This window comes from Kribbella sancticallisti, assembly GCF_039530625.1.
GTDB lineage: Bacteria > Actinomycetota > Actinomycetes > Propionibacteriales > Kribbellaceae > Kribbella > Kribbella sancticallisti.
Genome location: NZ_BAAAOS010000025.1, coordinates 55,786 through 104,271 on the forward strand (window position 1 = coordinate 55,786; position 48,486 = coordinate 104,271).

Consider the following 48,486-nt stretch of genomic DNA (forward strand, 5'->3'; position numbering starts at 1 on the left):
ACGGGGCGAAGCAGGCCGAGGCCGTCGCGGACCTCCTGAGTGGCATCGGTGCCACATACCTGGTCAGTTCCCCCTTCACCCGGGCCCTGCACAGTGCCGCGATCATCGGCCACCGCCTGGCCCTCGGAGTACGGGTTGACTACGACCTGCGCGACTGGCTGCCCGACCACACGGGGTCGTGGCGCGGGGTTGCCGACGTACGGGCGGCTCAGGCGGAGCTCGACGCGTACGGCGGTGAGTGGCCCGAGGGGATCGCCCGGCCGTGGGAGCCGCTGTCCGGCGTACGGGAGCGCGCCATGGCCGCCCTGGCTCGGCATACGGCGTCAACGGACGGGCCGGTGCTGGTGATCACTCACTCGATGGTGATCCGCGCGCTGACCGGTGAACGCGACACGGCGCACGGCGCCCACGAGTACTTCCGCTACGAGGGCTCGCTTACGGGACACTAGGGCCGGACTGCCGACTCCAGGGCGCTCACCGCATCGGCGAGGGAGGCCACCCAACCGTCAGGCTTGCCGAGCGCCCGCCACCCCGGTCCCCCGACCACCAGTGAGTACGCCGGCCTGGTGCGGGCGAGCGTGCGCAGCGCGTCCAGGTCGGCGGTCTCCGGAGCGCTCGACCAGATGAAGACGGCGGCCGGCCGGATTCGCCGTACGGCGGTCGAGAGCGAGCTCACCGGAGTCGCAGCGCCCAGCGTGCGGACCCGGATGGCGCGCTCGGCCATGGCCGCCGCCAACGCGAGCAATGGCAGCGCGTGGTCCTCCCGCTCGAGACAGGCCAGTACGACGGGACGCTCGGACTCGTTCGGCTTGAACCGCTCCACCGCGCGGCGGGTGTGATACCTCAACCCGCCGGCGACCGCGTCCGACGCGAGGTGCTCCACCTCGACACAGGCGCCGGTGCGCTCCCACTGGTCCCCGACCTCGACCAGCAGCGGCATCAGCCGGCTGGTCCAGGCCTCGACGGCCCCGGACCGGTCGAGGCTCCGGGCGACCTCGTGGGTGAGCCGATCGCTGTCCATCGAGTTCGCGATCGCGAACAGGTCGGTGAGCTTGCCCGGCTCCGGCTTCGACCGCGTCAGGGACCGGCCCGGGGGTGTTGCCGCCGGTACGGCGTGCTGCCGCCCGCGGGTGCCCTCGGCAACGGAAGTGGCGGATGTCACACTCGGTGATGAGGCGGGGTAGATCCGGTCACGGACCGATGCCGCCGCCTCGGCCGTCGGAACGCCCTGGTTGACCAGGCCGAGCATCGCCTTGAGCTTGGCCAGGTCCTCCAGGCTGTAGCGCCGGTGACCGCCGGTTGAGCGCGCGCTCGGGCTCAATCCGTACCTGCGCTCCCAACTCCGCAGGGTCGGCGCGGCGATTCCGAGCCGGCGCGCGGCAGCCCCGACCGTGAGGGTCTCGGCGGTGCTCTGCGACGAGGTGGGCACGGCGTTCATGATGCCCGTTGTGCCCGGTTGACGGGGGTCAAACGCCACGGGCCGATAACAACTCGACCGAAGTTCGAGACAACAAGGGTTGAACTGCGCATGAGTTGAGCATAGTTTTCACCGAGCGCCCGTCCGCGCTCACGGTGAGTCAAGGAGGTTGCCATGTCGAGAGGGATGCCTCGCCTACCCCGCCCGCTCATGGATCTGTGGGACTGGCAGTCGCAGGCCGCTTGCCGCGACGTCAACCCGGAGTTGTTCTTCTCCCCCGAATCGGAGCGTGGCGTCCGCAAACGCGCGCGCGAGATGGTGGCGAAGTCACTCTGCGGTACCTGCCCGGTCCAGCCCGAGTGCCGTCAGCACGCACTCTCCGTCGGAGAGCCGTACGGCGTCTGGGGCGGGACCACGGAATCCGAGCGGGACAACGTCGTACTCGCCGAACACAGGAAGTCCGCCTGACGGCCGCCGGGAGTTGAACCACCCCGACCCACCCGGGTCCGGCCCACGGCCGGCCCCGGCCCCAACCTCGATCCGGCCTCATCCGCGCCGAGGTTGATCCCAAATCCTCACCTTCGAGCCCCAGGCTCAGCCGCCGCACGCCACAAACCGCGGCGGTGAGTGAAGCGCTGCCGCACTCAGCTACACATCGAGTGCGGATGCCCAGCGGGGCTGAAGGACCAGCAGAACCGCAGCGGCGACCGTGCGGTCAGGCTTTGCCGTCTTCTGGTTCGGTGGGGGCTTCGGCTTCGTCTTCGGGCTTGGACGGCTTGTCGTCCTTGGCCGTCGGCTTGTCCTCGGGCTTGGTTTCCGGCTTGGTCTCGGGCGGCTTGGGGTCGTCCGGGGTGGGCGGGCGGACCGTCGTACGCGGGTCTCGGTAGCGGTCCAGCGACGCCAGGAAGTCCGGATCGTCGTCGGGGGCTACCGGGCGGCCGGTGGGTTTGGGGCGTGGGGCGGCGCTTTCGCTGCGGCGGCGGCCGTGGTTTCGGGACATCAGCAGCCAGGTGATCGGGCCGACGAACGGCACGAAGACGATCAGGACGATCCAGACCAGCTTGGGCAGGTACGGAACGTCCTCATCGCGTGTCTGGATGCAGGAGAAGAGCGCATACACGCTCAGCACCAGGCTGATCAGGAACGGCAGAAATCGGACCACGCTCCAACAGTACGGGCACCGGCGACAACGGTCCGCCGCGACCGTGCCATCACGGCGCCACCCGGGCGCGGATGTAAGCCAACCGTCATCAGATTCGGCCGGCCCTGATCAGATCCGCCCGGCCGTCTCGAGTTCCTTCTCGGCCTCGACCACCGGTCGCGGAGCCGCCCCGCGGAGGCCGAACGCGACCAGGCCGGCCCACAGCACCACCAGTACGCCGTACACGAGGTACCGCCAACCCCCGCCGAAGCCGATGCCGTTGAGCAGCGTGCGGGCGTTCGTCAAGATCAGCACCAGCCCGACCCCCACGCCCAGCCAGCGCGTAGGCAGCCGCGACACCAGCCACGCGGCGAGCGGTGCGACGAGCACGCCACCGATCAGCAGCGCGGCCACGAGACCCACCGGAATGTTCGACCGCCCGAGCCCGAAGAGGAACCCGATGCTCGCGGCGACCGAGACGATGAACTCGGCCGCGCTCACCGACCCGACCGTACGGCGTGGCGCCAGTTTGCCGCTGCTGAGCAGGCTCGACGTCGCGACCGGTCCCCAACCGCCACCACCGGTGGCGTCGATGAAGCCGGCCACCAGTCCGAGCGGGCCGAGGAACCGCCCACCGACCTTGCCCTCGACCACGGCCCGCACCTTGCCGAACGCGAACCGGGCGACGACGTACACACCGAGCATGAGCAGCAGCGCCGCGATCCACAGGGACGCCGACTCGGTGGTCAGGCTGGACAGGAAGGTCGCGCCGGCGAAGGCGCCGACGCCACCGGGAATGCCGATCAGCGCGACCACGCGCCAGTCGACGTTGCCGAACCGCCAGTGCGACAGTCCGGACGCGAGCGTGGTGCCCACCTCGGACAGGTGGACCGAGGCGGAGGCGACGGCCGGCGTGATGCCGGTCAGCAGCAGCGCGGTGGTCGCGGTGACCCCGTAGGCCATGCCGAGGGTGCCATCGACGAGTTGGGCGAGCGAACCGAGCAGGGCGACGAGGATGAGACGGCGCACGAGGATGTTCCTTCCGGCGGAACAGAAAGGTCGGACGGGACCGGGGTGGATCAGGCCGGAAGGCGACAGCCCGCGGAGTTCACGCGGAGCAGGTCAACGTGGCGGCGGCGCGTGAGCGTCTCGCCGGGCGCGTTCGGAGTGACCTGCATGCCTCCAAGGAAAGCAGACAAAGTCAGCCAAGATGCCTGGGTTTCGCGATCTGAGACGGCCAATCCCTCCCCGGGCCACAAGTCATCTCCCCTGGGTCAGCCCCGGGCCCCACCAATCGCCGTCCGAGCTGGCTCGATTGGCACCCATCGAGCGGCGGGCCGGCTCCGAAGAACCTTCCGAGAATGCTTGAAAGTTGTTCGAAACTTATGCGAGCGGAAGGCTCTCCCTATGACTCGTCACCGTCCGACCGCCGCCGTGCTGGGCTCCGGTGTGTCCGGGCTGACCGCGGCGCACGTACTGAACCGGACCCACGACGTCACCGTTTTCGAGGCGGACGACCGGCCCGGCGGCCATGCGCACACCCATGACGTGACCGACTCGGCCGGCCGGAGGCTTCGGGTCGACACCGGCTTCATCGTGCACAACGAGCGCACCTACCCGAACCTGCTCCGCCTGTTCGCCGAACTCCGGATCGCGACCCAGCCGACCGAGATGAGCATGAGCGTGCACTGCGACGGCTGCGGCCTCGAGTATGCCGGTGGCCGTGGCGCCGCGGCCGTGCTCAGCCAGCCTCGCCGCGCCGCCGATCCCCGCTTCCTGGTGATGCTGAAAGAGGTCCCCCGGTTTCACCGCGAGGCCCGCAAGGTGCTGGCGACCGGGGACGACCTCACCTGGTCCGACTTCCTTCGCACCCGCAAGTTCTCGCCGTACTTCGTCCGGCATTTCGCGCTGCCGCTGGTCGCGTGCGTCTGGTCGTCCGGCTCCGCCGACGCGGGTCTCTATCCGGCTCGCTACCTGTTCCAGTTCCTCGAGCACCACGGCATGCTCACCGTCACCGGCTCTCCCCAGTGGCGAACAGTCACCGGCGGATCCCGCACCTACGTCGACGCCCTGGTGGCCCGCCTCGGCGCAGTCCGTACGTCGACCCCGGTCCGCGCCGTACTGCGGCACGACGACGCCGTCGAGGTGATCACCGACCGGTCCGAGGAGTTCGACAAGGTCGTCGTGGCCACCCATGCCGACACCGCGCTCGACCTCCTCGCCGATGCCACACCGGACGAGAAGACCCTGCTCGGCACGTTCCGCTACTCGGCCAACCCGACCTGGCTCCACACCGACACCTCCGTGCTGCCGTCCGCCAAGCGTGCCCAGTCGTCCTGGAACTACCGGATGGGCAGCTGCGACAACGATCAGCCGCAGGTCCTGGTCAGCTACTGGATGAACCGGCTGCAGGATCTAACCAGCGCGGACGACTACCTGGTCACGCTCAACCCCGAGGGCTGGGTGGATTCCTCCAAGGCGATCCAGCAGATGACCTACGCGCACCCGGTCTTCACTCCGGAGTCAGTTGCCGCGGCTCCTGCGCTGAAGTCCGCAGGTGGCGCCCGACTGGCCTTCGCGGGGGCGCACCTCGGCTGGGGATTCCACGAGGACGGCTGCCGTTCCGGCGTCGAGGCGGCCGAGAGGCTGGGCGCTACGTGGTGACCCTCCCCCAGTTGCCGGCCGTGGTGGTCGGTCATGTCAGCCATAGCCGACGGATGCCAGTACGACACCGCTTCCGCTATCGCACGTACCAGTGGCTCGTCGACGTGGATGACCTTCCCCGCAGGCGTTTCAAGGCAGCCGACCACCTCGGCTCTGGTCCATCGATGCGGGAGAACATCGCGACCTTCACCGCCGCTCATGGCGTCCCCCTGCGACCGGACGACCGGGTGGTGATGCTGGCGAACGCGCGCAGCTTCGGGTACGTGTTCGACCCGCTCAGCGTCTTCTGGTGTCTCACCTCCGCCGGGGACGTGCGCTGCGTAGTACTGGAGATCCACAACACGTACGGCGAACGTCACGCGCAGCTGGCCAGGCCTGACGCGGCTGGGCGGTTCACCCTCGGCAAGGAGTTTTACGTCTCGCCGTTCTTCGCCGTGCAGGGCCGGTACGACGTGACGCTGCGGGTGGACGCCGACAGAGTCACTGTCGCCATCGAGCTGTCGCAGTACGACCACCGGGTGTTCACCGCGGCCTTCACCGGGCGGCCGCGGCCCGCCAGCAGGCTCGCGGTGTTTCGTGCGGCGTTACACACACCCTTCGTCACCTATCAGGTGTGGGCGCTGATCCGAATGCATGGTGTCTGGCTCTGGCTTCGCCGGTTGCCAGTGATCAAGCGCGAACACCATGCACCCCCGGAGGGAGTCCGATGAGCACCCTGCAACTCGTCGACGTCGAACGCTGGCCAGGAGTCGCCCGTACGCCGTACAGCCCGGTGCGGGCCGCCGCGGCCCGGCAGATCCTTCGGCGGGCAGTCCGGGACCTCCCGCTGCTCGCGCGCCTGCCGGACGGCACTCTGCTGGGTGCCGGTGGCGCCGGGGCGCCGGTGATGGAGATCAAGTCGGACAACTTCTTCCACCGGATCGGCACCGACCTCAAGATCGGCTTGGGCGAGTCGTACATGGTCGGCGACTGGCGTGCCGGGCAGGGCACGGATCTGGCCGACCTGCTGACCGTCTTCGCGACCCGGCTGGCCGATCTCGTACCGCCGACGCTGCAGCGGTTCCGCAAGCTGATCGAGCAGCGGATGCCGTCGTCGGAGGACAACAGCCGGCGCGGCGCGCGGGCCAACATCGCCCGCCACTACGACCTGTCGAACGATCTCTTCGCCACCTTTCTCGACGAGACTCTGACGTACTCGTCGGCCTGGTTCGAGTCGTCGGCCGATGGTTTCGACCAGCTCGCCGAGGCCCAGGTCCGCAAGATCGACGGCATCCTCGACTACGCCCAGGTCCGGGAGGGAAGCCGGGTGCTGGAGATCGGCACCGGCTGGGGACAACTCGCGATCCAGGCCGCGCAACGCGGTGCGACGGTGACGTCGGTGACGCTGTCGGCCGAGCAGCGCGACCTGGCCCGCAAGCGGATCGCCGAGGCCGGGGTCGACGTGACCGTCGAGCTGATGGACTACCGCGACGTGCGGGGCCAGTACGACGCCGTCGTCAGCGTGGAGATGATCGAGGCGGTCGGCGAGCGGTACTGGCCGGCGTACTTTGCGACGGTCGACCGCCTGCTCGCGCCCGGCGGCAGGTTCGGGCTGCAGTCGATCACCATGCCGCACGACCGCCTGCTCGCCACCCGCCACGCGCAGGGCTGGATCCACCAGTACATCTTCCCCGGCGGACTGATCCCCTCGCTGACCGCGATCGACGAGATCGCGGCGACGGCGGGTGGGCTCGAGGTCGTCCAACGCCGCGACCTCGGGCCCGACTACGCGCACACCCTGCGGTTGTGGCGGGACCGCTTCAGCGCGCAGGCCGGCGAGGTCGCGAACCTCGGCTTCGACGCCGTCTTCCGGCGGATGTGGGAGTTCTATCTCGCGTACTCCGAGGCCGGCTTCCGCGCCGGGTACCTGGGGGTCTCTCAACTGGCACTGACGCGATCGACAGCTTCAGGAAAGGACTGATCGTGGACCTCGCCGGTCGCAGGATCTGGGTCGTCGGCGCCTCGTCGGGCATCGGGGCCGCGCTCGCGCAGGAGTTGTGCCGGCGTGGTGCGCAGGTGGCGGTGTCCGCCCGGCGGGCCGACGCGTTGAAGGAGGTCGCGGGCGAGTGGATGACAGCTGTGCCCTGCGACATCACCGATCGGGACTCCGTCCGGCAGGCGGCTGTCGAGGTGGTGGCCGAGCTCGGCGGGATCGACATCGCCGTACTGAGTGCCGGCTACTGGAAGCAGATGGGCGAGTTCGACGTCGAGTCGTTCCACCGGCACACCGAGGTCAACCTCGGCGGGATGGCGAACTGCCTCGGCGAGCTGATTCCCCGGATGAAGGCGCAGCGGGCCGGCATGATCGTCGGGATCTCGTCGGTCGCCGGGTATCGCGGCCTGCCCGGCTCGGAGGCGTACGGCGCGACCAAGGCCGCGCAGATCAACCTGCTGGAGGCCTTGCGGGCTCGGCTGCGCCCGGACGGCATCGACGTACTGACGGTCTGCCCCGGCTTCGTCGAGACCGAGATGACCGAGGACAACACGTTCCCGATGCCGTTCATGGTGAAGGCGCCCGAGGCCGCGCGAGCCATCGCCGACGGGATGGCGAACCAGTCCGCCCGCATCGTGTTCCCCTGGCAGATGGCGCTGCTGATGAAATTCGCGAAGTTCGTCCCCGACCGGCTCTGGGCGATTGCTCTCACCCCTCGGTCCTGAAGTGTCCAGATCAGGACATAGCTGTTGATCTGACGACAGGAGGCTGCGTACGGTCCTCCGGGATCTGCCCACTGCGTTGAGGAGCTTGCCTGATGCCTGTCGGCCCGGACAGCTGGACCCCTGGTGGACCATTGACCGCGGACAAGCTCACCACGGAGTACGCCGACCGCCCGCTGGGCACCGACGTCACCCGGCCCCGGCTGGGGTGGATCGCCACTGCCCCGGGCTATGGAGCCACCCAGTCGGCGTACCAGGTGCTGGTCGCGTCTGACCCGGAGCTGCTCAGTCCAGAGAGTGCCGATGTGTGGGACTCGGGCAAGGTGGCCTCGGCGAAGACCTTCGGGGTCGTCTATGAAGGGCCGGCGCTGGCTCCGCGGACGCGGTACCACTGGGCCGTCCGGCTGTGGGACGGGCTGGAGCAGGTGGGTCGCTGGAGCGCGTCGACCTGGTTCGAGACCGGGCTGCTGGCCGAGGGGTTCGGCGGAGCGCAGTGGATCGGTGCTCGCGAAGAGGTGCGCGACGAGGACGTTCCCGCGCCGCTGCTGCGCCGCACCTTCGCGCTGGCCGCTCCTGTCGAGCGTGCTCGGCTCTATGCGAGCGGACTCGCCTACCAAGAACTGCGTGTGAACGGGCAGCGCGTAGGCGACTCCGTGCTAGATCCCGGCTTCACCGACTACGACGAGACCGTGCTCTACGTCTCCCACGACGTGACCGGGCTGCTGCAGGCCGGCGACAACGTCCTCGGCGCGGAGCTCGGCCGAGGCTTCTTCGGGCTGAGCACCCCCAACACCTGGCGCTGGCACCAGACGCCCTGGAACGCCGAGCCCCGGCTGATCGCCCGCCTCGTGATCGAGCACACCGATGGCACGGTCACGGAGATCATCTCGGACGACACGTGGCGCGTCACCGAGGGGCCGACGCGATCCGACTCGCTGTTCTGCGGTGAGACCTACGACGCGCGGCTCGATCCAGCCGGCTGGGACGCGGCCGGTTTCGACGACAGCTCGTGGCGGCCCGCGTTGGTGCTGCCCGCGCCGCGCGGTGCCGTACGCGCGCAGGAGCACGAACCCATCCGGGTGATCGAGGACGTCGCGCCGGTCGGGTTCACCCAGCCCAAGCCGGGAGTCTGGGTCGCCGACTTCGGCCGGACCACCGCGGGCTGGACCAAGCTCCGGGTGAGCGCCCCCGCCGGTACGACGATCAGCCTCACTCACGGCGAGTGGTTGCTGGCCGACGGCACGGTGTTCGCGCAGAACAAGCACGTGCACAAGGACCGCTTCCAGCGCGACGAATTCATTGCTGCTGGCAACGGCGTCGAGGAGTGGGAGCCGCGTTTCTCCTACAAGGGCTTCCGCTACGTGCAGCTCGAGGGATTTCCCGGTGAGCCGCTGCCCGGCGCGGTGACGATGCGGGTGGTGCACTCCGACGTCCGGGAGATCAGCCGGTTCACCGCGAGCGCGCCGCTGTACGAGCAGATCGACCACGCGATGCGGCGGACCGTGCTGAACAACCTGCACGGCATCCCGACCGACACCCCGAAGTTGGAGAAGAACGGCTGGACCGGCGATGCCCAGGTCGGTGCCCCGACGATGGCAGGCACGCTCGACATGGCCCGCTTCTTCACCAAGTGGCTCGGGGACCTGCGCGACAGCCAGGACGCCGAGGGCCGGCTGCCGGTGATCGTGCCGACCGGCGACTGGGGATACACCGAGCTCGCACCTGCCACCGAGTGGTCGACGGTCTACCCGTTCATCCTGCGCGAGATGCACCGCTGGTACGGCGACGAGCGGCTCCTCGCGGACCACTGGGACGCAGTACTGCGGTATGTCGACTACGAGCTCGCCCGAGTCGAGGACGGGTTGTCCCTCAGTGTGCTCGGCGACTGGATCCCCCCGGGCTACCCGGCCGGCCCACCGCCGGAAGACCGCCGCCTCACCGGTACTGCGTACCTGTACCGCGCCGTGCTCGCCGTCGCCGAGATCGGGGATCTCCTCGGGCGTGCGGCCGAGGCGGATCGCCTTCGGAAATCTGCCGCCGAGTTGGCCGACGGGCTCAACCGAGCGTTCCTCGATCGATCGGCCGGGGTTTATCGGTCGGCGTCGGATCCGGACTACCGGCAGACGTCGAACGCCGTACCGCTGGCTTTCGGTCTCGTTCCCGACGATCTCGTTCCTGCCGTCGTGGCGAACCTGGTCGCCGACCTCGAAGCGCGCGACTTCCACCTCAACACCGGCTGCCTGGGCGTCGGCGTACTGCTTCCGGTGCTGAGTGCCTTCGGCCATGCGGACGTGGCCGCGAAGGTGGCGTTGCAGCGGACGTATCCCAGCTGGGGCTACTGGTTCGACCAGGGCGCCGACACGATGTGGGAGATGTGGGAGACCGACACCCGATCTCGCAACCACTACTTCCAGGGCACGGTCGCGCAGTGGTTGCTGGAGAACGTGGCCGGGCTGCGTAATGTGGCGGCGGGCTGGGAGCGGATCCTGGTTCGGCCCGACGGCCGGGAACAGGTGAACTCGGCTTCGCTGCGGACCGACACCGTGCGCGGGCGGGTCGCGGTCTCGTGGCGCCGGATCGGGCGGGTGTTCCAGCTCGAAGTACAGGTGCCGGTGGGTGCGACAGCCGAAGTACACGTGCCTTCGGCGGCGGCCGGCGACGTCACAGCAGTGCCTGCGCCTTATGCCGGTGAGCCTGTGTATGCGGACGGCTACACCGTCTACACCGTGCCGTCAGGTCACTGGAACTTCACGTCGCGGACTTCGTGAACATCAGGTCGCGACAGATCCGGCCCTCGGCGTGAGCGCGTGACTCGAACTTGGTCACCGGCCGCCAGTCGGGCCGTGGCGCCCAGCCGTCGAACTCGTTGCTGAGCAGCGGCTCCGCGGTGCAGATCGCCAGCATCTGCTCCGCGTAGTCCTGCCAGTCCGTTGCCAGGTGCAACCGTCCCCCCGGCTGCAGCCGGGACGCGAGCAGACCGACGAATCTCGGCGTGATCAGCCGCCGCTTGTGGTGCCGCTTCTTCGGCCACGGATCGGGAAAGAACACCCGTACTCCGGCCAGCGAGTCCGGCCGCAGGTGGTCGCGCAGAAAGTCCAGCGCGTCACCGTGCAGCAGCCGAACGTTGTCGAGCCCATACTTCTCCACCCACAACATCAACTGCCCCAGCCCCGCCGGGTAGACCTCAGCCGCCAGGTGATTCACCTCAGGCGCCTGCGCCGCCAACTGAGCCGTCGCATCCCCCATCCCCGACCCGATCTCCAGCACAGTCGGCGCTTCCCGCCCGAACCAGTCGCCCAGGTCGAGGTCTCCGGCCGGCAACTCCTCCAGCTTCTTCCCCAACAACCCCCAGTTGGTCTCCCAAACCCGCTGCTGTCCAGCCGTCATCCGCACACTCCGCCGGACATGGCTGAACACCCCCGCCTGCCTGATCTGATCCACCGTCTCCACCCACCAATCGTAGGCGAGCCCGCTCGGCGAACAACCTTGGTCCGACCTTGGCAACTGAGCCACCTCGGCTCGGGGAGTCAGTCGCCCCAGAAGAGGCGGTCTACTACGTTGCGGGCCTGGCGGGTTCGGCGGAGGTAGTCGTCGGAGAAGCGGCTGGTCTCGCCGGTGGGATAGCCGCAGATCTGGGCTACGGCGGCGAGGTCGCGGGGGTCGCGTGGGAGGGAGTCGCCGGGGCGGGCGCGGACGAGCATGATGGCGTTGCGGATGCGGGTGGCCAGTTCCCAGGCGCGGCTGAGGATGTCGGCGTCGGGGGGCTCGACCAGGCCTACGTCGACCGCGGCCCGGAGTGCGCCGAGGGTCCGAGTCGTACGGAGGCCCTCGATGTGGTGGGCCTCGCGCATCTGGAGTAGCTGGACCGTCCACTCGATGTCGGCCAGTCCGCCGCGGCCGAGCTTGGTGTGCGTCGCCGGGTCGGCGCCACGCGGCAACCGCTCGGCGTCGACGCGCGCCTTGATCCGCCGGATCTCGACCACGTCGCGTTCCCTGATGCCGCCGGCCGGGTAGCGCAGCGGGTCGATCAACTCCCGGAACGCCTTGCACAGTTCGGGATCACCGCACAACGGATCGGCTCGCAGCAGGGCCTGCGCCTCCCACACGGCCGACCAGCGGGCGTAGTACGAGGCGTAGGAGGCGAGCGTGCGCACCAACGGACCCTGGCGACCCTCAGGACGCAGGTCGGCGTCGATCGCGACCGCCGGATCGGCGCCGGGGAGGGCGAGCAGGCGGCGCAGTTCGGTGGCGACCTGGGTCGCGAAGTCGGTCGCGGCCTTCTCCGAGAAGCCGGGCAGCGGGTCGTGCACGAACATGACGTCGGCATCGCTGCCGTAGCTGAGTTCGTGGCCGCCGAACCGGCCCATCGCGACGATCGAGATCCGGGTCGGTTCGGGTTCGCCCTTGGCGATGGTCCGCCGGGCCACCTCGAGCCCCGCGGTCAGCGTCGCGACCGAGATCGTGGTCAGCGCCTCGCCGACCGCCTCGACCTCGAGCAGCCCGGACAGATCCGCCGCCGCGACCCGGAACAGCTCGCGTCGCCGCGCACCGCGGATCGCCGCGACCGCCGCCTCGGGTTCGTCCTTGCGACGCCCCGCCGCGGACATCTCGGTCAGCAACGACTCCTGGGACCGCGCAGACAGTTCCCGTTCGTCGGCGAGCATCGCCGTCGCCTCGGGCGCACGCTGCAGCAGGTCGACGGCGTACCGGCCGCTGGCCAGAAGGTGCGCGAGCCGCTCGGCCGACGCGCCCTCGTCACGTAACTGACGCAGGTACCAAGGGGTCGAGCCGAGCGCGTCGGAGATGGTCCGGAACGCGAGCAGCCCGGCATCCGGATCCGGCGACTCGGCGAACCAGCCGAGCATGGCCGGCAGCAACGCCCGCTGGATCGACGAACGCCGCGACACCCCCTCGGACAACGCCTCGATGTGGCGCAGCGCCGACGCCGGATCGGCGTACCCGAGGGCGGTCAGCCGCTGCTTCGCCGCCTCGGGCGTCAGCCGTACTTCGCCGCCGGGGATCCGCGCGACCGCGGCCAGCAGCGGCCGGTAGAAGAGCTTCTCGTGCAGCCGCCGTACTTCGAGCCCGTGCTTCTTCCACGCCGCGGTCAGGTCGTCGATCGGGTTCTTGGTGAACCCCAGCGACCGCCCGAGCCGGCGCAGGTCATCGTCTTGGTCAGGCACCTGATGCGTACGCCGCAACCGGTACAACTGGATCCGGTGCTCCATCGACCGCAGGAACCGATAGGCGTCTGCCATCACCGCCCCATCGGTGCGACCCACATAGCCCGACGAGGTCAACTGCTCCAGCGCGACCAACGTGGTCCCGCTCCGCACCGACTCGTCACTGCGACCATGGACCAGCTGCAGCAGTTGTACTGCGAACTCCACGTCGCGCAGACCACCCGGCCCGAGCTTCAACTGGCGATCCGCGTCCGCGGCCGGGATGTGGTCGACCACGCGACGCCGCATCGCCTGCACGTCATCGACGAACCCGTCCCGGTCAGCCGCCGACCAGACCAGATCGCCGGACTTCTCGGCGTACGCCTGCCCGAGCTCGGCGTCACCGGCGACCGGCCGCGCCTTGAGCAGCGCCTGGAACTCCCAGGTCTTCGCCCAGCGCTGGTAGTACGCGAGGTGGCTGTCGAGCGTCCGCACCAGCGGGCCCGACTTCCCCTCCGGGCGCAGCGCGGCGTCGACCGGCCAGAGTGTGCCCTCGGCCGTGTGCGCCGAGCAGATCCGCATCGTCGCCGACGCGAGCTGGGTCGCCGTCTTCAGCGCGGGGGCCTCGGGCTCACCCGCCAGCGGTTCGGCGACGAACAGCACGTCCACGTCGCTCACGTAGTTGAGCTCCCGGCCGCCGCACTTGCCCATGGCAACAATCGCGAGCCGGCAGTCGGCTGCCTCGGGATGCGCCGTGAAGTAGTCGTCGCGCGCGATCCGCAGCGCGGTCTCCAGCGCACCCCCGGCCAGATCAGCCAGTACTGCGGCAGTCTCGTCGACGAGCAGTCCCTCGGCGAGATCCCGCGCCGCCAGCCTCAGCAGCAACCGCCGGTACTCCACCCGCAACGCGTCGACCGGGTTCTCCGCGTCCACCGCGGTGGCGAGGCGCGCCGCGACGTCGTCGGGGGTCGGCCGGGACGCCGCCAGCGCCGGATCCGCCAGGTCGTACCAGTGCCGCGGGTGCACGCTCAGATGCCGCCCGAGCGCCTCGCTCGCGCCGAGCACGAAGGTCAGCCGGCGGCGGAAGTCGGAGTCCATGTCGAGGGTGCGCGCGAAGGCCGCGAGGTCGTACCCGTTCTGGTGCAGCGACTCGGCCAGGCCGACAACGCCGGTCAGCGCCAGGTCGGGATCGGCCGACTCCGACAGCGCGGTGATCAGTTGCTCACTCGCCATCGGGCTGTGCGCGTCCAGCCCGTCGAGTTCGTTCAGCAGCCGCGCGGCCCGCTGCGAATCCGCGAACCCGGCCCGCGCCAGCCGGCCCTCACCCGAAATCCTCCGCACCTCAGCCACGCCCGCCAGCCTAGTGTCCTGAGTCGGAAGTTCGTGCTTCAGCTCCGGTGTCCAGGTGCGTGCATCGCAAGGCGGAGAAGCGGCCTCGATGCTTTTCCATCGTGGCCGTTTCTCCAACGCGGCGAGGTGCGTGCCTGGGCGCCGGAGATGTGCACGAACTTCCGACTCAGGACACTAGTGGCGAGCCGGAGATCTCGGGCAGCGCGCGAGGGGGTTGCGGGGAGATTGCGGTCAACACACGGAGTTGTCTGGCATATTCGGGCTGTAGTCGGCATGATGGCTGGTTATGGTCATGATGACGGGGTCGCTTGCTGTTCGGGGCACGGTGGTCTGGTTGACGCCCCAGCAGGGTGGGCGAGTGTCCGGGCCGCCTGAGCCGGACTACGATTACGACTACTCAGCAACTGCCTACCTTCCACCGAGAACGCCTGAAGACGGACAAACCGGACTGGCGTTGCGGCGGTTCGCGCCGGGTGCGTGGCGCTCCCCCGCCGAGGGCATTTTGGTGCCCTCTCCGGGCAACCGCGCCCAGCAGGTGGTGCCGGGTTGCATCGTGGTGATCACCGAAGGGGTCCGCCCGGTCGGGTTGCTCACGGTGGAAGAGGTGCACGCGCTCGCGCCCGACGGCACGCCGGTGGCCGAGAGAGTCGAGCCGCTCGACATCACCGGCCTCACCGCGCTCCGCCCGCCCACCGGAGACGCCGACGCGCCGTACCGCCACTCCACCGCCGCATCGCGGTGGAGCGCGCACGAACGCGCCGGCGCCAGTTGACCGTCCAGCCGACCGCTTGCAGCGGCCCGGCTGACGGTGACTACTGAGCGGCGATCTGGTTCAGTACCGCGAACTTGTCCGCGGCGCCTCCGTTGGAGGCGACCACGATCTTCCGGCTGATGGTGTGGCCACCACCGGCGGGAAGCTCGAGCTTGAACTTGCTCATCGTGAAGTTGCTCTGCGAGTAGCCGGTGAAGGCGCCGCTGTCGCCGCTGTAGATCAGGCCGTACGTCTGGTTGTCCGGCCCGGTGCCGGCCTGCCCGATCCACCGCTTCGCGTCCGGCACCTGGCTGAACGGTCCACCGCTGGTGATCACCGGGAAGCCGGACACCGCCGAGCGCGAACCGGGACCATCGTGGTCCATCGCGTCGCCGGCCCAGACCGACAGCGCCGCCGCAGAGTCGTTGCTGAAGGTCGTCGCCGCGGTGATGAACTGCTCGTCCGCCGTCGCCGTGTACGTCGTGACGATCTTCAGGCCCGGGTGCTCCGCAGACGTGCCGGTGACCCGGACGACGGCCTTGGTCCCGGTGTTCTCGACGACCTGGACATCGTTCGACCGGGTCTGCAACTGCTGCCACGAGTTGCCCCCGACCGGCTCGGCCGTGCTCACGTACGGCAGGTTGATCCAGTCGAGTTGGTCGGGCTGACCGGTGATCGCCAGGTCGAGCACCTTGCCGGTGGTCGACTGGGTCAACTGCGGGTCGTTGTAGACCTTGGCGATCGCCATCGCGAGGTGCTTGTTCTCGATCACGATGTCGCCCGGGCCGCCTTCGACCAGACCGCTCGGGAGGCGCTTGCCGATGCTCGCGTCGACGTTCACCGGCGAGATCTCCAGGTTCAGCTCGGCCGCTCCCCCGGCACCGACCTCGATCTCCTTCGCGGCAGTGCCGAAGCCCAACTGAGCCACCTGGACCGTGTACTTGCCCGGTCCCTGCTTGAGCCCCACCCGGAAGCTGCCCGCGGCGTCGGTGGAGGTGAAGCCGATCGCCGAACCACCCTGCACCACGCTGACGGTGGTGTTGGCCGCCGGTGCGCCCGTGGTCTTGTTGGTCACGTTGCCCGTCACGACCGGCCACGGCGCCGCCGTGGTACCGCCCGGGGTGAACGCGTAGAGGTTGCCGTCGAGCGCGCCGACGACCACCGTGTTGCCGCTGACCGCAGGTCCGGCCGACACCCAGGTGCCGATGTTCTGCTGCCACAGCGGCTGACCCGTACCGGCGTCGAGCGCGTAGAACCCCCCACTGTTGGCACCCACGAACAAGGTGTTCCCGGACAGCGCCGGCGAGGTGAACGAACCACCCCGGTACTGCGAGCCGGGCAGCAGGTGGTCCCAGATGACAGCGCCGGTGGTCGCGTTGAGCGCCGTCACCGCACCGCTCGGGAAGGACATGTAGACGGTGTTGCCCTTGATCGTCGCCGCGGACGGGGTCGCTCCGCCGTTGACCAGGGACGGGTGCGGGCTCGTGTAGCTCCACAGGACCGCGCCGGTGGCTCCGTCGCGGGCGACGATGCCGTTGTTCGAGCCGATGTACACCTTGCCGTCGGCCGCGGACGGGACGCCGTCCTGCCAGCCGCCGAGGGTGTCGGTGCCGGTCCAGAGCTTCTTGCCGGTCGCCAGGTCGTAGGCGATCACGATGCTGCCGTCATGGTTGCCGACGTACACGCGTCCGTCGGCGACCGCCGGCGTACCGTCGCTCATCGTGCTGCCGGCCATCGGCGAGGCCCAGATCCGCCGGCCGGTCCTGGCGTCCAGCGCGACCACGATGCCGGCCGAGGCCTCACCGAAGCGGGTCTGGTACGGGAAGAGAACCTTGCCGTCGGCAACCGTGACGCCGTAGTACCCGTAGGTGCGCTGGTTGTTGCCGTCGGGTGCCGGGCCCGGGTCGTTGCGCCACTTCAGCTGCCCGGTCTTCGCGTCCACCGCGAACAACGTGCCGCGCAGCGTCGGCACGTAGACGAGGCCATCCGACACCGCGATGCTGCCGTGCACCGACGACGGCACCGGGTAGGTCCACAGCACCTTGCCGGTCACCTGGGAGACGGCGTGCACGGCACTGTTGCCGTCACCGTTCTCGTCCCGGGTGCCGGCATACACGACGCCGTCGACGATGGCCGGCGAGCCGGTCAGGAAGGTGCCCTTGGTCCGGTAGGACCAGGCCAGCCGCTGGCCGGCCGCGATCGCGTCCGTCGCGACACCCGCGTGGGCGGCGTCGCCGTGGTGCTGCGACCAGTCGGCCCCGGCCACCGGGACGATCGCCTGGCCGGCCGTGAAGGTGAAGTTCGAGGTCGCGGTCCAGCGGGCACCGTTCTCGTCTTCCACCTCCACCTCGACGCTGTGCGGACCGATCGGCTTCTTCAGCCCGGCCGGCAGCGGTGCGTACCAGGTGAACTCGCCGGTCGACTTCAGGTCGGCCCAACGACCACGGTCGACCCGGTACCGCGCGCTGACCGGCTCGTCGCTGGTGTCGTAGGCGTTCACCTGGATGCCGGGGAACCTGTCCAGCGGGATCGACGTGCCCGGAGCGGGGCTGACGATGGTCAGGTCCTGCTCCGCGCCGTAGATCCGGAACGGGTTGTCGAAGGCCTTGTTGTCCATGTTCACGAACCGGAACCCGCGCGGCGAGTTGTCGATCGTGTACGAACTGGACACCGTCTGGATGTGCTTCGCCGTGCCGGCGAAGTCGCTCCTCGGCTCCACGTCGTTGGAGTGCTCGTGGCCGACCAGGATCAGCTCGGCGCCGTACTGCTCGAGCACCTTGCCGAACTCGTCGTAGACCGACGGCGACCCGAACGGCACGTTCATCGGCTGGTGGGTCAGGACGACCAGGTGCTTGCCCCGCTTCACGTTCTGGGCGAGGTCGGCCTTGACCCACTCCAACTGTTCGGCGAACGGCGCGGCACCGTTGTTCTCCAGCACCAGGAAGTGCCGGTCGCTGTAGTCGAAGGAGTACCACTCCGGCCCGACGTGCTTGCGGTAGTTGTCGATCCGCGCCGCGTACGTCGAGCCGGCCGCGTACTCGTGGTTGCCGACGGCCGGCCAGACCGGCACCTTCGACTTCGCGGTGCTCGCCTTGTAGTACTCGAACTCCGCGTCGGTCGCGTTGTTCGTCAGGTCGCCGCTGACCTGGATGAAGGCCAGTTCCTTGCGGGTGGTGTTGATCTCCGCGATCTGGTCGGGCAGTTGGGCGTTCACGTGCGGGTCGGCGACGTTGCCGAAGGTGAACCCGCCCGCGGCCGACGCCTTGTCCTTGCGGAGGCCGAAGTCGACCTCCCTGGTGCTGGCGGCGGCGAGCGCGCCGAGGTTGCGGTAGAACCTCGGCTGCATCGTGTCGTCGGTGCCGACCGAGTAGCCGGCCGGCTGGCTGACGAAGACCAGGTCCGTGTCACGCCGCTCGACGTCGGACTGGAGCGAGTAGCGCCCGGCCTCGTCGGTGACGACGATCTTCTGACCGTCGGACACGGTGACGCCGGCCAGTGGCTTCTCGCGATTGTCGAGCCGGCCGTCGTTGTCCTCGTCCTCGAAGACGGTGCCGGAGATGGTGGCGCTCGGCGCCTCGTCCGCGTCCGCCAGGGCGCCGGTGAGCGGCACCCCGATGACGAGCACGGTGAGGCCGGCGGTGGCGCCGTACAGAAGCTTGTGCCCCAACCCGATCTTGGGCAGCCCGATTCTGGGCCTGGCGCTGAGGGGAGTCATGAGAGAAGGAACCTTTCCACGAACCAGAAGAGGCCGAAGGCGGCGACGACCCCGGTCGCCGTACGTTGCGCCGGTACCGCGTACCTGGTCTTGCGGACCAGCAGGAGCAGCGGGAAGACCGCGACCAGCAGCAGCGCCTGGCCCGTCTCGATCCCGACGTTGAAGCTGAGCAGCGAGACCAGCAGATCCGCGCCGGCCTCATCGGTGATCCGCAACGACCCGGCGAAGCCGAGACCGTGCAGAAGACCGAAACCGAAGACCACCGGCAGCCGGTGGCGGGTGGAGTTGCCCCCTAGCAGGTTCTCGAGCGCGACGAACGCTATGGACAGCGCGATCAGGGGCTCCACGACGATCGCGGGCACGGTGACGCCGCCGATCAGGGTGGAGATGAGCGTGACGCTGTGCGCCAGGGTGAAGGTCGAGGTGACCTGCAGGAGGTTGCGGACGCTCTTCGCGCCGATGATGAGGGCGATCACGAACAGCACGTGGTCGAGGCCGAGCAGGATGTGCTTCACACCCATCCGGCCATACTGCAGGCTCGACGTCGCCAGCGAGCTCTCCCCGACGGTGTAGTCGTGGTGGCTGCTGTCGAAGACGGTCCGCCCGTTGTGGTCGCCGAAGTGGTACTCGACCTGGTTCAGGTGGTCGTCGACGACGGCGTCGGTGTCCTGGAACACCTTGTACCGCAGGTGGAACAGGCCGCTGGATCCCGGGCAGACGAAGGTCAGCGCGAGGTCGGCGTACGGCTGGTCGGCGCGTTTCCCGATCGACGTGCGCCGGATCGCGGGTTCACAGGCGGCGCCGTCGAGCGAGACGACGACGCGCTCGTCGAGGTACTCCTCGAGCCTCGCCTCGTTCCGGTGGAGTGCCTCGGCGCGCTGCGCGTCGTCGGTCGCTGGGGCTCCGAGGTCGACCGCCCGCGCCAGTACTGCGTACTCCAGGCTGAGGAGGTAGTCCACCCGCGCGCCGTCCTGGGTGACGGTGGAGTAGCCGGTCGACGCGATGACGTGCGCGTCGGCCGTGGTCACCGCAGCGCCGAACAGGAAGAGCACGAGCCCGGAGAACGCCAGCAGTCGCCGCATGAGACGACATCTCACGCGCCCCGGACGACCAGCAGGTGACCGATCAGGAAACTGTTTACCGCTCCAACACGGCAAGTAGTAACCATCTGCGACTCTGTCGCAGACGCTGCAGAATCAGAGCACCGGTAGTAGCTTGTTCAGCTCGAACGGGGTGACCTGGCGACGGTAGTCCTGCCACTCGGCCCGCTTGTTGCGCAGGAAGAAGTCGAAGACGTGCTCGCCGAGGGTCTCGGCGACCAGTTCGCTGTCCTCCATCGCCTGGATCGCCTCCGCCAGGCTGCTCGGCAGCGGCTTGATCCCGAGCGCCTTGCGCTCGCGCGCGGTCAGCGACCAGACGTCGTCCTCGGCCTCGCGGGGCAGTTCGTACCCCTCCTCGATGCCCTTCAGCCCGGCCGCCAGCATCAGCGCGAACGCGAGGTACGGGTTCGCCGCCGAGTCCAGCGAACGGAACTCCACCCGGCTCGACTGACCCTTGTGCGGCTTGTACATCGGCACCCGGACCAGCGCGGAGCGGTTGTTGTGGCCCCACGAGATGAACGACGGGGCCTCGTCGCCGACGGCGAGCCGCTTGTAGGAGTTCACCCACTGGTTCGTCACCGCGGTGATCTCGGCCGCGTGGTGCAGCAACCCCGCGATGAACGCGCGGCCGGTCTTGGACAACTGGTACTGCGCGCCGCCCTCGAAGAACGCGTTCCGGTCGCCCTCGAACAGCGACATGTGGGTGTGCATCCCGGAGCCCGGCTGATCGCTCAGCGGCTTCGGCATGAAGGACGCGTAGATGCCCTGCGAGAGCGCGACCTCCTTGACGACGACCCGGAACGTCATGATGTTGTCGGCGGTGCTCAGCGCGTCGGCGTACCGCAGGTCGATCTCCTGCTGGCCCGGGCCGCCCTCGTGGTGGCTGAACTCGACCGAGATGCCCATCGACTCGAGCATCGTGATCGCCTCGCGGCGGAAGTCGTTGCCGATGCCCTGCGGGGTGTGGTCGAAGTACCCGGACGAGTCGACCGGTTCCGGGTAGGTGCCCGGCGCGCCGGTGAGCGACTTGAACAGGTAGAACTCGATCTCGGGGTGCGTATAGAACGTGAAACCGAGGTCGGCAGCCTTCGACAGGGTCCGCTTCAGCACGTGCCGCGGGTCGGCGAACGAGGCCGAGCCGTCCGGCATGTTGATGTCGCAGAACATCCGCGCGGTGCCCATCGTCTCGCCCCGCCAGGGCAGGATCTGGAACGTCGACGGGTCCGGCTTGGCCAGCATGTCCGCCTCGGTCACCCGGGCGAAGCCCTCGATCGCGGAGCCGTCGAACCCGATCCCCTCGGCGAACGCGCCCTCCAGTTCGGCCGGCGCGACCGCCACCGACTTGAGGAACCCGAGCACGTCGGTGAACCAGAGCCGGACGAACCGTACGTCGCGCTCCTCGAGCGCGCGCAGCACGAACTCCTGCTGCTTGTCCATCGGCGAGTCCACCTCTCTGGGTCGAACGATTCCTGCGGCCTCACACAGTCTGCCCCGGCCGTGTTAAGCAGACGTTACGTGCTGGAGGAGACATCGCTCGCACTCGGCCCCGCAGTACGGTGGTGGTGTGTCCCCGAGCCCTGCGCAGCCCCCCGCCCCGGCCCCGATTCTGATCTTCGACGGCGACTGTGCCTTCTGTACGACGAGCGCCCGCTGGCTGCAGGCGCGGCTGCGGACCGGGGTACCGGTGGAGCCCTGGCAGTTCACCGACCTGGCGGCGTACGGGACCACCGCGGAGCGGGCGACGTACGAGGTGCTGTGGGTGGACGCGGCCGGGCGGATCCACGGCGGCGCGCAGGCGTTCGCGCGCTGGCTGATCCACAGCGGCGGCGCCTGGAAGGCGCTCGGGACGGTGATCACGCTCCCACCCGTGCGCTGGATCGCGGCCGGGATCTACCGCCTGATCGCGAACAACCGGGACAAGATGCCCGGCGGCACGCCCGCCTGCGCCCTTCCGCCCCACAAAGAGCCCTGAGGGCCTAGTCTCCTCTGGGTGCGGACGATCTTTCACGCGGCGCTGATCGTGGCTGCGATCCTCTGCGTCAGCGACCTGCTGCTCAGCACCGGCCGGTTCGTCCGGTCGATCCAGCGCAAGCGGCCGGCCGAGCAGGATGTGCTGGGTCGCCGCTGGCTGCCGATCCCGGAGCTCGGCTTCGGCATGTTCGCGTTCTGCTGCCCCGGGCTGGTCACGCTCGGGCTGACCCACGACGACGCCACCCTGCCGACCAAGCAGATCCTGCTCGCCGCGCTGGTCTTCGGGTACGCCGGTGCGGTGCTGTCCCGCGTCGTCCGTACTCCGGGTCCGGGCGGGCGCCGCTTCCGGCTACGCGCCGGCCTGCTGCTTGGCCTGCCGGCTGTCTTCGGTCTGGTCTTCGGACTGTCCGGCGTCGCGGTCTGACCCCCAGCGCTTCCGGAACCACGGCACGATCCGCTCCAGCGGCGCGAAGGCGAGCCAGCAGACCACGGTCGGCAGGAAGTGGATCAGCAGGATCGCGGTGTTCGCGAGGTGGAACCCGATGAAGAACAGCGCGCCGAGCAGTTGCCAGCGGCCCTTGAGCCACAGGACCACCGGCGACAGGAACTCGCCGATGATCCCGACCCACTGCATCACCTGCAGCATCCACGGGTGTCCCAGCAGCCACTCCCCCACCGGGTGCGGACGGCGGACGATGGCCCAGGTCAGGATCGCGCTGTTCGGCCAGGCGAGAGTCCACCCCGCGCCCCGGAGCTTGGCAATCGCGGAGAGGAAGTAGGTGGCGACGACCGAGATCTGCACGCACCGGATCGCCCAGCCCGCCGCCTCGGACCTGGTCTGGTCCGCGTACGGCGAGACGTCTCGCCGCCACTTCCAGTTCCAGCCGCGCCCACGGGACGCCACGGTCGGCATCACCCAGAGCGCGACCACCAGGGCCAGGTGGTCGTGGTCCACCTTGCCGTCGCTCATCCCGATCAGCACCCACCAGGTGAACGCGGGGGCGACGATCCAGCCCGCGAGCCGGGGCAACCTGTTCGTCGCGGCGATCAGGCAGAAGACGATCAGTACGACGTACAGGGTGGTCGTGTTCGCGACGGACGGCTTGGGCAGGTCGAACAGCCTCGCCAGGAACAACGGTTGGTACAGGCCGGGGTGCTCGCCCTTGAGCCGCGTGTCGCGGACGAAGGCGTGCATGTCGAGGATGACGAACAGGTAGAGGATCGTCCGCAACCACGCGATCCGGGCCAGCGCGATCGCCGGGGTGAACCAGTCCGCGACCCGCTTCACTTCCGCACCACCCAGGTCGCCAGTACTTCGGGCGTCGGCGGGCCGTCGACCCGGCCCTTCACCAGTGTGGTGGTGTCGCGAATCAGTTCGAGCTTCACGTACTTCGGCTCGTCCGGGTGCTTGCGCGCCCACCCGTCGGCCACCGCCTGGAGCAGCGAGGGATCCTTCACGATCTCCCCGGTCCGCGCCTCGATCTCGGCCCGGGCGACGCCCGCGCCCTCGATGTTCAACGGCACGTCGACGGTGGTCCCGGCATCGGTCTGCGCGCTGATCCGGGTGTAGGCGATGGAGGCGTCGTCCGCGATCATCCCCGCGTACTGCGACATCGGCCCGAACGGCCAGACGTCATCCGTCGCCCGCACCGACCCGTTCACCAGCAGCCCGACCCCGACCAGGGCGACAACAACCCGGGCCCCTTTGCCGACCCGACCCAGCCGAACCTCCTGCCCACTCGTCACGCCCGCCATTACACACCACCGACGGGCGATCCTCAGGACAGCGACTTCGAGCGGGACGGTCGCACTGTCGGCTTGTACGCTCTGGGGATGCCGACGATTCAGCAGGTGGCTGAGGCGTTTTCCAGTCATCAGTTCCGGGATGTCTACGACTTCTTGCACCCGCAGGTCGAGTGGACTCTGGTCGGTGCCGCCCGGCTCGAGGGGAAGGAGCAGGTGGTCTACGCCTGCGAGCAGTCCCTGGTCACGCTGGACCGCACCACGACCCAGTTCCTCCGTTTCAAGACCATCCCGGCGGCCGATTCGGTGGCCATCGACACGGTCGCGAAGTACGTCGACGCCAAGTGGCAGCGCTCGTTCGTCCGCTCCTGCGACATCTACGAGTTCACCGAAGCTACCTGACCACGATCACGTCCTATACGGCCGAGATCCAGCCCGAAGACCTGCCCTAGACCCGCGCTAGGTGAACCGGCGGATCAGCACCTCGAACGGACCGCGGTACGACTTCCGGTCCATCCAGGCCGCGAGAAAGACCGTCGACGCCGTACCCGAAGAGCAGCCCGACCTTCGGATGACCCTTCCGCTCCGCACACTGTCGGCAAGGGCTTGGGGGGTTTCATGCAGATCATCGAGAACTCCATCGTCGGCACCCGATCCGCGGTACTGCGGGTGCGCCGCCGCGGCAGCGGGCTGGAATTCGTCATCTTCCCGATGCTCCACGTCGCGATGCCGTCCTTCTACGCCGAGGTCACCCGGCGGCTGCGCGAGTGCGACCTGATCGTCGTCGAGGGCGTGGACGGGGAATCGGTGGCCGGCTCGCTGCTGACGATGACGTATCAGGTGATCCCGCTGGACACCGATTCCGGCCTGGTCGAGGACAACATCCCGTATGCCGACCTCGGCATCCCGCTCATCACTCCGGACCTGACCGGTGAGGAGTTCGACCAGGGAGTTCAGCAGCTGTCGCTCAAGACGCGGGTGCTGATGTTCGGGGTGGCGCCGATCGCGGCAGCGGCGATGAATCTCTTCAACGCGAGGGAGCGTCTGCTGCTGTCCCGTGACATCGAGGTCAACGACCTGCCGACCGCCGCGGAGGAGCTGGAGTCCGACGAGATGGGGTCCTTCCGGGGCCTCCTGCTCGGCCGGCGCGACGAACTGGTCGTCGCGGCCCTGACCGACCTCGTGGACGAACGCTCCACCGAAGATCTCCAGGTCGCCGTCGTCTATGGCGCCGCGCATGTCCCCGGCATCCTCACCGGTCTCGGCAAGCTCGACTACCGAGTCGTCGGCGCCGACTGGATCACCGTCGTCGCGGCCTGAGGGGACGAAGGTGAGGGAAAGCGTGAAGATCGTGCCGGAGTTGGTCGAAACCGCCTTGACCGACCAGTAGGGTGCACTCGTGCCTCAGCTCCGGGTTGCTCTTGCTCAGCTCAACGTGACGGTCGGTGATCTCGACGGGAACAGCGACAAGGTCGTTTCGTGGACCCGTAACGCCGTCGAGCGAGGTGCCCACGTGGTGGCGTTCCCGGAGCTGGCACTGACCGGCTATCCGGTCGAGGACCTCGCCCTGCGGGCGTCGTTCGTGGACGCGTCGCAGGCCAAGATCCGCAAGCTGGCGAAGCGCCTGGCCGACGAGGGTCTCGGCGACGTGGTGGTGATCTGCGGCTACCTGGACCGCGCCGCCGGTACTGCGATGGGCCTGGACCGGCTGGGTCGCCCCAAGGGTTCCCCGACGAACTCCGCCGCCGTCATCCATCGCGGCGAGGTGGTCACCAGCGCGGTCAAGCACCACCTGCCGAACTACGGGGTCTTCGACGAGTTCCGGCACTTCGTCCCCGGCGACTCGCTGCAGGTGATCAGGATCCACGGCGTCGACGTCGCGCTGGTGATCTGCGAGGACCTCTGGCAGGACGGCGGGCCGGTGGCCGCCACCCGGGCCGTCGGTGCGGGACTCCTGCTGGTCGTGAACAGTTCGCCGTACGAGGCGAACAAGGACGACGTCCGCGGTGAACTGGTCAGTCGCCGGGCCCGCGAGGCCGGGTGTTCGCTGGCCTACGTGAACCTGGTCGGCGGGCAGGACGAACTCGTCTTCGACGGTGACTCGCTGATCGCCGATGCCGAGGGCAAGGTGTTCGCCCGGGCGCCGCAGTTCGAGCAGGGCAGCATGGTGGTCGACCTCGATCTGCCGGCCCCGACCGGTACGCCGGGTGGCGAGCACGAGAGCATCCGGATCGAGCACACGGTCCTGCACGAGGACCCGCTGCCGCAGTACGAGCCGATGGCCGCCGCGCAGGCGCCGCGGTTGTCCGACGAGGCCGAGATGTACGGCGCGATCGTCACCGGGCTGCGCGACTACGTGCAGAAGAACGGGTTCAAGACCGTCCTGCTCGGGCTGTCCGGCGGCATCGACTCGTCGCTGGTCGCGGCGATCGCCTGCGACGCGATCGGGCCCGAGCACGTGTTCGGCGTCTCCAACCCGAGCGTGTACTCCAGCGACCACTCCAAGGACGACGCCGCCGAACTGGCCGCCCGGACCGGGCTGAACTACCGGGTGATCCCGATCCAGCCGATGGTGCAGCCGTTCCTGGACACGCTCGGGCTGACCGGCCTGGCCGAGGAGAACCTGCAGGCCCGGGTCCGCGCCGTCGTCTGGATGGGCCTGTCGAACGCCGACGGCCACCTGGTGCTTGCCTGCGGCAACAAATCGGAGCTGGCCGTCGGCTACTCCACCATCTACGGCGACGCGGTCGGTGGCTACGCGCCGCTGAAGGACGTGCCGAAGACGGTGGTCTGGCGGCTGGCGAAGTGGCGCAACGCGGACGCGAAGGCGCGCGGCGCGCAGCCGCCGATCCCGGAGAACGCGATCGCGAAACCCCCGTCGGCCGAGCTCCGGCCGGGGCAGGTCGACACCGACTCGCTGCCGCCTTACGACCTGCTCGACGACATGCTCGACGACTACGTGGAGCAGGACCGCGGTACGGCCGAACTGCTCGCCGCCGGGTTCGACACCGAACTGGTCAGCAAGGTGATCCAGTTGGTCGACAAGGCGGAGTACAAGCGACGGCAGTATCCTCCGGGTCCGAAGATCACCCACAAGGCCTTCGGCCGCGACCGGCGACTGCCGATCACGAACGCCTGGCGTGAGGACGCAAGCCGGGTGTCGACTGGAAAGGTGACGGAGAGCTGAGCGGATCCTGGCGTAACCGCCCCTTCAACGACAGTCCGTTCTTCCCGCCCGAGGACCCGGAGCAGGCTGACAGCTTCGGCGCGCCCGAACCGCGGCGACCGGATGTGAGCGAGCCCTCACCCCCGACCGGTATCGCTCACCCTCCGCAACGGTGGGACGATGAACCCATGGTTGACAACTTCATGTCGGCCGGTACCAACGGCGACGCCGATGACGAGATGCCGGCGCCGTACGGGACCGGACCGAAGAACCGGACAACCGAGGAGCACCACCGCTCGGACTATGGCTACGCCGAAGCCGATTCCGGCGACGGCGGCTGGCGTGAGCGTTCGACCGCGCTGGACGGGCTCGACCCGTCTCCGTCGCTGCCGAACGCCCCCAGGTCGTACGAGCGCGGGCCGGTGCCGCAGCAGCCGTACGTGCCGAAGCCTCCGTTTCTGCCGCCGCCGCAAGACCGTGAGTACCCGACGCCTAGTGGGTATCAGCAGCAGTACGCCGAGCCTTCGCCGTACGGCGAGTCTGCGCCGGCGTGGGGTGAGCGGGAGACGTATCGCGAGCCCTCATATGACGAGTCGCCGTTCGCGCCGCGTCCGTCGTACCAGGAGCGGCCTGCGGTAGACCGGCAGGCCGAGCGACCTGGTCAAGACAGGCCTGGTCAAGACAGGTCTGCGCAAGACAGGTCTGCCCAGGAGAGGTCGGCCCAAGAGAGGTCGGCCCAAGAGCGGCCTACGCAGGAGCGGCCGCAGCAGCAGTACCCCGACCGGCCGCACCAGGAGCAGAACCCGTTCCGGCCTCAGCCGCAGCAGGGTCCGCCGCCGCAAGCACAGCAGGGTCCCTTCGGCCCTGGACGCAACGGCACGAGTGGACCGCCGCAGGGTCGACCCGGTGCGCCTACGCCCGGCTCCCCCGCCGGTACTGCGCCCGGCCAGGTTGGTCCCGCACAGCCGGTTCCGCGGCCGCAAGCGCCGAGCCCGGCCAGCAACGGCATGACACCGCACGGGTCCAACGGCAGGTCGAACGGACTCAACACTCCGACCCCGCCGCCCAGCCCGTCCGGCCCGCCCGCGAGCAACGGCCTGGCGTCCTCCAACGGGATCCACGGTTCCAACGGAACCCACGGCTCCAACGGGCTGGGCTCCAACGACCTCGGCTCCAACGGGCTGGGCTCCAACGGCCTCGGCTCCAACGGGCTGGCCGCCGGCAACTCCGCACCGGGCGCTCCGCAAGGCAACCTCGGCCGCGCTCCTGGCTCCGGCAACCCCAGCCCCAAGCCTCCTGCGCCAAGTACTACTCCCGCAGCACCAGTCACGAACCAACCCACCCAGAGCTCAACCGGCTGGAGTGGTCCCGCACCGACCGCAGGTTCAGCGCCCCCTACTCCCGAGGCGAGCACCTCCACCGGCTACCCGTCCGACCCGTCGGCGGAGTACGAGAGCAACTCGCCGGTGAGCAGCGCGTCGCAAGCCAGCGGCCGACCTGCCGGCGCGCGGCGTCGCGCCGACGTACAGCAGGACGCACCGAGTCAGGTCCAGCCCGAAGCAGTCCTTTCCCATCGAGCTCGTCGCGCCCAGACGGCCAGTCCTACGGCAGAGAGCACAAAACCCCCTGTGACCAACAGCACCGCCGACTCCCCGGGCTCGACGACTGGTTCGTCCGGCTCGAGCAGCAGCACCCCAGGCGGCGACAGCAAGCGCCCGCGCCGGTACCGGATCCACCACCTGCGCGACATGAAGAACCGCGGCGAGAAGTGGGCCATGCTCACGGCGTACGACCAGTACACCGCCGAGATCTTCGACCAGTCCGGCATCCCGGTGCTGCTGGTCGGCGACTCCGCCGCGAACAACGTGTACGGCTACGAGTCGACCCTGCGGGTGACGGTCGACGAACTGATCCCGCTGGCTCGTGCCGTCGCGGGCGCCGTCGAACGCGCGCTGGTGGTCGCGGACCTGCCGTTCGGTTCGTACCAGGCGTCCCCCGAGCAGGCGTTCCACACGGCGGTCCGGTTCATGAAGGAAGCCGGCGTGCACGCGGTGAAGCTGGAAGGCGGTCGGACCGTCGTACCGGCGGTCGAGAAGCTGACGCAGGCCGGCATCCCGGTGATGGCGCACATCGGCTTCACGCCACAGAGCGAGCACAGCATCGGCGGCTATCGAGTCCAGGGCCGCGGTGACCAGGCGGCCGGGCTGATCGACGACGCGGTCGCGCTGGCCGAAGCAGGCGCGTTCTCCGTGGTCCTCGAGATGGTCCCCGGCGACGTGTCAGCCGAGATCACCAAGCGGATCCCGGTCCCGACGATCGGCATCGGCGCCGGCCGCGAGACCGACGCCCAGGTCCTCGTCTGGCAAGACATGGCCGGCCTCCGCTCGGGCCCGATGCCCCGCTTCGTCAAGCAGTACGCCGACCTGCGAGGCATCCTCACCAGCGCCGCCACCACCTACGCCGCCGAAGTAGCCAACGGCACCTTCCCTGCGGACGAACACACCTTCTAGATCCAAGGCATGGCGGAGCGCTCGGACCAGTACTCGTAGGGCTCCTGAACGAACTCTGCGAGTGGACCACTGGTGGCGTGGGCGAGGTTGCTGTCGAGTTGTTCGGCAGTGGTCGCGCCGCTCAGTACTACGTCTGCCCAGGGCTGGGCGGCTGCTGCGCTGATGGCCAGCGCGTCGGGAGCGACGGCGTGCTGGTGCGCATACGTGGTGAACGGGGTTTCGCCGGCCTTGGCGGTCAGGCGGCCGTTGGCTACTGCTTCCTTGATGGTGACGAACCAGCCAGCCTCGTGAGCTTCAGCCAGGGCAGGACCTGCGGAGGGCTCGAGCACGTTCCAGGTCGACTGGACGGCGGTGAACGGGGTGTCCAGGGCCAGTGCCTTGCGCAACGTCTCTGCCTGCCGCGGACCACTTGTCGACAGGCCGACCCGTACTCCGGTGTCCGCGAGCGCGCGTAGCCGGTCGAGCAGCTTCTGGTCGTCGAGGGCCGGGCTGTCCGAGGTGAGGCTGTGCACCAGATAGAAGTCCGGCGGACCGCCTAGTGCCTGCAAGGTCTCGGGCCACTGGCGCTCGAAGGTTGCGAGCGAGTGGTCCTTCACCTCGTGAGTCTCCGCGTCGTGCCGCCAGTCGGCGACGTACGTGTAGCCCCACTTCGAGCCGATCGTCAGTTGGCTGCGGCGCTCGGGCGTCAACCACTCGCCCAGGAACGTCTCCGCCAACCCATAGGAGCGCGCGGCATCGAAGTACCGGATTCCTGCCTGCCAAGCCAACTCCAGCAACTCGTGCGTGCGACGGCGCAGGTCTTCCACCTCACGTCCGGGCGGTAGGTCCTGGTCGTGCCCGAGGTTGATGTAGCCGGGTCGTCCGAGGGCTGCCAGTCCCAGCCCGATGCGTGCAGTCATGCGGCGATCGTCTCATCGGCGTTCACGCTCACGGCCCGATCCCTTGGAGTGAGACGCGCCGTACGAGCCGTCGCCGGACCGGATCGGTCCACTAGCGTTTTGTTGTGTGACCCAGGCCCGCCTGCCACCTCCCGGCACCGTCGTCCGTCGTACGACGGCCCGTGTCCTGCCTGTCCGCCCGGACGGCAAGGTGCTGCTGCTGCATGGCTGGGACCCGCTGAAACCGCAGACGCCGTACTGGTTCACCATCGGTGGCGGCGTCGAGGCCGGTGAGACCGTCGCGCAGGCAGGAAGTCGCGAACTGCGCGAGGAAGTCGGAATCCTGCTGCCCGCCGAACAACTCGGTGACCCGGTGGCGACGAACACGATCGAGTACGAGTGGGGCGGCTGCCCGATCATCCAGCACCAGACCTTCTTCGCCGTCGGCGTCGACACGGTCGAGGTGAGCTTCGCCAACCAGGAGGAACTCGAACTGGCCACGATCAGCGCGCACGGCTGGTGGCTCCCGGACGAACTGGAGGCGACCGGTCAGGCCGCGCACATCACCATTCCCGGTCTGCTCCGGCAGGCGATCGAGACGATCCGGTACCGCGAGGCCTGCTGATCAGCGCGGCTCGATCAGGCCTATCAGTCGGGCCGCTCGATCAGGAGGCACGGTCAGCCGGCACCGTCAGCGGGCGCGGGCCTTCTTCAGGAGCTTCTTCGGCAGTTTCTTGTCCACGATGTAGTGCCGCAGGTCGAGGCGCTCCGCGCAGCCGGCGTCAGCCAGCCGCTTGAGGACGACCGGGCACTTCTTGCACCTCGGCTTGTCCTTGCAGCACTTCTTCTTCGCGGTCATGGACGGCACCAGGCAAGCGTAGGTGAGGCTTCCCTAACCGTCTACCTGACGGCGCAGCCACCGTGTCGCACATCACTGCAACTGTTCGGTCAGCAGCGCCCGCGCTTCCACCAGCGACGGCCCGTACCAGGTCAGATGCCGCCCACTCACGCACCTCGCGGGCCGGTCGAATGCCTCCGGACCGTCCTGGGGCGAGAACGCATAAGGCTCGTCCGGCAACACCACCAGGTCGTACTCCGGTAACGCGCCGAGGTCGATCTTCGGATACCGCTCGGGGGATTGTCCGAGCACATTGTCGACGCCGAGTTGCCGCAACAGATCACCCGCGAAGGTGTCCCGTCCCAACGCCATCCATGGCCGTCGCCAGATCGGAATCACCGCCCGCCGGCGCGGCCCTTCGTACGGCGTACTCCAGACCGCGCGGGCCTCGTCCAGCCAGTGCGGCACTTCGCCGATGATTGCCGAGAGCATTCGCTCCAGTGAGCGCAGTGATTCTTCGACGGTCGTCGGCGCGGTCACCCAGACGGCGACACCGGCCGCGCGCAACGCGTCGAGATCGGCGCCGCGATTCTCTTCGGCATTCGCGATCACGACGTCCGGCGCGAGCTCGCGCACGCGTTCGACGTCGGGGTTCTTCGTACCGCGGACGCGTGTCACGTCGAGGTCTTCGGGATGTGTGCACCAGTCCGTCGCACCGACGAGAACGTCGCGACGGGTGGCCGCGATCGCCTCCGTCAACGACGGCACGATGCTGACCACGCGGCGCACTCGCGACGGCAACGCGACAACCGATCCGAGGTCGTCCCGCATGCGTTCACACTCCACTTCTGCTGGTCGTTCGAGAGACGTTGCCGACGACAACACTTCTCCGAACGCACACCGAATCGGCCGATCGGAGGCTACTTTGCGCGCGTGTCGCCAACAAATCTTCGGCACCGTGCGGCAAGCTCTACCCGCGGTGAAAACCCTTCTCTACAAGGATTTTCGCTCAATTCGCCCGGATTGGCCATCGGGACGCCTTAACCTAGGTGCGTTTCAGGTGCTTTACGTAGGCACCAAGTGTTGTCATCATCATGACGACGAGGAATCCACCGTGGTTTTCCTCAGCCGCACCAAGGAGGCGAAGTGCCAGCCAAGAAGGCAGCCGCAGGGAAGGCGACAGCCAAAAAGGCTTCTCCCGCCAAGAAGACTGTCGCTAAGAAGGCCAGTGCCGCGAAGACGACTACCGCGCGCAAGGTCACCGCAGCGAAGAAGACGACGACGGCGAAGAAGGTGAGTGCGGCGAAGAAGGCACCGGCCACGAAGGTCGCCGCCAAGAAGACCACCGCGAAGAAGTCCGTCGCCAAGAAGACCGTGGCCAAGAAGACACCGGCGAAGAAGACGACGGCCAAGAAGACGGTGGCGAAGAAGGCGCCGGCCAAGAAGACGGTCGCCAAGAAGACCACGGCGAAGAAGACGGTCGCGAAGAAGGCACCCGCGAAGAAGACCGTGGCGAGGAAGACGACGGCCAAGAAGACCGTCGCTAAGAAGACCACCGCGAAGAAGACCGTGGCCAAGAAGGCACCGGCCCGCAAGGTCGCCGCGAAGAAGGCGCCGGCCAAGACCGCTGCCAAGAAGGCCCCCGCCCGCAAGGTGGCGGCCAAGAAGGCACCGGCTCGCAAGACCGTCGCCAAGCGTGCGACGACGGCCCGGAAGGCTCCGGCCCGCAGGGCCGCCGCGAAGAAGGCCTGATCCGGCACCACAGCACAACGACTGAGGGGCACCACCGTCGACGGTGGTGCCCCTCAGTCATGCCGTCCATCAGTGCCATCAGTGCCGGCGGTGCGGTCAGTGCGGTCAGTGCGGTCAGTGCGGTCAGTCGTCGTTCCACTTCGGGTCGTTGTCCCACGCCTCGTTGCGTTCCTGGACCTTCTCCAGCGCCCGGGCCGCTTCCTCCGGCGAACCGTAGGGACCGAGTCGCTCCGCGGCCCGGTCACCGTCGTAAGGCTCGACCTTGCCGGTTTTCACGTTGTAGTACCACTCGTTGCTGTGATCGTCGGCCATAACGGATGACCACCTCCCGGAAGTCTTTGTCGGACTAACTAGAATGATCCCACCATGTCGCTTCTCACTCCTGGCATCATCTCGCCTCGCCGTCCGGTACCCGCCTCCATTCCGCGTCCGGAGTACGTGGACAAGCCCGCGCCGACGCCGTACGACGGTTCGTACGTCACCGCCCCGGAACTCGTCGAGAAGATGCGCGTCGCCGGGAAACTCGCCGCGCAGGCACTGGAGGCTGTCGGTGCGGCCGCGAAGCCGGGCGTGACCACCGACGAACTGGACGCGGTCGGTCACGACTACCTGGTCGAGCGCGGCGCGTACCCGTCGACGCTCGGCTACCGCAACTACCCCAAGTCCCTGTGCACCTCGGTGAACGAGGTGATCTGCCACGGCATCCCCGACGACCGTCCGCTCGAGGACGGCGACATCGTCAACGTCGACATCACCGCGTTCCTCGACGGCGTGCACGGCGACACCAACGCGACGTTCCTGGTCGGTGACGTCGACGAGGAGAGCCGACTGCTGGTGGAGCGCACCCGCGAGGCGCTGAACCGCGGCATCAAGGCGGTCAAGCCCGGTCGCCAGGTGAGCATCATCGGCCGCGTGATCGAGTCGTACGCGAAGCGCTTCGGCTACGGTGTCGTCCGCGACTTCACCGGCCACGGCATCGCCACCGCGTTCCACTCCGGCCTGATCATCCCGCACTACGACGACGAGCGCTTCGACGACGTGATCGAGCCCGGCATGACGTTCACGATCGAGCCGATGCTCACGCTCGGCGCGTACGACTACGACCTGTGGGACGACGGCTGGACCGCCACCACCAAGGACAGGTCCCGCACCGCGCAGTTCGAGCACACCCTCCTCGTCACCAACACAGGCGCCGAGATCCTCACCCTCCCGTGAACCTGCCGGGCAACCAAGCCCAGCACCGCGACGGCGTCATCGCGCTGGTCGACGGCGAGGTCGGGGGTTTCGCCTACCTGCAGAGCGACGGCCACGTCCAGGCACATCTCTGACTGATCGCGGTGCGCACCGGCCACCACAGTCAGGGCATCGGCTGCGCACTCCTGGTGTACGCCATACCGCTGACCGGCGCCCAGCGCGTCGACCCTCGTCACCGACACGGCCGAAGCGTCTACCGCACCTTCGAGCACCACACCTTCAGCGGCTTCCGCATCCACTCCTGACCGACTTGTCTGTCCACAGGCCGGTTGCCGCTGTGGACAGCTTGACCGGATCCGGACAGTCGCGATCTCCCTTGTAGATAAGGGCTTCTGGGTTCGGAAACTGTCGGCGGGCGTGCGTAGAGTCGTGAGTATGGATCTCGTGGAGCTGCGACCGGTTTGGTCGATGAGTGGCAGCGAAAAGCTGACCGCCCTCGACGCGGTCCACGACGAGCTGACCCGTCTGGCCGCCTACCGGCTGCAGCTGATGGCCGACCTCGAGGAGTCGGGCCACGCACAGGAGATCGGCGCTCGCGACACCGTCCACCTGGTGGCGTTCCGGCACCGCCTCGACCCCACCGCCGTACGCCGCGATCTCAAGCTCGCCACCGCGCTGGCGAAGTACGAACTGGTCGCCGCAGCGCTCCCGGCTCACGACGACGGCGATGCGCCTGCCGGTCCGCTGCTGCACCTCGACCAGGCGCGAGCGATCGTGATGTCGCTGGAGGCGATCCCCAAGGCGGCGATGGTTCCGGTCGAGAGCCTGGTCGCCGCCGAGGCACGGATGGTCGAGGCAGCCAGGGTTCTCACCCCGACCGAGTTGTCCAAGCTCGGCCAACAGGTTCGCAACGTCCTCGACACCGATGGGCCCGAGCCCGCCGAGGACAAGGCTTACCGCAACGAAACCTTCTGGATGAAGAACGCCGATCACGGCCTCAAGTTCGGCGGCTACCTCGCCAACGAGAACGCCGAACTCCTCCAAACCCTCATCCATGACAACGCCAAGCCGCACAAAACCGTCGACGGTCAGCCGGATCCCCGGTCCCGCGACAAGCGGCAGGCCGACGCGCTCACCACAGTTCTCACCGCCGCAGCGGGGAGCGGCGACACCGGCCACACCCGGATCAAGCCGCACATCACCGTCACGATCGGCTACGCGGATCTGAAGGGCCTCGCCACCAACGGCGTCGGCGATCTCGTCTTCGGCGACGGCTTGTCGGCGGCAGCCGTCCGAAGGCTCGCCTGCGACGCCGGCGTACTGCCGATCGTCCTCGGCTCAGAATCTCAACCGCTCGATGTCGGGATGGAGGAACGGTTCGTCACCAGCGCCCTCCGCACCGCCTTGAACGCCCGCGACAAAGGCTGCGTCGTGTGCGGCGCGCCCCCGATCCATTGCGACGCCCATCACCTCGTGCACTGGGTCGATGGAGGCCCCACCGCGATCGACAACCTGGCCCTGTTCTGCAAGGGCCACCACATCGACGTCCACAGCGGCCACTGGAAGGTCAGCATCACCAACGGCGTCGTCCACGTCTCCCGCCCCTCCTGGGCCGAACCCGGCCCCCACCGACGCCTCCGCCGCAGCGCTCCCACCGCCGGACAACCAGCCGACGCGCCCGCCGCGCCCAGCACCTGGCCACACACCGACGACACCCCATGGATCACCCCCGACGAAGCCGCACGCCACAACCCATGGGGCGACGGACCCCTTCGCCCCGCGATGCTCCACGTCCCGAACCAAAAGCCAGATACCACCCGGGGCTCACCTTGGGGAGACGCCAATGACCTGGCCTCCCCCGGTCCGTAAGAACCCACCACCCACGCCGCACCACGACGCCCGCCCACACCCGCACCGCAACGCCACCGCGCCGGAGCCCGCCGGCCCGCCCTCACACCAACACCGCAGCACCCCACCACGCCGGTCCACGTGCCCATCCCACGTCGGCGCCGGTCCGCACCGGTCCGCACCGGCGGGACTGTCCGTCTAACGGTGTTTCCGGCCCGACGCGCCGACTGTGGTGGTTGGCGGTGGAGCGGCGCTGCAGGGTTCGGAGCCACGGCTGCGGACACGCGACTGGATCGCGCTTGCGTTGCTGATGTTCGGGCCGTTCGTGCTGATGATCGGCTGGTTCGTCGGTGTCTGGTTGCTGTGGGCCTCGAACCGCTGGTCCATGGTCTGGAAGATCGTCGGCACGGCCGCCTGGCCGATCGGCTGGGTCGCGGCGGCCAGCGCTGAGTTCTTCCAGCCGCCGCTCTGGGTGAGCCTGCTGGTCGCCGGCGTGATCGAGTCCGCCGTGTACCTCGCGCTGATAGTGGAAGCCCGGGTGTGAACGTGCGGCACGACGGCGACCGCCTCGTCGACGCGTACCTGAAGTACCTGGCCAAGGCGGCCGAGCCGTTGCCCGAGTCGCGTCGTACGGACCTGCTGGCCGATGTGACGTCACATATCGCCGAGGCGCGCGCGGCGGGCGCGACCTCGGAGGACGACGTACGGCGGATGCTGCGGCGGCTGGGGGACCCGGACGAACTGGTCGCGGCGTCGACCGACGGGCTGGTGCTGGTCGATCGGTACCGGCCGAAGTTCCGCGGCCGGGAGATCCTGGCGCTGTCGTTGCTCGCCCTCGGCGGGTTCGTCGCGCTGCTCGGCTGGGTGGTCGGCGCCGTCCTGCTCTGGACGTCGGATCGCTGGACCCGCGGCGAGAAGTGGCTCGGCACGATGGTCTGGCCGTTCGGCTTCGTGTTCGTCTACTTCATCGTGACGCTGCAGACCGGCTTCACCTTGCCGGCCTGGCTGGGCATCCCGATCGCAGTGCTGGTCGGCCTGGCGCCGTTCTTCGTCCTCGGCCTGCTGATCAAGAACGCCTGTCCGGGCCGCGCGAGTCAGGCCTCGTAGACGAGCCACTTCCGTCCGATCTCCGTCGCGAGGTCGACGTCGTGCTGGTGCACCAAGCCGGGCCGTGCCGGAGCTCGGCAACTGTGGCCGCCCCTACGGCACTCCCCGCGCTGCCCCATCGCTCCGTGCCGACCTACTTCTCTGCACCAATGCTCGTCACCTGGATGTCCTCGATCGCAGCAGCCTCAGTGTCACAGGCGACACCCGGGCCGTACGACTCGTAGTACAGACGTCCGAGTTCGAGGGTGTTCACGGGCGGCGGTGATCAGGTCGGACTGCTCGGGGAAGACCTTCAGCGCATGATCTCCGGTGCCGGTTTTGGTGACGATGTTGCCGGCGGCAAGAAGTGCGTGCTTCTCCGGAAGCTGGGCACGCACCTCCCGCACCGCCTCAACCTCCCGCACTGCCTCGACCTCCTCCGGCGGTTGCGCGACCACCACGCCGGTGATGTCGCTGCGCCCCGGACGGTAGTCCCCCAGGCGGTACAGAGCCAGGCAGGTAGAAGCCGTGACCTGATCGGGTAGCGCCTTGTCGATCAGTCGAGGTACTGCGAAGTGGTGCCGCGACTTCGCTGGGCGGGTTCAGCGGTTGGCGGCTGCCTTGATGAAGGCGCCGAGGTCCTTGGACTGTTGCAGCCGGGTCGACTCGTGGACGTACATCATGTGCCCCGCCGGGTAGTACTTGAGCTCGATGTTGTCGTGGAGTTCCGCCGGGATCTGCAGCCGCGCGACGGTGTGCTCGGTGGCGAAGTACGGGGTCGCGCAGTCGTAGTGGCCGGACGCGATGTGGACCTTCAAATGCGGATTCGCCCGCATCGCCTCGGCCAGTTTGTCCGCGACCGTGACGTGATTGTTCTCGAACTCCTTGTACGACCAGTCCTTGGCCGCCTGGCTGCTGAGAAACTCGTACGGGAGATCGTTGCGGTACTCGAGTTCCGCGCGCACGTAGTGGTTCAGCGCGGCCGTGTACGGACCGATGATCGCGCGGAACGACGGGTCGTCGGTGGAGACCTCACCGGCGGAGTCGACGTCCCAGCCGGTGAACCGGGCGTCGAGCCGGCCGATCACCTGGCGGCGGGAGCGCAGCAGTTCGGCGAAGAACCGGGTGTGCTCGATCCGCAGGTTGACCCGGTCGAGGTAGTCCTCCGACAGCCCGGTCAGCTCCGCCAACCGGCCGACCACCTCGGCCCGGTACTCGGCCTCCATCCGATTGCCCTGAGCAAGCGCATGCGGGTAGCGGCCGGCCGCGTACCGCTCGGCGTCGGCGAGCACGTCTTCCAGCGTCCGGTCCGGGATCAGCCCGTGGTAGTGCGCGGCCGCGGCGTACGACGGCAGGAACAGCGCGAACGGCAGATCGTTGCCCGGGGTGAAGTCGAGCGTCGAGAACTCCAGCACCGCGGAGATCAGCATCACGCCGTTGAGGTACAACCCGTACCGGTCCTGCAGATGCGCCGCCAGCCCGGCGGCTCGCGTCGTACCGTAGGACTCGCCGGCCAGGAACTTCGGCGACATCCAGCGCCCGTTCCGCGACGTCCACAGCCGGATCACTTCGCCGACGGACTCCAGATCCTGGGTGAAGCCGTGGTACTCCCCCGGCTTCTCGCCCTCGACCGCACGCGAGTACCCCGTCGAGACCGGATCGATGAAGACCAGGTCGCTGTGCCGCAGCAAGGTCTCCGCGTTGTCCACCAGCCCGTACGGCGGCGGCGCGAGGTCGCCCACGTCCCCCGAGACCACCCGGCGCGGACCGAGCAGCCCGAGGTGCAGCCAGATGCTCGACGAGCCCGGTCCGCCGTTGAACGCGAACGTCACCGGCCGCTGCGAGGCGTCCGCGTCGTCGAGCGTGTAGGCGGTCAGGAACACCTCGGCCTTCGGCACGTGCCCGTCGAACTTCCCGTCGGTCAGCACCTCCTGCCGCAGCACGATCCGGCCGGTGGTGGCGGTGTACTTCAGCTTCCGGCGGCCGATGGTCAGCACGTGCCGCGTCGTGGTCAGGTCGTCAACCGGAGCCTCGATCGGCTTCACCGACTCCGGCTCGACAGGCCCCGTCGTACCAGCAGAATCCTGCTCGTCGACCGCGAACTTCTTCTGGGGTCCCCGCTCAGCCGTCGCCATGCGAAGACCCTAACCGGGGCGACGGCTCAGACTGATCGCGCCTCCACCGCGGGGTCAGATCCGGAAGAACAGGTTCAGGTAGCGGTCGGCAACGGCCCGGTCGCCGCGGATCGTCCCGGAGTTGCTCCGGCCGAAAGCCGTCAGTACGAAACTGCCGGGGTCGAACTCGAGCACCGTGCTCCGGTCCCTCACCTCGCCTGCCTGGTAGGACATGCCCTCCGTCCCGACCAGGACCCGGGTGTCGCCCGCGTTGGGACCGCTGGTGATCCGGATACCCAGCTCGCAAGGCTCGTTGACACCGGTCGTGTACTGCCACAGGACGAACATGAAGGGCACCAGCAGATCGGCCGCGTCACCGGCCAGCCCGTGGGCGCGGCCCGTGCCTTGGCGGACGTCCCACGAGTGGACGCCGTAGTCCATCAACTGGAAGGCCGGGAAGAAGAACGCCGGCAACGGACCCATGTAGAAGTGCGGCACGTTGAGGCCACCCCACTCGTCCGGTCCGAGCGCGTCGAAGATCTCCATGATCTTGTCGAAGTCGTCGCGCAGCCGCTCCACCAACTCGGCCCGTGGAACGGTGCGCAGGGCCAGCGCCTGCTCGTCGACCCGCTTCGCCATCCCGGGCAGGCCGTACGCGGCCGGCACCTCCGTGTGGGCCCGTGCCGCGTCGAAGGCGACGAAGTACGCCTCGGTGGTGTCGGCGATGTGGGCCACCACGTCGCGGACCTGCCAGTGACCGGCGCCCGTCGGCGCCTCCCAGGCTTCCTCGCTGTCGACCAGGTCGAAGAACTGTTCGGCCTCGGTCCTGACCACACGGAGAAGCGTGTTCTTGCCCTCGTACGACATGGCGTTCCAGCCGCTCATGTCCGCCACCTCCCTTGGATCAGAGGGCGCGGTGGTGACCGCCGGTCCGGCAGGCATCACCCGATACTCAAACGTACTCTCGCCCGGCAGTGAATGACCCCGGTCGGGCGGAGGCATTGCCGGGGCGGGGGACGAGGGGCACTATCGAGATGTGATGTCAGTCACAAACATCAACGCGGCCGAGGAGGTGGGTGATGACCGGCACCATGACGCACTTCACCCAGGAGCGAGCGCCGTGCGGGCGGCTCGTGGACGGTGATCGCAGCCAGGACGACGATTTGGAGGGCCTGAGGTTCGACGACCTGCACTACGCCTGCGGCTGCCGCAAGATCCGGCACGAGTTCCACGACGGGAGCGTGCGGATCAGGACGATCCGGCATGACGGCAAGATCCTGCTGGACGAGCACAGCGGCGACCACGAGGCCTGACGGGCGCCCATGACCGCATTCCACGACGTTCTGGTGATCGGCGGCGGCGGAGCGGGGCTCCGCGCCGCCATCGCGGTGGCCGAGACCAACCCGCGGCTGAAAGTGGCGATCGTGTCGAAGGTCTATCCGATGCGCAGCCACACGGTGTCCGCCGAGGGTGGCGCCGCCGGCGTCGCGGCTGCCGACGACAGTCTCGACGAGCACGCCTACGACACGGTGTCCGGCAGCGACTGGCTCTGCGACCAGGACGCGGTCGAGGCCTTCGTCGCCGAGGCTCCCCGTGAACTGCTCCGGCTCGAGCACTGGGGTTGTCCCTGGAGTCGCCAGCCGGACGGGCACACCGCGGTACGGGCGTTCGGTGGGATGAAGAAGAAGCGCACCTGGTTCGCCGCGGACCGGACCGGCTTCCACATGCTGCACACGCTCTTCCAGACCGCGCTCTCGTTCCCCGACGTCGTCCGGTACGACGAGTGGTACGTGACGAAACTGCTGGTCGACGACGGCCGGGCGTACGGCGTCGTCGCGATCGAAGTGGCCACCGGACGGATCGAGACGATCACCGCGAGCGCCGTGATCGTGTGTACCGGCGGGTGCGGCCGGGTGTACCCGTTCACCACGAACGCCAACATCAAGACCGGCGACGGGATGGCCCTCGCCTACCGGGCCGGCGCGCCGCTCAAGGACATGGAGTTCGTCCAGTACCACCCGACCGGCCTGCCCTTCACCGGCATCCTGATCACCGAGGCGGCCCGGGCCGAGGGCGGCTGGCTGCTCAACAAGGACGGCTACCGCTACCTGCAGGACTACGATCTCGGCACGCCCTCGCCCACTCCGGAGCTCCGCAGCATGGAACTGGGACCCCGCGATCGGTTGTCGCAGGCCTTCGTGCACGAGCAGGAGAAGGGCCGCACCATCGACACGGCGTACGGGCCGATCGTGCAGCTCGACCTGCGCCACCTGGGCGCCGACGTGATCGACGCCAAGCTCCCGTTCGTGCGGGAGCTGTGCTCGAAGTACCAGAACATCGACCCGGTGACCGAGCTGATCCCGGTCCGCCCGGTCGTGCACTACATGATGGGCGGCATCCACACCGACATCCACGGCGCGACCCCGATCGAGGGCCTGTACGCCGCCGGGGAGGTCGCCTGCGTCAGCATCAACGGCGCCAACCGGCTGGGGTCGAACTCGCTGCCCGAGTGCCTGGTGTTCGGTACCCGCGCCGGGCGGGCTGCCGCCGTGTTCGCCGGCCGGTACGGCGGCGCCGTCCCGGCGGCGGTGCTGGCGGACGGCCGCGACGAGGAACGCCGGCTGGAACGGGACCTGGGCCGGCATGCGGAGGGGCGCGAGCGGTTCGCCGACATCCGGTCCGAGATGCAGACGACGATGGAGACCGGCGCCGGGATCTACCGCGACGGAGACTCGCTGGCGAAGGCGGCCGACGAACTGCGGGAGCTGCAGGAGCGGTTCGCGGACGCGGGAATCGACGACCACAGCCGGAGGTTCAACACCGACCTGGTCGCCCTGCTCGAGCTGTCGTTCATGCTGGACGTTGCCGAGAGCATCATCGCCTGCGCCCTGCAGCGGCAGGAGTCGCGCGGGGCGCACCAGCGCACCGACTACCCGGCCCGCGACGACGAGCGGTACCTCGCGCACTCACTGATCCACCGCGGCCCCGACGGCCTCGGGGTGGTCAAGTACCTCCCGGTGACGATCACCCGCTGGCCACCGGGCGAACGCGTGTACGGGAGGTAGGCGATGGCGGACGAGATCACCCTCGAGGTCGCACGCTACCGGCCGGACCAGGACACCGAACCGGTGTTCGAGTCCTACCAGGTACCCCTCCGCCCGCACTGGGCGGTCCTCGACGGCCTGACCTACATCAAGGATCACCTGGACGGCACGCTGTCGTTCCGCTGGTCCTGCCGGATGGGGATCTGCGGCAGTTGCGGCATGACCGTGAACGGCGATCCGCAGCTGAGCTGTGCCACCTTCCTCACCGACTACGCGCCGGGGCCGGTGCGGGTCGAGCCGTTGCGCAACTTCCCGGTCGTGCGCGACCTGGTCGTCGACATCGACGACTTCATGGACAAGCTGCCGAAGGTCAAGCCGTGGCTGATCCGCGCCGTGGACAGTCCGGTCGAGGAGGGCGACTACCTGCAGACGCCCGACGAACTGGACGCGTACCAGCAGTTCAGCATGTGTATCAACTGCATGCTCTGCTACTCCGCCTGCCCGGTCTACGCGTTGGAGCCGCAGTTCATCGGCCCCGCGGCGATCGCGCTGGCCCAGCGCTACAACCTCGACTCCCGAGACGACGGTGCGGCGGAGCGACGTGAGGTCCTGGAGTCACCCGAGGGGATCTGGGCCTGCACCTTCGTCGGCGAGTGCAGCGCCGTCTGCCCCAAGGACGTCGACCCGGCCGGTGCGATCCAGCGCTACAAGCTCACCGCGGCGACCCAGACGCTGAAGGACTTCCTGCTGCCCCGAGGCGCACGATGAGCCTGTACCAGCGGCCGATCCCCACCTTCTGGTGGCTCGAGCGCCGCTCGTACCTTCTCTTCGTACTGCGTGAGCTCAGCAGCGTGTTCGTCGCCTGGTTCGTGGTGTACCTGCTGCTGCTGATCAACGCGATCAGCGGCGGCAGCACGGAGTACGAGCAGTTCCTCGACCGGAGCGGGCACTGGTGGGTGGTCGCGATCAACGTGATCGCGCTGCTCTTCGTGCTGTTGCACACGGTGACGTGGTTCGGATTGGCGCCGAAGGCAATGGTCATCCAGTTGCGGGGACGCCGGGTGCCGGCCGCCCAGGTCGTGGTGGGGCACTACCTCCTCTGGGTGGTGCTGTCGGCCGTTGTCGCCTGGGTCGTGCTCCGATGAGCACTCGCAGATCTCCCGAGCCCGTGCTGTGGTTGCTGTTCAGCGCCGGCGGCATGGTCGCGGCGCTGATGGTCCCGGTCCTGCTGTTCCTGTTCGGCCTCGCCTTCCCGCTGGGCTGGATCTCGCCGCCGGACCACGCGCACCTGCTCGCCGTACTGCGAAACCCGATCACCAGGCTGATCCTGTTCGGCCTGTCCGCCCTGGCGTTGTTCCACTGGGCACACAGGTTCCGCTTCACCCTCTACGAAGGCCTGCAGCTCAAGCGGTTCAGCGTCCCGATCGTCCTGCTCTGCTACGGCGGCGCCGTAGCCGGAACGATCATCGCCGGCTACCTGCTCGCCTTCGTGGTCTAGACTGATGTTTGACACCACTGTCAAACATGGAGGTTCCGATGCAGGCCACCCGCTCGGTCGAGATCGTGCACTCGTTCTGGGACGAGGTGTGGAACAGCGCCGATCCCGAGGCGGTCGACCGGTTCGTCACCGAGGACTTCGTGATCACGAACGCGGGCCGCGACATCGTCGGCCGGGAGGCGTTCAAGCGCTGGATCGCGGCGTTCCTGGCCGAGGCGCACGACCTGCGTCTGGACGTGGTCGAGAGCTTCGCGAACAGTGACGGCAGCCGGGTCGCGTCCCGCTGGCGCCTCACCGCGACGAACCACGGCTTCGACCACACCGCCGCGATCGGCGACCGGATCACCTTCACCGGTACTGCGGTCTGGCAGGTCAGCGAGGACGGCAAGTTGCTGCACAACTGGGTGGAGCGGTCTGCCCCGGTCGTCGTCTAGTGGCGGGCGTCCGTCAGTTCGACGAGTCGGCGGTCGTCGAGCAAGCGCTGGAGGTGTTCTGGGACAAGGGTTTCCGGGCCACCTCGATGCTCGACCTCGCCGCGGCGACCGGCGTACAGCGTGGCTCGCTGTACCACGCGTACGGCGGCAAGGAGCAACTCTTCGGCAAGGTGTTCGGGCAGTTCGCCGAGCAGTTCCTGACCGCTGCGGCGGCCGCGCTGGAAGGTCCCGACCGGCGTCAGGCTCTGCTGGCCTTCTTCGACTACTGCGTCGAGTCGATCACCACCGGCTCGCCCTCGCGCGGCTGCTTGTCGACCCGCACCGCTGTGGAGGCGTCGGCGCCGGTGGTGGCGGCTGTCCGTCAACTGCTCGACGGGCTCGAGGAGATCGTGCTGAGCGCCCTGACCCGCACCGGCGACGGTCTGACACTGGCAGTCGAGCCCCGCGAGGCCGCGCGACTGGTTGTCGCGATGACCCGCGGCCTCGCGGTACTGGAACGCGTCTACGACGACCCGGCACGCCTGCGCGAGACCGCCGCCCCGCTCGTCACCTCGTTGCTGAGGTGACGAGCGCGGCGAACCACTAGCTCAACGAACTGTGCTAGCTCAAGGACCTGTGCTAGCTCAAGAAACTGTGCTAACTCAAGAAGAAGTGGTCGACGTCGAACAGCGCGCCCGACCCACCACTGAAGGTGAGGAACAACTGGCCGCCGCTCGACGCGGTTAACGGGGTCGAGACGGTCTGGAAGTTCTCCCAGCCACCGGTCACCGGCACGGCGACTGTTCCCAGCACCGGCCCGCTCGCCGAGCCGGAGCGGACCCGGATGGTGCCACCCGCGCCACCCGAGGAGATCCGGGCGGTGAAGTTGGTCGCACCTGCCGTGTTCACCTGGGCGTAGCCGGCCCAGTCACCGTTGTCGATGTACCCGAGCGTCCGGCCACCACTGGCATTCCCGTGCCCGGCCACCTGTACGCCGAACTGCGAGGTGAACGCCTCCCCCTCGACCTGGGTCGGCGCCGGGCCGGCGCCCGCCGCGTACTGGATCCCGCCGAGCAGATGCGTGCGGAAGGCCGGCTCGGAGTACGACGCGATGGTGTGCCCGAAGCCCGTGTAGAAGGACCGGCCGGCCCCTTGCGGATGGCACCAGGCGATCGGGTGATCGCCCATGTCTCCGCCGCTGTAGGTGGATTCGTCGAGGTTGATCAGGACGCGCACGTTCGGCCTGGGGTTGGTGGCGTAGTTGTACAACTCGTCCGTGCGGACCCAGGTCTGGCCGAGGTGCGCGGTCGACGGATGCGCGCGGTCCTCGACCCTGGCGGTCACCTGCTGGATCGCGGGGTGGCTCCGGAACCACGCGCCGACCAGTTGCCCGTAGTACGGCCAGCCGTACTCCGTGTCGGCGGCGGCGTGGACGCCGACGAATCCGCCGCCGCCGTTGATGTAGGACTCGAACGCGGTCTGCTGCGAGGCGTTGAGGATGTCGCCGGTGGTGCTCAGGAACACGACGGCCCGATAGGCGGCGAGCTGGGACGTGGTGAAGACCGCACTGTCCTCAGTGGCCGTGACAGTGAACCCGTTGGCGGAGCCCAACTCCCGGATCGCCTGAATACCGGCAGGGATGGAGTCGTGCCGGAAGCCGGCGGTCCTGCTGAACACCAGCACCTGGTAGGGCGCAGCCGCAGTGGAAGCGGATGCTGGTGCGGGTCGCCACTCGACCATGCCCCCGACCAGCAGCAACGCACCTGTCAGCAGTGATTCACGACGTGTGAAAGTAGTCATGTTTGTCCTCAAGGGGTGATGGTGAACGTGTCGACGTCGAAGAGGAATCCCGCGGGTCCGGTGAAGCTCAGGAAGAGCGGCCCGGTGGCAGTCCCGGTCAGGTTGGCCGAGACGGTCTGGAAGTTCTCCCAGCCGCCAGTGACCGGTACGGCGACGGAGCCGAGAAGAGTGCCCGTGGCTGACCCGGACCGCAGCTGGATGGTGCCGCCCGTCCCGGCCGAGGACACCCGCGCACTGAAGGTCCTGGCGCCGCCTGTGCTCACCGACGAGTAGCCGGCCCAGTCGCCGTTCTCGATGTACCCGAGCGTCTGCCCGCCACTGGCACCCGCGTGACCAGCCACCTGTACTCCGTACTGCGAGCTGAACGCCTCGGCCTCGGCCGTAGTACCGGTGGAGCTCGAGGTGGCCAGGGTGAACGCGTCGAGGTCGAACAGGTTGCCCGCACCGCCCTTGAACACCAGGAACAGCGTCGTCGTACCAGCGGGCTTGTTGGTGAGGTTGGCCGAGACGTTGACGAACGTGTCCCAGCTACCGGTCGGCGAGACCGGCAGCGTGGCCATCAACGCGCCGGTCGCCGAGCCTGCCCGGACCTCGATCGTGCCACCGGGGCCGCCGGACGAGACGCGGGCGCTGATCGAGGTCGCCGTACTCATCGCGTACGGCTGGAAGGAGATCCAGTCGTTGTTGTCGACGAATCCGACCGTCCGGCCGCCTTCGGCTCCACCATGCTGAGCCAACTCGATCCCGGACATCGCACTGAAGTGCTCGGCCTGCCGGTGCCGCGGCTGGAGCTTGCGCACGCTGTGCGAGGTGAGCCCGCCGTTGTCGGTGTACTGCGCGTCGAAGACGCCGTACACGTTGGCCGCCGGGTCATGCTCACCATCGACCGGTACTGCGATCGATCCGCTGCAGCCGTTCTTCGACGTGATCTCGTGCCGGTGGTCGTCATGACCGAGTAGGTAGGTCACCTTCACCCGGCTGCAGTCGATCGTGCCGTCCTCCGGGTCCGTGACGTTCACCTGGAACGGCACAGTGTCACCGAACGAGAACGGCTGCCCGTCGGCCGGAAGCTGCAAGGTGACCGCGGGCGCCGTGTTGCCCACGCTGATCTGCACGTTGGCCGAACCGGTCAGCCCGGCCGGATCGGTCACCGTCAACGTCGCCGTGAAGTTGCCGGCCGTGTTGTAGGTGTACGACGGGTTCGCCTGCGTCGAGCTGCCACCATCGCCGAAGGTCCAGCGATACGACAGCGCACCACCTTCGGGATCCGAACTGCCGGCGGAGGAGAACGCCACCGTCAACGGCCGGCCACCCGAGGTCGGCGTGGCACCGGCCTTGGCGATCGGGTTGCGGTTCGTGTTGCCCTTGTACTCGATCCGCCACAGCGCCTGGTTGTTGGACCCGGTGCCGTAGTCGAGCACGTACAGAGCACCGTCCGGCCCGAACGCCAGGTCCATCACCTGGGTGCCGTTCCAGGGGAAGGCGCCGATGTCGCCGACGCCGCCGCCCGACGTCACCTCGATGGCCTTGATCCACTTGCGGCCGAGCTCGCCCGCGAAGTACCGGCCGTCCAGCGAGGCCGGGAACTTGACCGGCGAGTTGAGGTTCGCGTCGTACCGGTAGACCGGACCACCCATCGGCGACTCGGAGCCACCGCCGAACTCGGGCGGCGTACCGGCGTCGCCGCCGTACCGGATCCAGGACGGTTTCGCGGCCGGCAGCTTGGTCTGGCCGGTGTTGCGGAACGAGTTGTTGGCCGGGCCGCCCGCGCAGTCGAACTTGGCCCCCGACGGTCCGCTCGGGAACTGGAAGTCGTTGTAGGTCTCGTTCGTCGTGTTGGTGCCGGTGCAGTAGGGCCAGCCGTAGTTGCCCGGACCGGTGATCCGGTCGAACTCGACCTGGCCGTTCGGGCCGCGGTTGGGGTTGGTGACGCCTGCGTCCGGGCCGTAGTCGCCCAGGTAGACGATGCCGGTCGGCTTGTCGACGCTCATCCGGAACGGGTTGCGGAAGCCCATCGCGTAGATCTCGGGCCGGGTCTGCGCGGTGCCGGGCGCGAACATGTTGCCGGCCGGGATCGTGTAGGTGCCGTCCGGTTGCGGCTTGATCCGCAGGACCTTGCCGCGCAGGTCGTTGGTGTTGGCCGAGGTGCGCTGTGCGTCGAACTGCGGGTTGCGACCGGTCCGCTCGTCGATCGGCGTGTAGCTGTCGGACTGGAACGGGTTGGTGTCGTCGCCGGTGGTCAGATACAGGTTGCCGGCGGCATCGAAGTCGAGGTCGCCGCCGACGTGGCAGCACTGGCCGCGGTCGTTCGGGACCCGCAGGACGATCTTCTCGCCGGCCAGGTCGAGGGTGTTGTCGGTCTTGAGGACGAACCTGGACAGATGCAGCTCACCCTTCCAGCGGTCCCAGTCGGCCTGGGTGCCGTCGGTCGGGGCGTCGCCGTCCGGCGTGGACAGCCGGGGTGAGAAGTAGAGATAGACGTAGCGATTGGTGGTGAAGTTCGGGTCGACGGCTACGCCCTGCAGACCCTCCTCGTCGTGGGTGTAGACGTTCAGCCGGCCGCGAGCGTCGTCGTACCGGCCGCGTCGGTGATCCGGACCGCGCCGTCGCGGGCTGTGTGGATGACGGACCGGTTGG

The 48,486-nt window shown here is 68.5% G+C and carries 48 protein-coding genes (1 of these 48 only partly in view); 28 read left to right on the forward strand and 20 right to left on the reverse strand.

From position 1 onward, the window contains the following. Positions 1–449 carry the 3' portion of a histidine phosphatase family protein gene (locus ABD255_RS20355; RefSeq protein ID WP_344216217.1) on the forward strand. It extends 103 nt beyond the left edge of the window, so 449 of the gene's 552 nt are visible here — the last part of the coding sequence; its start codon lies beyond the left edge, outside the window; its stop codon occupies positions 447–449. Here the strand turns inward: ABD255_RS20355 and ABD255_RS20360 are convergent. After that, a complete protein-coding gene (locus ABD255_RS20360; protein ID WP_344216219.1) occupies positions 446–1,438 on the reverse strand; it encodes a MerR family transcriptional regulator in 993 nt (330 codons plus the stop codon). The genes ABD255_RS20355 and ABD255_RS20360 overlap by 4 nt on opposite strands. Before the next feature lie 153 nt (positions 1,439–1,591). Between ABD255_RS20360 and ABD255_RS20365 the strand changes: the two genes are divergently transcribed. Continuing rightward, positions 1,592–1,885 (forward strand): WhiB family transcriptional regulator, encoded by a 294-nt coding sequence (locus tag ABD255_RS20365; RefSeq protein ID WP_012920258.1) that lies wholly within the window; start codon positions 1,592–1,594, stop codon positions 1,883–1,885. Positions 1,886–2,132: 247 nt separating this feature from the next. Here ABD255_RS20365 and ABD255_RS20370 read toward each other — a convergent pair whose 3' ends face one another. From ABD255_RS20370 to ABD255_RS43780, 3 genes are all read right to left on the reverse strand, one after another. Continuing rightward, positions 2,133–2,579, reverse strand: a complete 447-nt coding sequence (locus tag ABD255_RS20370) for a PLD nuclease N-terminal domain-containing protein (RefSeq protein ID WP_344216221.1) — start codon at positions 2,577–2,579, stop codon at positions 2,133–2,135. Positions 2,580–2,687: 108 nt separating this feature from the next. Beyond that, positions 2,688–3,587, reverse strand: a complete 900-nt coding sequence (locus ABD255_RS20375) for a sulfite exporter TauE/SafE family protein (RefSeq protein WP_344216223.1) — start codon at positions 3,585–3,587, stop codon at positions 2,688–2,690. 50 nt (positions 3,588–3,637) lie between these two features. Next, a complete protein-coding gene (locus ABD255_RS43780) occupies positions 3,638–3,736 on the reverse strand; it encodes a putative leader peptide (protein WP_425554475.1) in 99 nt (32 codons plus the stop codon). 229 nt (positions 3,737–3,965) lie between these two features. On the opposite strand from ABD255_RS43780, the gene ABD255_RS20380 reads away from it, so the two are divergent. The 5 genes from ABD255_RS20380 to ABD255_RS20400 all read left to right on the forward strand — a co-directional run bounded on the left by ABD255_RS20380 (position 3,966) and on the right by ABD255_RS20400 (position 10,684). After that, entirely contained in the window at positions 3,966–5,222 is a 1,257-nt protein-coding gene (locus tag ABD255_RS20380) for an NAD(P)/FAD-dependent oxidoreductase (RefSeq protein ID WP_344216225.1), read from the forward strand. Between the two features lie 53 nt (positions 5,223–5,275). Beyond that, positions 5,276–5,932 (forward strand): DUF1365 domain-containing protein, encoded by a 657-nt coding sequence (locus ABD255_RS20385; RefSeq protein WP_344216228.1) that lies wholly within the window; start codon positions 5,276–5,278, stop codon positions 5,930–5,932. After that, entirely contained in the window at positions 5,929–7,182 is a 1,254-nt protein-coding gene (locus ABD255_RS20390) for a class I SAM-dependent methyltransferase (RefSeq protein ID WP_344216230.1), read from the forward strand. Before ABD255_RS20385 ends, ABD255_RS20390 begins: the two co-directional genes overlap by 4 nt. A gap of 2 nt (positions 7,183–7,184) precedes the next feature. Beyond that, positions 7,185–7,919: an SDR family NAD(P)-dependent oxidoreductase gene (locus ABD255_RS20395; RefSeq protein WP_344216232.1), complete on the forward strand. Its 735-nt coding sequence runs from the start codon at positions 7,185–7,187 to the stop codon at positions 7,917–7,919. A 92-nt stretch (positions 7,920–8,011) separates the two neighbouring features. Beyond that, positions 8,012–10,684, forward strand: coding sequence for a family 78 glycoside hydrolase catalytic domain (locus ABD255_RS20400; protein ID WP_344216234.1), 2,673 nt, complete (start codon positions 8,012–8,014; stop codon positions 10,682–10,684). Here ABD255_RS20400 and trmB read toward each other — a convergent pair. Continuing rightward, positions 10,665–11,366, reverse strand: a complete 702-nt coding sequence (trmB, locus tag ABD255_RS20405) for a tRNA (guanosine(46)-N7)-methyltransferase TrmB (protein ID WP_344216236.1) — start codon at positions 11,364–11,366, stop codon at positions 10,665–10,667. The two genes, ABD255_RS20400 and trmB, sit on opposite strands and share 20 nt — an antisense overlap. A 77-nt stretch (positions 11,367–11,443) precedes the next feature. Continuing rightward, positions 11,444–14,428: a bifunctional [glutamine synthetase] adenylyltransferase/[glutamine synthetase]-adenylyl-L-tyrosine phosphorylase gene (locus ABD255_RS20410; RefSeq protein ID WP_344216238.1), complete on the reverse strand. Its 2,985-nt coding sequence runs from the start codon at positions 14,426–14,428 to the stop codon at positions 11,444–11,446. Positions 14,429–14,882: 454 nt separating this feature from the next. On the opposite strand from ABD255_RS20410, the gene ABD255_RS20415 reads away from it, so the two are divergent. Then, positions 14,883–15,200, forward strand: coding sequence for a hypothetical protein (locus ABD255_RS20415; RefSeq protein ID WP_344216240.1), 318 nt, complete (start codon positions 14,883–14,885; stop codon positions 15,198–15,200). A 40-nt stretch (positions 15,201–15,240) separates the two neighbouring features. On the opposite strand, the gene ABD255_RS20420 is transcribed toward ABD255_RS20415, so the two are convergent. The 3 genes from ABD255_RS20420 to glnA all read right to left on the reverse strand — a co-directional run bounded on the left by ABD255_RS20420 (position 15,241) and on the right by glnA (position 21,431). Continuing rightward, positions 15,241–18,894 carry an outer membrane protein assembly factor BamB family protein gene (locus ABD255_RS20420; protein ID WP_344216242.1) on the reverse strand — a complete coding sequence of 1,218 codons (3,654 nt, stop codon included), beginning with the start codon at positions 18,892–18,894 and terminating at the stop codon, positions 15,241–15,243. Then, positions 18,891–19,976, reverse strand: a complete 1,086-nt coding sequence (locus ABD255_RS20425; RefSeq protein WP_344216244.1) for a HupE/UreJ family protein — start codon at positions 19,974–19,976, stop codon at positions 18,891–18,893. The genes ABD255_RS20420 and ABD255_RS20425 overlap by 4 nt, the downstream gene beginning before the upstream one ends. A 114-nt stretch (positions 19,977–20,090) precedes the next feature. Beyond that, a complete protein-coding gene (glnA, locus tag ABD255_RS20430; protein WP_344216246.1) occupies positions 20,091–21,431 on the reverse strand; it encodes a type I glutamate--ammonia ligase in 1,341 nt (446 codons plus the stop codon). Positions 21,432–21,558: 127 nt separating this feature from the next. Here glnA and ABD255_RS20435 point away from each other — a divergent pair, with 127 nt between their 5' ends. Then, entirely contained in the window at positions 21,559–21,966 is a 408-nt protein-coding gene (locus tag ABD255_RS20435) for a thiol-disulfide oxidoreductase DCC family protein (RefSeq protein ID WP_344216248.1), read from the forward strand. Positions 21,967–21,984: 18 nt separating this feature from the next. After that, positions 21,985–22,389 carry a hypothetical protein gene (locus tag ABD255_RS20440; RefSeq protein ID WP_344216250.1) on the forward strand — a complete coding sequence of 135 codons (405 nt, stop codon included), beginning with the start codon at positions 21,985–21,987 and terminating at the stop codon, positions 22,387–22,389. Here the strand turns inward: ABD255_RS20440 and ABD255_RS20445 are convergent. Further along, entirely contained in the window at positions 22,315–23,253 is a 939-nt protein-coding gene (locus tag ABD255_RS20445; protein WP_344216252.1) for an HTTM domain-containing protein, read from the reverse strand. The two genes, ABD255_RS20440 and ABD255_RS20445, sit on opposite strands and share 75 nt — an antisense overlap. Then, positions 23,250–23,720 carry a hypothetical protein gene (locus ABD255_RS20450; protein WP_344216254.1) on the reverse strand — a complete coding sequence of 157 codons (471 nt, stop codon included), beginning with the start codon at positions 23,718–23,720 and terminating at the stop codon, positions 23,250–23,252. The genes ABD255_RS20445 and ABD255_RS20450 overlap by 4 nt, the downstream gene beginning before the upstream one ends. 78 nt (positions 23,721–23,798) lie before the next feature. Between ABD255_RS20450 and ABD255_RS20455 the strand changes: the two genes are divergently transcribed. From ABD255_RS20455 to panB, 4 genes are all read left to right on the forward strand, one after another. After that, positions 23,799–24,110 (forward strand): nuclear transport factor 2 family protein, encoded by a 312-nt coding sequence (locus ABD255_RS20455; RefSeq protein WP_344216256.1) that lies wholly within the window; start codon positions 23,799–23,801, stop codon positions 24,108–24,110. 216 nt (positions 24,111–24,326) lie between these two features. Further along, entirely contained in the window at positions 24,327–25,028 is a 702-nt protein-coding gene (locus ABD255_RS20460; protein ID WP_344216258.1) for a hypothetical protein, read from the forward strand. 79 nt (positions 25,029–25,107) lie between these two features. Then, complete coding sequence (locus ABD255_RS20465; protein WP_344216260.1) at positions 25,108–26,895, forward strand: NAD+ synthase; 1,788 nt, start codon at positions 25,108–25,110, stop codon at positions 26,893–26,895. Positions 26,896–27,062: 167 nt separating this feature from the next. Continuing rightward, on the forward strand, positions 27,063–29,384 hold the full coding sequence (panB, locus tag ABD255_RS43785; protein WP_425554478.1) for a 3-methyl-2-oxobutanoate hydroxymethyltransferase: 2,322 nt from the start codon (positions 27,063–27,065) through the stop codon (positions 29,382–29,384). Here the strand turns inward: panB and ABD255_RS20475 are convergent. After that, complete coding sequence (locus tag ABD255_RS20475) at positions 29,381–30,283, reverse strand: aldo/keto reductase (protein ID WP_344216262.1); 903 nt, start codon at positions 30,281–30,283, stop codon at positions 29,381–29,383. The genes panB and ABD255_RS20475 overlap by 4 nt on opposite strands. A gap of 106 nt (positions 30,284–30,389) precedes the next feature. Here ABD255_RS20475 and ABD255_RS20480 point away from each other — a divergent pair, with 106 nt between their 5' ends. Next, the gene (locus ABD255_RS20480; protein WP_344216264.1) at positions 30,390–30,887 is read left to right on the forward strand and encodes an NUDIX hydrolase; all 498 of its coding nucleotides are present in this window, start codon (positions 30,390–30,392) and stop codon (positions 30,885–30,887) included. A 66-nt stretch (positions 30,888–30,953) separates the two neighbouring features. Here the strand turns inward: ABD255_RS20480 and ABD255_RS20485 are convergent, their stop codons facing one another. Further along, positions 30,954–31,130, reverse strand: coding sequence for a hypothetical protein (locus ABD255_RS20485; RefSeq protein WP_344216310.1), 177 nt, complete (start codon positions 31,128–31,130; stop codon positions 30,954–30,956). Positions 31,131–31,193: 63 nt separating this feature from the next. Then, complete coding sequence (locus ABD255_RS20490) at positions 31,194–31,931, reverse strand: helical backbone metal receptor (RefSeq protein ID WP_344216266.1); 738 nt, start codon at positions 31,929–31,931, stop codon at positions 31,194–31,196. A gap of 315 nt (positions 31,932–32,246) precedes the next feature. Between ABD255_RS20490 and ABD255_RS20495 the strand changes: the two genes are divergently transcribed. Next, the gene (locus tag ABD255_RS20495; RefSeq protein WP_344216268.1) at positions 32,247–32,852 is read left to right on the forward strand and encodes a histone H1-like repetitive region-containing protein; all 606 of its coding nucleotides are present in this window, start codon (positions 32,247–32,249) and stop codon (positions 32,850–32,852) included. Between the two features lie 123 nt (positions 32,853–32,975). Here ABD255_RS20495 and ABD255_RS20500 read toward each other — a convergent pair whose 3' ends face one another. Next, positions 32,976–33,164 carry a hypothetical protein gene (locus ABD255_RS20500; RefSeq protein WP_344216270.1) on the reverse strand — a complete coding sequence of 63 codons (189 nt, stop codon included), beginning with the start codon at positions 33,162–33,164 and terminating at the stop codon, positions 32,976–32,978. Positions 33,165–33,218: 54 nt separating this feature from the next. Between ABD255_RS20500 and map the strand changes: the two genes are divergently transcribed. From map to ABD255_RS20525, 5 genes are all read left to right on the forward strand, one after another. Further along, on the forward strand, positions 33,219–34,067 hold the full coding sequence (gene map, locus ABD255_RS20505; protein ID WP_344216272.1) for a type I methionyl aminopeptidase: 849 nt from the start codon (positions 33,219–33,221) through the stop codon (positions 34,065–34,067). 122 nt (positions 34,068–34,189) lie between these two features. Next, complete coding sequence (locus tag ABD255_RS20510; RefSeq protein WP_344216274.1) at positions 34,190–34,351, forward strand: hypothetical protein; 162 nt, start codon at positions 34,190–34,192, stop codon at positions 34,349–34,351. 130 nt (positions 34,352–34,481) lie between these two features. Next, positions 34,482–35,915, forward strand: coding sequence for an HNH endonuclease signature motif containing protein (locus ABD255_RS20515; protein ID WP_344216276.1), 1,434 nt, complete (start codon positions 34,482–34,484; stop codon positions 35,913–35,915). Between the two features lie 208 nt (positions 35,916–36,123). After that, positions 36,124–36,438 (forward strand): hypothetical protein, encoded by a 315-nt coding sequence (locus ABD255_RS20520; protein WP_344216278.1) that lies wholly within the window; start codon positions 36,124–36,126, stop codon positions 36,436–36,438. Further along, positions 36,435–37,001, forward strand: a complete 567-nt coding sequence (locus ABD255_RS20525) for an HAAS signaling domain-containing protein (protein WP_344216280.1) — start codon at positions 36,435–36,437, stop codon at positions 36,999–37,001. The genes ABD255_RS20520 and ABD255_RS20525 overlap by 4 nt, the downstream gene beginning before the upstream one ends. Positions 37,002–37,192: 191 nt before the next feature. On the opposite strand, the gene ABD255_RS20530 is transcribed toward ABD255_RS20525, so the two are convergent. From ABD255_RS20530 to ABD255_RS20540, 3 genes are all read right to left on the reverse strand, one after another. After that, a complete protein-coding gene (locus ABD255_RS20530) occupies positions 37,193–37,405 on the reverse strand; it encodes a hypothetical protein (protein ID WP_344216282.1) in 213 nt (70 codons plus the stop codon). A 177-nt stretch (positions 37,406–37,582) separates the two neighbouring features. Then, positions 37,583–39,115 carry a S10 family peptidase gene (locus ABD255_RS20535; RefSeq protein ID WP_344216284.1) on the reverse strand — a complete coding sequence of 511 codons (1,533 nt, stop codon included), beginning with the start codon at positions 39,113–39,115 and terminating at the stop codon, positions 37,583–37,585. A 54-nt stretch (positions 39,116–39,169) separates the two neighbouring features. Further along, positions 39,170–39,979: a maleylpyruvate isomerase family mycothiol-dependent enzyme gene (locus ABD255_RS20540; RefSeq protein ID WP_344216286.1), complete on the reverse strand. Its 810-nt coding sequence runs from the start codon at positions 39,977–39,979 to the stop codon at positions 39,170–39,172. Between the two features lie 194 nt (positions 39,980–40,173). Between ABD255_RS20540 and ABD255_RS20545 the strand changes: the two genes are divergently transcribed. The 7 genes from ABD255_RS20545 to ABD255_RS20575 are packed head-to-tail and all read left to right on the forward strand — an operon-like array spanning position 40,174 to position 44,636. After that, positions 40,174–40,407 (forward strand): hypothetical protein, encoded by a 234-nt coding sequence (locus ABD255_RS20545; RefSeq protein WP_344216288.1) that lies wholly within the window; start codon positions 40,174–40,176, stop codon positions 40,405–40,407. Positions 40,408–40,416: 9 nt separating this feature from the next. Further along, complete coding sequence (gene frdA, locus ABD255_RS20550) at positions 40,417–42,159, forward strand: fumarate reductase (quinol) flavoprotein subunit (protein WP_344216290.1); 1,743 nt, start codon at positions 40,417–40,419, stop codon at positions 42,157–42,159. Positions 42,160–42,162: 3 nt separating this feature from the next. Then, the gene (locus ABD255_RS20555) at positions 42,163–42,906 is read left to right on the forward strand and encodes a succinate dehydrogenase/fumarate reductase iron-sulfur subunit (RefSeq protein ID WP_344216292.1); all 744 of its coding nucleotides are present in this window, start codon (positions 42,163–42,165) and stop codon (positions 42,904–42,906) included. Then, positions 42,903–43,283 (forward strand): succinate dehydrogenase/fumarate reductase transmembrane subunit, encoded by a 381-nt coding sequence (locus ABD255_RS20560; RefSeq protein ID WP_344216294.1) that lies wholly within the window; start codon positions 42,903–42,905, stop codon positions 43,281–43,283. The genes ABD255_RS20555 and ABD255_RS20560 overlap by 4 nt, the downstream gene beginning before the upstream one ends. Next, entirely contained in the window at positions 43,280–43,636 is a 357-nt protein-coding gene (frdD, locus tag ABD255_RS20565) for a fumarate reductase subunit FrdD (protein ID WP_344216296.1), read from the forward strand. Before ABD255_RS20560 ends, frdD begins: the two co-directional genes overlap by 4 nt. A gap of 38 nt (positions 43,637–43,674) precedes the next feature. Continuing rightward, a complete protein-coding gene (locus tag ABD255_RS20570) occupies positions 43,675–44,070 on the forward strand; it encodes an ester cyclase (RefSeq protein WP_344216298.1) in 396 nt (131 codons plus the stop codon). Continuing rightward, entirely contained in the window at positions 44,070–44,636 is a 567-nt protein-coding gene (locus tag ABD255_RS20575; protein WP_344216300.1) for a TetR/AcrR family transcriptional regulator, read from the forward strand. The genes ABD255_RS20570 and ABD255_RS20575 overlap by 1 nt, the downstream gene beginning before the upstream one ends. A gap of 70 nt (positions 44,637–44,706) precedes the next feature. Here the strand turns inward: ABD255_RS20575 and ABD255_RS20580 are convergent, their stop codons facing one another. Both ABD255_RS20580 and ABD255_RS20585 read right to left on the reverse strand, forming a co-directional pair. Beyond that, the gene (locus ABD255_RS20580; protein ID WP_344216302.1) at positions 44,707–45,849 is read right to left on the reverse strand and encodes a ThuA domain-containing protein; all 1,143 of its coding nucleotides are present in this window, start codon (positions 45,847–45,849) and stop codon (positions 44,707–44,709) included. 8 nt (positions 45,850–45,857) lie between these two features. Next, a partial coding sequence (locus ABD255_RS20585; RefSeq protein WP_344216304.1) for a carbohydrate-binding protein occupies positions 45,858–48,486 on the reverse strand: 2,629 nt, incomplete at its 5' end.

Bases quoted from the DNA above. Each gene is read 5' to 3' on its own strand.
- ABD255_RS20360 (WP_344216219.1), bottom strand. From the start codon at position 1,438: ATGAACGCCGTGCCCACCTCGTCGCAGAGCACCGCCGAGACCCTCACG.
- ABD255_RS20365 (WP_012920258.1), top strand. From the start codon at position 1,592: ATGTCGAGAGGGATGCCTCGCCTACCCCGCCCGCTCATGGATCTGTGG.
- ABD255_RS43780 (WP_425554475.1), bottom strand. From the start codon at position 3,736: ATGCAGGTCACTCCGAACGCGCCCGGCGAGACGCTCACGCGCCGCCGC.
- ABD255_RS20380 (WP_344216225.1), top strand. From the start codon at position 3,966: ATGACTCGTCACCGTCCGACCGCCGCCGTGCTGGGCTCCGGTGTGTCC.
- ABD255_RS20385 (WP_344216228.1), top strand. From the start codon at position 5,276: ATGCCAGTACGACACCGCTTCCGCTATCGCACGTACCAGTGGCTCGTC.
- ABD255_RS20390 (WP_344216230.1), top strand. From the start codon at position 5,929: ATGAGCACCCTGCAACTCGTCGACGTCGAACGCTGGCCAGGAGTCGCC.
- ABD255_RS20400 (WP_344216234.1), top strand. From the start codon at position 8,012: ATGCCTGTCGGCCCGGACAGCTGGACCCCTGGTGGACCATTGACCGCG.
- ABD255_RS20420 (WP_344216242.1), bottom strand. From the start codon at position 18,894: ATGACTCCCCTCAGCGCCAGGCCCAGAATCGGGCTGCCCAAGATCGGG.
- ABD255_RS20425 (WP_344216244.1), bottom strand. From the start codon at position 19,976: ATGCGGCGACTGCTGGCGTTCTCCGGGCTCGTGCTCTTCCTGTTCGGC.
- glnA (WP_344216246.1), bottom strand. From the start codon at position 21,431: ATGGACAAGCAGCAGGAGTTCGTGCTGCGCGCGCTCGAGGAGCGCGAC.
- ABD255_RS20450 (WP_344216254.1), bottom strand. From the start codon at position 23,720: ATGGCGGGCGTGACGAGTGGGCAGGAGGTTCGGCTGGGTCGGGTCGGC.
- ABD255_RS20455 (WP_344216256.1), top strand. From the start codon at position 23,799: ATGCCGACGATTCAGCAGGTGGCTGAGGCGTTTTCCAGTCATCAGTTC.
- ABD255_RS20460 (WP_344216258.1), top strand. From the start codon at position 24,327: ATGCAGATCATCGAGAACTCCATCGTCGGCACCCGATCCGCGGTACTG.
- panB (WP_425554478.1), top strand. From the start codon at position 27,063: ATGGTTGACAACTTCATGTCGGCCGGTACCAACGGCGACGCCGATGAC.
- ABD255_RS20475 (WP_344216262.1), bottom strand. From the start codon at position 30,283: ATGACTGCACGCATCGGGCTGGGACTGGCAGCCCTCGGACGACCCGGC.
- ABD255_RS20490 (WP_344216266.1), bottom strand. From the start codon at position 31,931: ATGCGGGACGACCTCGGATCGGTTGTCGCGTTGCCGTCGCGAGTGCGC.
- ABD255_RS20500 (WP_344216270.1), bottom strand. From the start codon at position 33,164: ATGGCCGACGATCACAGCAACGAGTGGTACTACAACGTGAAAACCGGC.
- map (WP_344216272.1), top strand. From the start codon at position 33,219: ATGTCGCTTCTCACTCCTGGCATCATCTCGCCTCGCCGTCCGGTACCC.
- ABD255_RS20515 (WP_344216276.1), top strand. From the start codon at position 34,482: ATGGATCTCGTGGAGCTGCGACCGGTTTGGTCGATGAGTGGCAGCGAA.
- ABD255_RS20535 (WP_344216284.1), bottom strand. From the start codon at position 39,115: ATGGCGACGGCTGAGCGGGGACCCCAGAAGAAGTTCGCGGTCGACGAG.
- ABD255_RS20540 (WP_344216286.1), bottom strand. From the start codon at position 39,979: ATGAGCGGCTGGAACGCCATGTCGTACGAGGGCAAGAACACGCTTCTC.
- ABD255_RS20545 (WP_344216288.1), top strand. From the start codon at position 40,174: ATGACCGGCACCATGACGCACTTCACCCAGGAGCGAGCGCCGTGCGGG.
- frdA (WP_344216290.1), top strand. From the start codon at position 40,417: ATGACCGCATTCCACGACGTTCTGGTGATCGGCGGCGGCGGAGCGGGG.
- ABD255_RS20555 (WP_344216292.1), top strand. From the start codon at position 42,163: ATGGCGGACGAGATCACCCTCGAGGTCGCACGCTACCGGCCGGACCAG.
- ABD255_RS20560 (WP_344216294.1), top strand. From the start codon at position 42,903: ATGAGCCTGTACCAGCGGCCGATCCCCACCTTCTGGTGGCTCGAGCGC.
- frdD (WP_344216296.1), top strand. From the start codon at position 43,280: ATGAGCACTCGCAGATCTCCCGAGCCCGTGCTGTGGTTGCTGTTCAGC.
- ABD255_RS20570 (WP_344216298.1), top strand. From the start codon at position 43,675: ATGCAGGCCACCCGCTCGGTCGAGATCGTGCACTCGTTCTGGGACGAG.
- ABD255_RS20580 (WP_344216302.1), bottom strand. From the start codon at position 45,849: ATGACTACTTTCACACGTCGTGAATCACTGCTGACAGGTGCGTTGCTG.